The organism is Corynebacterium sp. MSK150 (assembly GCF_030229215.1).
In the GTDB taxonomy this organism is placed as follows: Bacteria; Actinomycetota; Actinomycetes; order Mycobacteriales; family Mycobacteriaceae; genus Corynebacterium.
Window position 1 is genome coordinate 1 of record NZ_JASPHM010000013.1, and the last position, 57,671, is coordinate 57,671.

Annotated in this window: 52 protein-coding genes (1 of these 52 running past the window's edge); 28 read left to right on the plus strand and 24 right to left on the minus strand. The window is 59.4% G+C overall.

The features are described from left to right. Positions 1-396: 396 nt before the first annotated feature. Complete coding sequence (locus tag QP941_RS08785; RefSeq protein ID WP_284868734.1) at positions 397-780, minus strand: VOC family protein; 384 nt, start codon at positions 778-780, stop codon at positions 397-399. A gap of 149 nt (positions 781-929) precedes the next feature. Here QP941_RS08785 and dapB point away from each other — a divergent pair, with 149 nt between their 5' ends. The 7 genes from dapB to QP941_RS08820 all read left to right on the plus strand — a co-directional run bounded on the left by dapB (position 930) and on the right by QP941_RS08820 (position 11,074). Then, positions 930-1,676, plus strand: coding sequence for a 4-hydroxy-tetrahydrodipicolinate reductase (gene dapB, locus QP941_RS08790; RefSeq protein ID WP_239277506.1), 747 nt, complete (start codon positions 930-932; stop codon positions 1,674-1,676). Between the two features lie 3 nt (positions 1,677-1,679). Further along, on the plus strand, positions 1,680-2,426 hold the full coding sequence (gene thyX / locus QP941_RS08795) for an FAD-dependent thymidylate synthase (protein WP_150851383.1): 747 nt from the start codon (positions 1,680-1,682) through the stop codon (positions 2,424-2,426). A gap of 56 nt (positions 2,427-2,482) precedes the next feature. Continuing rightward, complete coding sequence (gene dapA, locus QP941_RS08800; protein ID WP_284814092.1) at positions 2,483-3,391, plus strand: 4-hydroxy-tetrahydrodipicolinate synthase; 909 nt, start codon at positions 2,483-2,485, stop codon at positions 3,389-3,391. Between the two features lie 2 nt (positions 3,392-3,393). Continuing rightward, entirely contained in the window at positions 3,394-5,544 is a 2,151-nt protein-coding gene (locus QP941_RS08805; RefSeq protein ID WP_284868695.1) for a ribonuclease J, read from the plus strand. Positions 5,545-5,602: 58 nt separating this feature from the next. Further along, complete coding sequence (locus tag QP941_RS08810) at positions 5,603-6,238, plus strand: TIGR03085 family metal-binding protein (RefSeq protein WP_284868696.1); 636 nt, start codon at positions 5,603-5,605, stop codon at positions 6,236-6,238. 218 nt (positions 6,239-6,456) lie between these two features. Then, the gene (locus tag QP941_RS08815; RefSeq protein ID WP_502869210.1) at positions 6,457-9,783 is read left to right on the plus strand and encodes an FtsK/SpoIIIE family DNA translocase; all 3,327 of its coding nucleotides are present in this window, start codon (positions 6,457-6,459) and stop codon (positions 9,781-9,783) included. A 169-nt stretch (positions 9,784-9,952) separates the two neighbouring features. Then, entirely contained in the window at positions 9,953-11,074 is a 1,122-nt protein-coding gene (locus QP941_RS08820; RefSeq protein WP_284868698.1) for a TerC family protein, read from the plus strand. Here the strand turns inward: QP941_RS08820 and QP941_RS08825 are convergent. Continuing rightward, positions 11,071-11,358, minus strand: a complete 288-nt coding sequence (locus QP941_RS08825; RefSeq protein ID WP_204608652.1) for a YciI family protein — start codon at positions 11,356-11,358, stop codon at positions 11,071-11,073. The genes QP941_RS08820 and QP941_RS08825 overlap by 4 nt on opposite strands. A 59-nt stretch (positions 11,359-11,417) precedes the next feature. Here QP941_RS08825 and pgsA point away from each other — a divergent pair, with 59 nt between their 5' ends. The 4 genes from pgsA to QP941_RS08845 all read left to right on the plus strand — a co-directional run bounded on the left by pgsA (position 11,418) and on the right by QP941_RS08845 (position 13,940). After that, entirely contained in the window at positions 11,418-12,002 is a 585-nt protein-coding gene (gene pgsA, locus QP941_RS08830; protein ID WP_239277515.1) for a CDP-diacylglycerol--glycerol-3-phosphate 3-phosphatidyltransferase, read from the plus strand. Positions 12,003-12,009: 7 nt separating this feature from the next. After that, positions 12,010-12,507: a CinA family protein gene (locus QP941_RS08835; protein WP_284868699.1), complete on the plus strand. Its 498-nt coding sequence runs from the start codon at positions 12,010-12,012 to the stop codon at positions 12,505-12,507. A 26-nt stretch (positions 12,508-12,533) separates the two neighbouring features. Further along, the gene (locus QP941_RS08840; protein ID WP_005325127.1) at positions 12,534-12,896 is read left to right on the plus strand and encodes a helix-turn-helix domain-containing protein; all 363 of its coding nucleotides are present in this window, start codon (positions 12,534-12,536) and stop codon (positions 12,894-12,896) included. 183 nt (positions 12,897-13,079) lie between these two features. Further along, on the plus strand, positions 13,080-13,940 hold the full coding sequence (locus tag QP941_RS08845) for a PspA/IM30 family protein (protein WP_005325125.1): 861 nt from the start codon (positions 13,080-13,082) through the stop codon (positions 13,938-13,940). A 78-nt stretch (positions 13,941-14,018) separates the two neighbouring features. On the opposite strand, the gene QP941_RS08850 is transcribed toward QP941_RS08845, so the two are convergent. Genes QP941_RS08850 through QP941_RS08860 form a run of 3 tightly spaced genes read right to left on the minus strand, consistent with a single transcriptional unit; the run spans position 14,019 to position 15,906 of the window. Then, the gene (locus QP941_RS08850) at positions 14,019-14,639 is read right to left on the minus strand and encodes an energy-coupling factor transporter transmembrane component T family protein (RefSeq protein ID WP_005325123.1); all 621 of its coding nucleotides are present in this window, start codon (positions 14,637-14,639) and stop codon (positions 14,019-14,021) included. An 11-nt stretch (positions 14,640-14,650) separates the two neighbouring features. Beyond that, the gene (locus QP941_RS08855; protein ID WP_284868700.1) at positions 14,651-15,343 is read right to left on the minus strand and encodes an energy-coupling factor ABC transporter ATP-binding protein; all 693 of its coding nucleotides are present in this window, start codon (positions 15,341-15,343) and stop codon (positions 14,651-14,653) included. Continuing rightward, complete coding sequence (locus QP941_RS08860; protein WP_284868701.1) at positions 15,343-15,906, minus strand: biotin transporter BioY; 564 nt, start codon at positions 15,904-15,906, stop codon at positions 15,343-15,345. Before QP941_RS08860 ends, QP941_RS08855 begins: the two co-directional genes overlap by 1 nt. Positions 15,907-16,069: 163 nt before the next feature. Between QP941_RS08860 and QP941_RS08865 the strand changes: the two genes are divergently transcribed. The 5 genes from QP941_RS08865 to QP941_RS08885 all read left to right on the plus strand — a co-directional run bounded on the left by QP941_RS08865 (position 16,070) and on the right by QP941_RS08885 (position 20,516). Further along, positions 16,070-16,285: a DUF3046 domain-containing protein gene (locus tag QP941_RS08865; protein WP_239277525.1), complete on the plus strand. Its 216-nt coding sequence runs from the start codon at positions 16,070-16,072 to the stop codon at positions 16,283-16,285. 182 nt (positions 16,286-16,467) lie between these two features. Continuing rightward, on the plus strand, positions 16,468-17,604 hold the full coding sequence (gene recA, locus QP941_RS08870; protein WP_284868702.1) for a recombinase RecA: 1,137 nt from the start codon (positions 16,468-16,470) through the stop codon (positions 17,602-17,604). Between the two features lie 49 nt (positions 17,605-17,653). Beyond that, positions 17,654-18,256: a recombination regulator RecX gene (recX, locus tag QP941_RS08875; protein WP_284868703.1), complete on the plus strand. Its 603-nt coding sequence runs from the start codon at positions 17,654-17,656 to the stop codon at positions 18,254-18,256. 45 nt (positions 18,257-18,301) lie between these two features. Next, the gene (gene miaB, locus QP941_RS08880) at positions 18,302-19,864 is read left to right on the plus strand and encodes a tRNA (N6-isopentenyl adenosine(37)-C2)-methylthiotransferase MiaB (protein WP_284868704.1); all 1,563 of its coding nucleotides are present in this window, start codon (positions 18,302-18,304) and stop codon (positions 19,862-19,864) included. Between the two features lie 22 nt (positions 19,865-19,886). Then, positions 19,887-20,516, plus strand: a complete 630-nt coding sequence (locus tag QP941_RS08885) for an Rv2732c family membrane protein (protein WP_284868705.1) — start codon at positions 19,887-19,889, stop codon at positions 20,514-20,516. A gap of 14 nt (positions 20,517-20,530) precedes the next feature. Here the strand turns inward: QP941_RS08885 and QP941_RS08890 are convergent, their stop codons facing one another. Both QP941_RS08890 and QP941_RS08895 read right to left on the minus strand, forming a co-directional pair. Further along, the gene (locus tag QP941_RS08890; protein WP_284868706.1) at positions 20,531-21,661 is read right to left on the minus strand and encodes a GNAT family N-acetyltransferase; all 1,131 of its coding nucleotides are present in this window, start codon (positions 21,659-21,661) and stop codon (positions 20,531-20,533) included. Next, complete coding sequence (locus tag QP941_RS08895) at positions 21,661-22,965, minus strand: DUF349 domain-containing protein (RefSeq protein WP_284868707.1); 1,305 nt, start codon at positions 22,963-22,965, stop codon at positions 21,661-21,663. The genes QP941_RS08890 and QP941_RS08895 overlap by 1 nt, the downstream gene beginning before the upstream one ends. Positions 22,966-23,101: 136 nt before the next feature. On the opposite strand from QP941_RS08895, the gene QP941_RS08900 reads away from it, so the two are divergent. The 3 genes from QP941_RS08900 to dapF are packed head-to-tail and all read left to right on the plus strand — an operon-like array spanning position 23,102 to position 25,463. Next, the gene (locus QP941_RS08900) at positions 23,102-23,701 is read left to right on the plus strand and encodes a hypothetical protein (protein WP_284868708.1); all 600 of its coding nucleotides are present in this window, start codon (positions 23,102-23,104) and stop codon (positions 23,699-23,701) included. Beyond that, complete coding sequence (miaA, locus tag QP941_RS08905) at positions 23,701-24,597, plus strand: tRNA (adenosine(37)-N6)-dimethylallyltransferase MiaA (protein WP_284868709.1); 897 nt, start codon at positions 23,701-23,703, stop codon at positions 24,595-24,597. Before QP941_RS08900 ends, miaA begins: the two co-directional genes overlap by 1 nt. Before the next feature lie 5 nt (positions 24,598-24,602). Beyond that, complete coding sequence (gene dapF, locus QP941_RS08910; RefSeq protein ID WP_284868710.1) at positions 24,603-25,463, plus strand: diaminopimelate epimerase; 861 nt, start codon at positions 24,603-24,605, stop codon at positions 25,461-25,463. A gap of 44 nt (positions 25,464-25,507) precedes the next feature. Here the strand turns inward: dapF and QP941_RS08915 are convergent, their stop codons facing one another. Together QP941_RS08915 and QP941_RS08920 are read right to left on the minus strand one after the other, a co-directional pair. Continuing rightward, on the minus strand, positions 25,508-26,119 hold the full coding sequence (locus QP941_RS08915; RefSeq protein WP_502869209.1) for a hypothetical protein: 612 nt from the start codon (positions 26,117-26,119) through the stop codon (positions 25,508-25,510). Positions 26,120-26,155: 36 nt separating this feature from the next. After that, positions 26,156-26,953, minus strand: coding sequence for a hypothetical protein (locus tag QP941_RS08920; RefSeq protein WP_284868712.1), 798 nt, complete (start codon positions 26,951-26,953; stop codon positions 26,156-26,158). Positions 26,954-27,028: 75 nt separating this feature from the next. Between QP941_RS08920 and hflX the strand changes: the two genes are divergently transcribed. The 3 genes from hflX (at position 27,029) to QP941_RS08935 (ending at position 30,955) form a co-directional block, all read left to right on the plus strand. Continuing rightward, entirely contained in the window at positions 27,029-28,522 is a 1,494-nt protein-coding gene (gene hflX, locus QP941_RS08925) for a GTPase HflX (RefSeq protein WP_284868713.1), read from the plus strand. A gap of 31 nt (positions 28,523-28,553) precedes the next feature. Next, positions 28,554-29,834, plus strand: a complete 1,281-nt coding sequence (locus QP941_RS08930) for a uracil-xanthine permease family protein (protein ID WP_284868714.1) — start codon at positions 28,554-28,556, stop codon at positions 29,832-29,834. A gap of 131 nt (positions 29,835-29,965) precedes the next feature. Then, on the plus strand, positions 29,966-30,955 hold the full coding sequence (locus QP941_RS08935; RefSeq protein ID WP_284868715.1) for an HNH endonuclease signature motif containing protein: 990 nt from the start codon (positions 29,966-29,968) through the stop codon (positions 30,953-30,955). 68 nt (positions 30,956-31,023) lie between these two features. On the opposite strand, the gene QP941_RS08940 is transcribed toward QP941_RS08935, so the two are convergent. From QP941_RS08940 to QP941_RS08950, 3 genes are read right to left on the minus strand one after another with little or no spacing between them, the layout of a single operon-like run. Beyond that, positions 31,024-31,293: an HPr family phosphocarrier protein gene (locus QP941_RS08940; protein WP_005325102.1), complete on the minus strand. Its 270-nt coding sequence runs from the start codon at positions 31,291-31,293 to the stop codon at positions 31,024-31,026. Positions 31,294-31,347: 54 nt separating this feature from the next. Further along, positions 31,348-33,465, minus strand: a complete 2,118-nt coding sequence (locus tag QP941_RS08945) for a PTS fructose transporter subunit IIABC (protein ID WP_284868716.1) — start codon at positions 33,463-33,465, stop codon at positions 31,348-31,350. Between the two features lie 13 nt (positions 33,466-33,478). Beyond that, on the minus strand, positions 33,479-34,444 hold the full coding sequence (locus tag QP941_RS08950) for a 1-phosphofructokinase family hexose kinase (RefSeq protein WP_284868717.1): 966 nt from the start codon (positions 34,442-34,444) through the stop codon (positions 33,479-33,481). Positions 34,445-34,642: 198 nt separating this feature from the next. On the opposite strand from QP941_RS08950, the gene ptsP reads away from it, so the two are divergent. Next, entirely contained in the window at positions 34,643-36,331 is a 1,689-nt protein-coding gene (gene ptsP / locus QP941_RS08955; protein ID WP_284765896.1) for a phosphoenolpyruvate--protein phosphotransferase, read from the plus strand. Between the two features lie 21 nt (positions 36,332-36,352). Here the strand turns inward: ptsP and sugR are convergent, their stop codons facing one another. Both sugR and lexA read right to left on the minus strand, forming a co-directional pair. Beyond that, positions 36,353-37,135, minus strand: coding sequence for a transcriptional regulator SugR (gene sugR / locus QP941_RS08960; RefSeq protein ID WP_284765897.1), 783 nt, complete (start codon positions 37,133-37,135; stop codon positions 36,353-36,355). Positions 37,136-37,494: 359 nt separating this feature from the next. Next, complete coding sequence (gene lexA / locus QP941_RS08965) at positions 37,495-38,199, minus strand: transcriptional repressor LexA (RefSeq protein WP_284868718.1); 705 nt, start codon at positions 38,197-38,199, stop codon at positions 37,495-37,497. 730 nt (positions 38,200-38,929) lie between these two features. Between lexA and nrdR the strand changes: the two genes are divergently transcribed. Further along, complete coding sequence (gene nrdR, locus QP941_RS08970; protein ID WP_005328590.1) at positions 38,930-39,388, plus strand: transcriptional regulator NrdR; 459 nt, start codon at positions 38,930-38,932, stop codon at positions 39,386-39,388. Here nrdR and hrpA read toward each other — a convergent pair. Beyond that, positions 39,385-43,272: an ATP-dependent RNA helicase HrpA gene (gene hrpA / locus QP941_RS08975; protein WP_284868719.1), complete on the minus strand. Its 3,888-nt coding sequence runs from the start codon at positions 43,270-43,272 to the stop codon at positions 39,385-39,387. The two genes, nrdR and hrpA, sit on opposite strands and share 4 nt — an antisense overlap. A 106-nt stretch (positions 43,273-43,378) precedes the next feature. Here hrpA and QP941_RS08980 point away from each other — a divergent pair, with 106 nt between their 5' ends. Beyond that, positions 43,379-44,287 carry a hypothetical protein gene (locus QP941_RS08980; RefSeq protein WP_284868720.1) on the plus strand — a complete coding sequence of 303 codons (909 nt, stop codon included), beginning with the start codon at positions 43,379-43,381 and terminating at the stop codon, positions 44,285-44,287. 89 nt (positions 44,288-44,376) lie between these two features. Here the strand turns inward: QP941_RS08980 and QP941_RS08985 are convergent, their stop codons facing one another. After that, positions 44,377-45,321: a hydrogen peroxide-inducible genes activator gene (locus QP941_RS08985; protein WP_239277550.1), complete on the minus strand. Its 945-nt coding sequence runs from the start codon at positions 45,319-45,321 to the stop codon at positions 44,377-44,379. A gap of 160 nt (positions 45,322-45,481) precedes the next feature. On the opposite strand from QP941_RS08985, the gene QP941_RS08990 reads away from it, so the two are divergent. Together QP941_RS08990 and ahpD are read left to right on the plus strand one after the other, a co-directional pair. Beyond that, positions 45,482-46,075: a peroxiredoxin gene (locus tag QP941_RS08990; protein WP_023021385.1), complete on the plus strand. Its 594-nt coding sequence runs from the start codon at positions 45,482-45,484 to the stop codon at positions 46,073-46,075. 97 nt (positions 46,076-46,172) lie between these two features. Continuing rightward, positions 46,173-46,697: an alkylhydroperoxidase, AhpD family gene (gene ahpD, locus QP941_RS08995; RefSeq protein WP_284814138.1), complete on the plus strand. Its 525-nt coding sequence runs from the start codon at positions 46,173-46,175 to the stop codon at positions 46,695-46,697. A gap of 91 nt (positions 46,698-46,788) precedes the next feature. Here the strand turns inward: ahpD and QP941_RS09000 are convergent, their stop codons facing one another. Then, positions 46,789-49,332, minus strand: a complete 2,544-nt coding sequence (locus tag QP941_RS09000) for a DEAD/DEAH box helicase (RefSeq protein ID WP_284868721.1) — start codon at positions 49,330-49,332, stop codon at positions 46,789-46,791. 34 nt (positions 49,333-49,366) lie between these two features. After that, positions 49,367-50,431: a PAC2 family protein gene (locus QP941_RS09005; RefSeq protein WP_250413346.1), complete on the minus strand. Its 1,065-nt coding sequence runs from the start codon at positions 50,429-50,431 to the stop codon at positions 49,367-49,369. A 242-nt stretch (positions 50,432-50,673) separates the two neighbouring features. Here QP941_RS09005 and QP941_RS09010 point away from each other — a divergent pair, with 242 nt between their 5' ends. Beyond that, positions 50,674-51,759 carry a DUF4192 domain-containing protein gene (locus tag QP941_RS09010; protein WP_284868722.1) on the plus strand — a complete coding sequence of 362 codons (1,086 nt, stop codon included), beginning with the start codon at positions 50,674-50,676 and terminating at the stop codon, positions 51,757-51,759. Between the two features lie 12 nt (positions 51,760-51,771). On the opposite strand, the gene galE is transcribed toward QP941_RS09010, so the two are convergent. The 6 genes from galE to QP941_RS09040 all read right to left on the minus strand — a co-directional run. Next, positions 51,772-52,758, minus strand: a complete 987-nt coding sequence (gene galE / locus QP941_RS09015; RefSeq protein ID WP_284868723.1) for a UDP-glucose 4-epimerase GalE — start codon at positions 52,756-52,758, stop codon at positions 51,772-51,774. A gap of 3 nt (positions 52,759-52,761) precedes the next feature. After that, entirely contained in the window at positions 52,762-53,439 is a 678-nt protein-coding gene (locus QP941_RS09020; RefSeq protein WP_005328577.1) for a metal-dependent transcriptional regulator, read from the minus strand. 222 nt (positions 53,440-53,661) lie between these two features. Beyond that, positions 53,662-54,675, minus strand: coding sequence for a sigma-70 family RNA polymerase sigma factor (locus QP941_RS09025; RefSeq protein WP_225746851.1), 1,014 nt, complete (start codon positions 54,673-54,675; stop codon positions 53,662-53,664). Between the two features lie 182 nt (positions 54,676-54,857). After that, positions 54,858-55,649: a helix-turn-helix transcriptional regulator gene (locus QP941_RS09030; RefSeq protein ID WP_370658817.1), complete on the minus strand. Its 792-nt coding sequence runs from the start codon at positions 55,647-55,649 to the stop codon at positions 54,858-54,860. Between the two features lie 144 nt (positions 55,650-55,793). Then, complete coding sequence (locus QP941_RS09035) at positions 55,794-57,167, minus strand: L-serine ammonia-lyase (RefSeq protein ID WP_225746853.1); 1,374 nt, start codon at positions 57,165-57,167, stop codon at positions 55,794-55,796. Positions 57,168-57,213: 46 nt separating this feature from the next. Next, positions 57,214-57,671, minus strand: partial view of an SLC5/6 family protein gene (locus QP941_RS09040; RefSeq protein ID WP_239277558.1) — the 3' portion only. 958 nt of this gene lie beyond the right edge of the window; 458 of the gene's 1,416 nt are visible here — the last part of the coding sequence; its start codon lies beyond the right edge, outside the window; it ends in the stop codon at positions 57,214-57,216.

Consider the following 57,671-nt stretch of genomic DNA (forward strand, 5'->3'; position numbering starts at 1 on the left):
ACCAACGCCCTCACACAAACCGGTAGCATCAAACCAAACTAACCATCATCGTTGCAACGACCCCTAGAATCCGCCCCGCCGCTGAGGTACTGCGCGGCGCAGAAGTAGTAGCGGGCGTAGCGGAGGTGGTCTGTACTTCAGCAGTGTCGGTAGTTGACTCAACCTCACTAAAAGCCGGCGCGTCTGCCTGCGTGGTGTCTTCAGCGGAACAAGCGGCAAGTGCTAACGCGCATCCTGCGCTGATGGCCACGGCGATAGTGCGAGAGAAAATTGAGGGAGACATATTCATCACTTCCTTGGTGCGTACCGTGTTGTTACACCCATTCTACTGGGGCAGATGGGACGGACAGTAGGAAGTGATGCAATTGTTAACCTGTGTGAGAAGGAAGGGTACGGTTACTTCTTCAGTTCCACCAGCTGAATAAGGTTACCTACGGTGTCATCGAAAACAGCGATGATGGACGGGCCAATATCGGTGGGCTCCATGGTGAACTTCACGCCCTTGTCACTGAGCTCCTTATATGCGGTTTCCACATCCGCGGACAGGAACTGCGTGACCGGAATACCGTCGGCCTTGAGTGCTGCGGCGTAGTCTTTGGCGGCGGGATGGCCCTTCGGTTCCAGAAGCAGCTCGGTATTTCCCTCACCTTCAGCATTGGTAACGGTAAGCCACCGGAAATCGCCGTGAGTTACGTCATCCTTAACTCGGAAGCCAAGGGTATTGACGTAAAAATCGTGAGCGCGGGCAACGTCGTCTACAGGAACGGAAGCGATATATATCTACATGCTTGCCATTCTAGGGAGAATGAGGGGGGCATCGTCGAAGGGGGCAAGTCCATTCCAAGGAAGGTGAAGAATTGTGCAACCTCCATGCGCGTTAGGATGGGGAGAAAAGTACTACCGATGTGGCTGAAGAAGGAGAACACACCATGGCTATCAAGGTTGGCGTGCTAGGCGCCCACGGGCGCGTAGGTCAGGCAATCGTTGAAGGTGTCAACGCGGAAGATGACCTAGAGCTGGTGGCAGAAATCGGTCGCGATGATGATTTGCGGCAGCTTATCGACGCCCACGCAGAGGTCATCGTGGACTTTACCCAGCCAGATTCCGTAATGGGAAACCTTGAATTCTGCATCTCCCACGGAATCCACTGCGTGGTGGGAACCACCGGCTTTGATAAGGATCGCTTGGCTCAGGTAGAGGAGTGGACCAAGCAGGACGGTGCCGGCAATGTCCTCATTGCGCCGAACTTTGCCATTTCTGCAGTTCTCACCATGGTGCTAGCTAAGCAGGCTGCCAAGTTCTTCGAAACGGCAGAGGTAATTGAGTTCCACCACCCAACCAAGTTGGATGCGCCGTCCGGTACTGCGATCCATACCGCTGAGGGAATTGCCGCCGCCCGCAAGGAGGCTGGTCTGGGTGACATGCCGGATGCTACGGAAAAGCAGCTCGATGGTGCTCGCGGCGCCACTGTCGATGGCATTCCGGTACACGCGGTTCGCACCCGTGGCATGGTGGCACACGAGGAGGTCATCTTTGGTGCTCAAGGTCAGTCGCTGACCATCCGCCAGGATTCCTATGACCGCGCGTCGTTTACTCCGGGCGTGCTGGTGGGCGTGCGCCAGATTGCAGATCACCCGGGCCTAGTCGTGGGCCTCGACAAGTACCTGGGGCTTTAAGCCATGGCTAAAGCAAGTGAGCTAGATATTCAGCTCATTGCCGCAACGCAGTTCCACGCCCCGCAGGGCGTGGAGTGGCACGCGGATGACTCGGCCTCTGATGGGGAAGCACTCGTCGAGTTTGCTGGACGGGCTTGCTACGAGTCCTTTGATAAGCCAAATCCTCGCACGGCAACTAATGAAGCCTACCTGCACCACATCATGGAGGTAGGCCATACTGCGTTGCTCGAGCATGCCACAGCCACGATGTACATCACAGGGCTGTCGCGTTCGGCGAGCCATGAGCTCGTGCGCCACCGGCACTTTTCCTTCTCGCAGCTCTCCCAGCGCTTCGTCCACCCGGAGGAGACCGAGGTGGTCCTGCCTAAATTGGTGGCTGAGGACGAGCAACTTAGCCGATTGGTAATGCAAGCGGTAGATGAGACTCGCTTTGTCTACGATGAACTGCTTAGCGCACTAGAGGAGAAGCTGGATGAACCCAACGCGCTCCTCCGCAAGAAGCAGGCCCGCCAGGCGGCGCGTGCCGTTCTTCCCAACGCCACAGAAACGCGCATTGTTGTCACCGGCAACTATCGCGCGTGGCGTCACTTTATTGGTGCTCGTGCCGCCGAGCAGGCCGATGAGGAGCTCCGCCACGTTGCGGTGGAGTGCCTGAAACTGCTGCAAAGCAAGGCCCCAGTGCTGTTTGATGATTTCAACATCACCACTCTGGCTGATGGAACCCAGATGGCGGCAAGCCCCTACGCCTAACACGCGCGTGACCCCGATGCGGCTAATTGCAAGCCAAAAGGGTAATCTTGACGGCTATGAGCACAGGTATGACAGCAAAGACTGGCGTCGACACCTTTGGACGCATCGGCGTCGCCATGGTCACCCCGTTTGACCGTGACGGTGCGCTGGACGTTGCAGCAGGTCGTCGCCTAGCAGCTCATCTCGTTGACAATGGCGTTGATTCGCTCATCCTAGGTGGAACCACCGGCGAATCACCGACCACTTCAGTTGAAGAGAAGCTGGAGCTGCTCAAAGCCGTAAAGGAAGAAGTAGGAGATCGCGCAAAACTTTGCGCCGGTGCCGGAACGAATGACACCGCAACCTCCATTAAGTTGGCTCAGACCACCGCTGACGCGGGGGCAGACAGCTTGCTGGTGGTAACTCCGTACTACTCCAAGCCATCTCAAAAGGGCGTTTACGAGCACTTTGCCGCAGTCGCGCAAGCCACGGATCTGCCGATCTGTGTCTATGACATCCCTGGCCGCTCGGGCATCCCAGTGGCGCCGGATACCCTCCGCCGCCTTGCGGATTTGCCGACCATCCAAGCCGTAAAGGACGCCAAGGGCGACCTTCCTGCGGCCGCAGAACTCATCCAAGAAACCGGTTTGGCCTGGTATTCCGGTGATGATCCGATTAACCTGCCGTGGCTTTCCCTCGGCGCTTCTGGTTTCATCTCCGTCATCGGCCATGTTGCACCGCGTGCCTTGGTAGAACTTTATGAAGCTTTCGACGCGGGCGATATGGCCCGCGCCCGAGAAATCAATGTCACTACGCTCCTTCCGCTAACCCATGCGCAAGCTCGGTTGGGCGGAGCGACGTTTGCAAAGGAAGCCCTGCGCCTGCAGGGCATCGAAGTTGGCGATACCCGTCTTCCTGTCACCGCTGCGAGCGAGGAGGAACGCGAGGTACTTCGCCGTGATCTGGAACAATCTGGAGTCCTCTAAGAATGAATGAACCCCGTAACCGTTCCCGCAAGGTGACCCGCAAGGCGGGCCCACCGGCGGAAAACGAAACCGCCTCCAACGAGGCGGCTTCGCCAGTTTTCCAAGCCCCAGCAACTGATGCGGGCAATTCCGCACAGGATAATTCCGCGAAGGGCGACAAAGGCAATTCTGGCAAGAAGAATTCTTCCGACAACAACAATGATGGCGGCAGCAATAATCGTCGCTCCCGTTCCCGTGGCAGCCGCGGCCGTGGCCGTGGTGGAAACGGCAACGGCAATGGCAATAACCACGGTGGAAACAATAACCACGGCGGCAAGAACGGCAATGGCAACGGAAAGAACGGCAATGGTAAGGGCCGCGGCCGCAATAACCGTGGCCGCCGCAACGTGCCCAAGTCTATGCAGGGTGCGGATCTGACCAAGCGCCTGCCGGAGCCACCGAAGCAGCCGAAGGATGCCCTGCGCATTTACGCTCTGGGTGGTATCTCGGAGATCGGCCGCAATATGACCGTCTTCGAGTACGGCGACGACCTCATCATCATCGACTGTGGTGTGCTCTTCCCATCTTCTGGTGAGCCAGGCGTGGACCTCATCCTGCCTGACTTTGGCCCCATTGAGAAGAAGATCCACAAGGTCAAGGCCCTCGTCGTTACTCACGCGCACGAGGACCACATCGGCGCTATCCCGTGGCTGCTTAAGCTGCGTCCGGATATTCCCATCGTTGCTTCCCGCTTCACCATCGCGCTTATTGCTGCAAAGTGTAAGGAGCACCGCCAGAAGCCGAAGTTCGTCGAGGTTAATGAAAAGTCGGACGTAACCTACGGTCCGTTCCGCGTACGCTTCTGGGCCGTCAACCACTCCGTGCCGGATGCCTTGGGCATCATGCTGGGAACCCCAGCCGGCAATATCATCCACACCGGTGACATCAAGCTGGACCAGACCCCGCTGGATAATCGTCCAACGGATCTCCCAGCCCTGTCCCGCTATGGTGACGAGGGTGTTGACCTCATGCTGTGTGATTCCACCAACGCCACGGTCCCTGGTGTATCGGCATCTGAAGGCGATATTCCTGCCAACTTCAAGCGGCTCGTCGCCGGCGCTAAGCAGCGCGTAATCTTGGCGTCCTTCGCCTCCAACGTTTACCGTGTCCAGGCCGCCATCGATGCTGCCGTGGCCAACGGTCGCAAGGTGGCCTTCAATGGCCGTTCGATGATGCGCAACATGGAAATCGCGGAGAAGATGGGCTTCTTGAAGGTTCCACGCGGCACCATCATCCCCATCGATGAGGCCGCCAAGATGGCTCCGCATAAGACCATGCTGATTACCACCGGTACGCAGGGTGAGCCCATGGCAGCACTGTCGCGTATGGCCCGCCGTGAGCACCGTCAGATTACCGTCCGCGATGGCGATACCATCATCTTCTCTTCCTCGCTCATTCCGGGTAACGAGGAGGCCGTTTACGGCGTCATCAACATGTTGTCCCAGATCGGTGCCAACGTTATTACCAACCAGGACGTAAAGGTCCACGCTTCCGGTCACGGTTACGCTGGCGAGCTCCTCTTCCTGTACAACGCAGCGCGCCCGCGCAACGCGATGCCGGTGCACGGCGAGTGGCGCCACCTGCGCGCCAATAAGGAACTGGCTATCTCCACCGGTGTGGACCGCGACCGTACGGTGCTGGCACAAAACGGCGTCGTCGTGGACCTGCGCAAGGGTCGCGCCGAGGTCGTAGGCCAGATGCAGGTGGGCAACCTGTACGTCGATGGCGTTTCCATGGGAGATGTGGATGCCGATACCTTGGCTGATCGCACCAACCTGGGTGCCGGCGGCGTGGTTTCTATTACCTGCGTGATTGATAACCGCACCTCGCGCCTGCTGGAGCACCCAACCGTATCTACCACAGGCTTCTCCGATGATGACCGTGGCATTGTGCCGGAGGTTGCGGAGATGGTGGAAAACACCATGAACGATCTCGCCGCTGAAGGGGAGAACGATACCTATCGCATGGTGCAGAAGCTGCGCCGTAAGGTATCCAAGCTCATGGATTCCAAGTACAAGCGCGAGCCGGTTATCCTTCCGACCATCGTGCCGACCAACTCCGGCCCTTTGGTTACCGATGAAGAAGACGTTGACGCTTCTCGTGAGTCCCTGTAAGTAATACGGGTTCCTCGCGCTAAGTGAGACAAAGCCCCAGCATGCCAGTTAGCTCGGTATGCTGGGGCTTATGTCGTTTTCTTCTGCTGAGCGCGCCAAGATGGTCGCGCTATTTCATAAGCTTGGCCCCGATGCCCCAACCTTGTGCGAGGGCTGGACAACCCGCGACCTAGCCGTACATTTGTGGGTGCGGGAAAATCGCCCAGATGCAGCCGCCGGCATCTTCGTTAAAGCATTTTCCGGCCGGCTTGAAAAGGAATCACGCAAGGTAGCCGAACGCGACTTTGATGAGTTGGTTGATGACTGGGGGAGGGGACCTGCTGCCTATAACCCCGTCCGGTTCGTGGATGCACAGCAAAACTTTGTGGAGCACTTTGTTCACCACGAGGATATTCGCCGGGCTAATGGCATGGGCCCACGCGACTTTTCGGCGCGCATCAAGCAGCAGATGCATGGCTACCTAAAGCCCTTGGCCAAGTTGGCTCTGCGCAAATCTGAACGTCCGGTCATTGTGCAGCCGGAAGGATTGCCGCGAATCGTTGCCGCAGATACCCATGGCGTGGCGGATAAGGGCGATGCCGTGGTCCGCGTTTCGGGCGAGGTGGGCGAGCTCATCCTCTGGTCCTTCGGGCGTGATGCTGCTGAAGTGACGGTAGAAGGTAATGCCAAAGCTATCGTAAGGTCAAGCCTTTAATATTGATTTAGCTATCACTTTTATGTCGTGGGCCGCGCGTGACGTGTGTGCCGACAGTTTAAAGGGGGCAGGTGCTAGGGAAACGCGTGTGGCTAATGTGATTTGTGGGGTAGCCCGGTTAGAGTAGAGGCATGTCTGTCAAAAATGCCTCTTCGCGCGGAACGCGCCGAAAGTCGAATCGTTCCCGGCCGTCGGGCCGCAGCCGGTCCGGTGCTGGCATGCCGGAAACCTTGGCTATGACGTCTTCGCATCGGCGCGCGGCGGCGACCTCGCAGGAGCGTACGGGTAGTGCGTTCCGGGCCGTCGGCAAGGGCTTGGGCGTTGCCTTTGGTGCCACGGCCCGCGGCATGGGAAATATGGCGCGGGGTGTAAGCCATGGCGTGGCCGGGCTCAAGCCCAGGGAAGACGTATATGACACCGAGGAGTACGAGACGACGAGGGAGCCGGAAGAAATTTCTGCACGCGGGGAGAAAAAGAAGAAGAGCAAGGTTACTCGGGCGCGCGATGTAGCCGCGGAAGAAGAGCTTTCTACGATGGAAGCAAGCGAGGAAGAATCACGCGGTATTCAGGTGAAAAATCCTGATGCGGTGGCACTCGTTCTCATCGGCATTGCCATCGTGCTCGCTGCTACCGTCTGGTTTGGCGTTGCTGGCCAGGTTGGCGCCTGGGTGGGCAATATCGTCCGCTATGTCATTGGTGCAGGCGCCTGGGTGCTGCCGGTGGCACTGGTGGCCTTGGCCATTTCCTTGATGATGGATATCTCCGGCCCAGCGGGGCACTTTAAGCCGCGCATTGTGGGCGGTATCAGCATCATCGTCCTTGCCATGCTCAGCTTGATCCACATCTTTGCTGGCACCCCTGAGCTTGGCTTTACCCCGGACAGCGCCGGTGGTGCTGGCGGTGTAATCGGCTACGCTATCGGCGGCCTTCTGGAGACGGCCTTTACCTCTTTCGTCGCAGTGCCATTGCTTTTCCTCGTCATTATTTACGGCGCCTTGTTAGTCACCGGCATTACTATCCGCGAGGCCTATGAGTTGGTGGCTGATGCCATAACTGCGGCCTTCTCCCGCTTTGGTGGTACGGATGAAGACTATTACGACGAAGAGGGCGATGACCTCTACGGCCACGTGACTGGCGATATTGATGACATCGCGGAAGGCCGTGAGCGCAGCGAGCGCCCAGCACGACCTGTGGCCAAGCGTCGTTCCTCTGAGCGTGGTGGTAGCCTGCGCGCTTTCCGACGCCCCTCTGAAGACCCCGCCCCGCGTGGTTCTTCTTATCCGGTGGATTCCCCTGCTGCAGCAGAGGAGGAACATGCCACCCGCGCCTTTAGCACACCGACGCGTGGCGGCTTCCAGTCCGTGTCTAACGCGGCTGAAAAGCCGGTCTCTCGTGACATTGGCGATACCGATGAGATCCCGGTAGTAGAAGACGCCGCTGCGTCGTCATCGGCACAACCGGACTCCGGGGAGCCGGAAGCAACCCGAGTGCTGGGCACTACTCGTCAACGTTCCACTTCTCCTTCTACTCGATCGGCTACGGCAGCGGGTGCTGATGCTGGCACCGCCGCTGGTAGCGCAATTGGCTCGGCCGCTGGTGCGGCTGCGGGCGCCGCGGGTGCTGCGGGAGCAGCAAGTGGCGCAGCAAAGACTGCTGCTGCGGGTGCTGCCGGTGCCGCTGGCGCTGCAGCGGCCGGTGTAGCTGCAGGCGCTGCTGGATCTGCGGTGGAAGGAGGCGCTGATGCAGTCTCGTCCGCGCACGAGAAGGCCCGCCAACTCTTCCGCGAGCGCTCCGGACGCGACGCTACGACCGGTGCACAGGTGGACTCCACCGAGCCTGCGGCCGAGGCCGCAGGGGAAACGGGTACTTCTGCTGCTCCTGCGCCGTCCGCGCAGTTTGGCAATGAGAACTACGCGGTTCCCACCACAGACCTGCTGACCCCGGGCACTCCGGCCAAGGAGCGCACGGAGATTAATGACCGCATCATCGAGGCCATCACCGATGTCTTCGAAGAGTTCAAGGTCGATGCCCAGGTAACCGGCTTTAGCCGTGGGCCAACAGTGACCCGTTATGAAATCGAGCTCGGACCAGGCGTCAAGGTATCGAAAATTACGAACCTGCAGTCCAATCTGGCCTACGCCGTGGCCACGGACAATCTACGCTTGCTCACGCCTATCCCCGGCAAGTCGGCCGTCGGCATTGAGGTTCCGAACCCAGACCGCGAGATGGTGCACCTGCGCGAGGTGCTTGATGCGCCAAGCATGACCAGCTCACCGGATCCCATGCTCATCGGTTTGGGCAAGGACATCGAAGGCGAATACACCTCGTTCTCGGTGCAAAAGATGCCGCACTTGCTCGTCGCCGGTGCTACCGGTTCCGGTAAGTCCGCTTTCGTCAACTCCATGTTGGTCTCGCTGCTTACCCGAGCCACCCCTGAGCAGGTTCGCCTCATCTTGGTGGACCCGAAGATGGTGGAACTTACCCCGTACGAGGGCATTCCGCACTTGATCACGCCCATCATTACCCAGCCGAAGAAGGCCGCAGCAGCTCTGCAGTGGCTGGTGGAGGAGATGGAGCAGCGCTACATGGATATGAAGGCTGCTCGCGTGCGCAAGATTGAGGACTATAACCGCAAGGTGGTCTCCGGCGAATACCAGGCGCCGGCAGGCTCCGAGCGCGAGGTGCGCCCGTACCCGTACATCGTCTGTGTCGTCGACGAGCTGGCGGACCTGATGATGACCGCGCCAAAGGAGATTGAGGACTCCATCGTCCGCATCACCCAGAAGGCGCGTGCCGCCGGAATTCACCTGGTGCTGGCAACCCAGCGCCCGTCCGTTGACGTGGTGACCGGCCTGATTAAGACCAACGTGCCTTCACGCTTGGCCTTTGCGACGTCCTCACTGACGGACTCTCGCGTTATCTTGGATCAGGGCGGCGCGGAAAAGCTCATTGGTATGGGCGATGGCCTCTTCATTCCGCAGGGCAAGCGTCCTGTACGTATGCAGGGCGCATTCGTCTCGGATGATGAAGTCATGGCGGTTGTCGATGCCGCCAAGTCGCAGGCCGCGCCGAACTACACCGAGGGCGTGACTGAAGAGAAGCAATCCGAGGCCAAGCAGGAAATCGATGAGGAAATTGGCAAGGACATGGACGACCTCCTCGAGGCCGTCGAGCTGGTGGTCACCGCCCAGTTGGGCTCGACCTCGATGTTGCAGCGCAAGCTGCGCATCGGTTTTGCCAAGGCCGGCCGCCTCATGGACCTGATGGAATCTCGTGGCGTCGTCGGACCGTCCGAGGGCTCCAAGGCCCGCGAGGTCCTAGTGAAGCCGGAAGAGCTCGATACCATCATCTGGATGATTAAGGGCGCCGATCCTGCCGAAGCCCCGAAGGAGATTCAGGAGGAGATGCAGCAGCAGGAGCAGGAGGAAGCTGCCGCTACTTCCGACGCCGATTCTTCCGCAAGCGCCGATTCCTCCCCGCAGGGCGATGCCGGCGACACCCGTACCGTTCAGGCGACGTATAACCCTTCGACAGGCGCCTTCTAAGATCGTGTAAGGTTGGACGGGTCTTGGAGGGGAGTACCCCATCCTTCGGCATCGATCGTCAGCACGGTAGCATTACGCTCCCGGTCGTGCCGGCCCGGCGGAATTTAGTTCGCCGGGCGGGGGAGACCTCCGGTCAATTTGTTGTATCTTCGACCGGAGGGATGTACCAATGCACGTGCCATTGTGGATCTGGGCGATTTCCATCGTCGTCATTCTTGGATTCTTTGTTTTTGATTTCTACTCCCACGTGCGCACCCCGCACGAGCCGACGCTGAAGGAATCCGGGTTCTGGACCCTATTCTATGTCGGTACCGCTTTACTTTTCGGTGCCGGCGTGTGGGCCATATGGGATCACGAGCACGGAATCCAATACCTCACGGGTTACGTGACAGAGAAGGCGCTCTCCGTAGATAACCTCTTTGTTTTCGCGCTTATCATGGGCGCCTTCAAGATCCCGCGGAAGTACCAGCAAAAGGTCTTGCTCATCGGTATCGTCATCGCTTTGGCATGCCGCCTAGTGTTTATCCTTTTAGGTGCTGCGGTCATCGCGGCGTGGTCCGATATCTTCTACCTGTTCGCGATATTCCTTATCTACACAGCGATCAAGCTCATCGTCGATGAGATTCGGGACGCCCCCGAAACCGATCCCAATGACATGGGCATCATCAAGCTGATCCGCAAGGTAGTCCACGTCACTCCGCGCTACCACGGCGATAAGCTCACGCACCGCGTGGAAGATTCTTCGGGCAAGCGTAAATTCGCGTTCACCCCGCTATTTATCGCGTTGGTGTCCATTGGTCTTATCGACGTGATGTTTGCCTTTGACTCCATCCCAGCCATCTACGGCATTACCTCAGAAGCGTTCCTGGTCTTTACCACCAATGCCTTCTCCCTCATGGGCTTGCGTCAGATGTACTTCCTGCTGGATGGCCTATTGGATCGCTTGGTGTACCTGCCCTATGGTTTGGGCATCATCTTGGGCTTCATCGGTGTAAAGCTCATGTTCCATGCGCTGCATGAGAATAACTTGCCGTTTGTAAACGGCGGCGAGAACGTGGAGTCCATCCCAGAATTTTCCACTATCACCTCACTTATTGTGATCGTGGGCGTCCTAGTCATTACGGTTATCGCCTCGATTATTAAAAACAAGCGCGATGAGAACCAAGGCGGAGTGCCCGTATCGCACAATCACTTCGACTGGGACGAGGAAGGCAATAAGATCGTCCGCAACAAGAAGGGCGAATTCTTGGGCAAGGCCGAAGACCTGCCCAAAGAAGAGCTACCACACTAGAAGCGGGCGTTGACGGGATTCCATTCGCGGAAGCTGCGGCCGGTGATGCAGCCGGCCTGGTAGAAGGGGTCTTTGTCCATGAGGGCGATGGCGTCGGCGACCACGGCGTCGTCGGCAAGCCCCACGATGATGAGTGCGCCGCCCTTGGAATCCGTCAACGGGCCAGTGGCAATGATGGTGCCCTCCTCAAAAAGCTGCGCGGTAAACTCGCGGTGCGCGGGGCGGGCCTTAGCAATCTCAGGATTATTGGGGTTGTAGTCGTAGCTAACAGCAAAATACTTCATGCTTCGCATTTTAAAATGCAGGGGCATCCAAGCGCAGGCCCTTGGTGCTAACAGGTAGTATGTATAACGTGAATCAACCCGGAACACAGTCAGCGCAATCCTCGGATGTGAATCCGCAGGTGTCCAATTGGAACCTGCCAAATATTCTCACCAGCCTGCGCATTCTTTTCATTCCGGTTTTCGCATGGCTGGTGATTGCTGGTCATGATTGGTGGGCTTTTGGGCTATTTGCGGCCTTAATGCTGACAGATAAGCTCGACGGGGACATCGCACGTGCCCGTGGCCTTATCACCAATTTTGGCAAAATCGCTGATCCCATCGCGGATAAAGCGCTTATGACTACCGCATTGGTGTGCCTCAACATCATTGGGGTACTGCCAGTGTGGATTACCGTGGTCATTCTCATCCGTGAGTTCGGTATCACCATCTGGCGTATGGTTTTGTTGCGCCGCGGCAAGGTCGTTCCTGCTTCGAAGGGCGGCAAGCTGAAGACTGTATTGCAATCCTTGGCAGTCGGGCTGTATCTGTGGCCCTTGCCGGAGTGGATGAACGTTCCTACTTTCCTGGTGATGCTCTTGGCTGCAGTGGTGACCGTGGTTACCGGCGTTCAGTACCTCATCGACGGCAAGAAGCAGAATAGCTAGGTAGTTCATGAGCTCCATGGCGGCCCGCCTCGTATCTGAACTCACCGAGCGCGGCGAAACTTTGTCCTTTTGTGAGTCACTTACTGCTGGGTTGGCCAGCGCCACGGTGGCTTCCGTCCCTGGAGCTTCGGCTGTGTTGCGCGGAGGGCTTGTAACATATGCCACCGAGGTGAAATCCCACTTTTTGCACCAACCGGTAGCCGATATCGAAGCAGCCGGTGTGGTTTCTGGGGAGACCGCCCTTGCAATGGCGCGCGCGGCGGTGGCAGAAACCGCTGCGGACTGGGGGATAGGCCTTACCGGGGTGGCGGGACCAGACCTACAGGAAGGCAAGCCGGCGGGCACGGTTTATATCGGAATTTTTTCTCCTAGCGGAGCCAGTTTTTCGCAGCAGCTGTCCGGGTTGGGGAAAGAGCGAAACGAAATCAGAGAGGCCACGGTCGCAGCCGCCTTGCGGCTCCTGGGCTCAACTTTGGAAGAAAATCCGGCACTGCGGGAACAATAACGAGACAAGGAGCGTTGACCATAGTGATGAACACTTCTACTGCAGTCCTCGAACACCCGGTAAACGGCGCTGTTGCACCAGCGGCGCCCGCCACTGCTCGTACCCCTGAGCCCCTTTTGCGTGAGGCTCTTGGGTTGACGCTGCGCGCCTTCCGCGCGGACAAAGGAGTGACCCTGCGCGAATTGGCCGGAGTGGCCCGCGTATCGCCGGGTTACCTGTCAGAGCTCGAACGCGGCCGCAAGGAAGTCTCCTCTGAGCTTCTTGCGTCCGTGTGCCACGCGCTGGATTGCTCGGTGTCTGATGTGCTGATTGAAGCGGCTGGTTACATGGCCCTGCCCTCCATGGATGAGGAGCTTGCCCATACGGCACCTGCCGCATCAGAGCTTTAGCCCATAGCGGTCTATGTCAACAGCCGGCCTATTCTCTTGCGAGGAAGGTCGGCTGTGGTGGTTAAGGGGGGCGTCGGCAAGCGCCCGCGACCGCGGGGAGTGCAAGCGGTGGAAACAGCGCTTCGCTAGTATAAACAGCAGAACATTACGCACATTTTTAACCTAGAAAGGTTGAAGCACACCATGGCGAACCCATTTGTTAAGGGCTGGAAGTACCTGATGGCTCTCTTCGATAATAAGATCGAGGAAAACGCCGATCCGAAGGTGCAGATCGAGCAGGCTATTGAAGATGCTCAGCGCCAGCACCAAGAGCTTTCTCAGCAGGCAGCCGCCGTGATTGGTAACCAGCGTCAGTTGGAAATGCAGCTTAACCGCCGTTTGGCAGAGGTAGAAAAGCTGCAGGGCAATGCTCGCCAGGCTCTGGAATTGGCTGATCAGGCCCGTGCCAAGGGCGATGAAAATAAGGCCGTGGAGTATGAGAATGCGGCAGAGGCCTTCGCCGCCCAGCTGGTTACGGCTGAGGAGTCCGTGGAGGATACCAAGAAGCTGCACGACCAGGCACTACAGCAGGCAGAAAAGGCCAAGAATGCGGTTCAGCGTAATAACGCCGCGCTGCGCGAAAAGGTCAATGAGCGTTCCAAGCTGCTTTCCCAGCTGGAGCAGGCAAAGATGCAGGAAAAGGTCTCTGAGTCTTTGAACTCCATGAACGAGCTGACTGCCAATGGCAATACGCCGTCTCTGGATGCTGTGCGCGATAAGATTGAGCGCCGTTACTCCAAGGCACTCGGCCAGGCTGAGCTTGCTGAGAACTCCGTGGAAAACCGCATGGCCGAGGTACAACAAGCTGGTATTCAGATGGCCGGTCATTCCCGCTTGGAGCAGATTCGCAGTGAAATGAACTCTTCTAAGTCCGTGGAAGGCAATAAGGCCCAGGCCATTGAGGGCAATAAAGCGTCCGGCTCTGCTGCCGACAACGCTGCTCAGCCCGGCAGTGCCAACAACGATGCTGTGCAGGCCCGTCTGCGTGAGCTGCGTGGGGAGTAAACCCCGACTGTCTTTTAAATAGTTATCGCCTCCCTCGGCCATCATGTGGTGGTGCAAGGGAGGCGATAACTTTTGCTGCTAGTCGCCGACGCCGCGGGCTTGCAAAGCCTCACCCATGGCGCGCGCTCGCCGGATGGAGCGAATGATAACCGGGGTGCCAAATGCGAGCGGGGACATCCCGGCACCGCGCGCTTTGCGGGCATCTAGGACTTCATAGACGGTTTCAAACATCAACGGGATGAGACGAATAGTCAGTGACATAGCCAAGCTGATGTTTTCTACCGGTATTCCGAGTCGCTTTAGGGGCTGCAGCGACTCTTCCAGCGACTCCATGATCTCATCGACCGTGGAGGTCAGCGTGAGCAGGAAGGCAGCCATCATAGCGGCGAAGACATTGAGGAACATCACCGCCGCATAGTCGAAGTCCTTTGCCCACCATTGAAAGCCTGCCAAGGGAACCAGGAAAAAGAGTGGCGGCCAGATCTGACTCCACGCGATGCCCAGTGGAATCCGGGCGCAAGCATAGAGAAAGACGACGAAAATGACACCGCCTGCTGCCCACGGAATGGACTTGAAAAAGATGCTGGTGACCAGGATAAAGACTAAGAGGAATGCGATCTTCCAGCTAGGTTTGATGCGATGAACAAAGCTGGTGCCGTCAACATAGACGGAAAGTGGGAGATTGGTGCGTCGTTGCATGAGAATTCTCCCTACAGCGGCCGCTGGGCCATGAGGTCTTGGTAAAAATCTATGACCTCCGCCGGCCGGCCATCCGCGGCGATGCGGTGGTCATCGATGCAGATGACTCGATCAAAATCGCGCAGAAAGTCCAGATCGTGCGTCACCACAATTAGTTGCTGTTCTAGTCGCGCGAATTCTCTTTTGATCCGATCGCGGTTACGTAGATCGAGCAGGGTAGTGGGCTCATCAGCGATGATGAGAATCGGGTCGATGACCATGACCGCTGCCAGCGCGAGGAGCTGCTTTTGTCCGCCGGAGAGTGTATGCGGTGAGCGCTCAGCAAATTCGGCGAGTCCGAAGCGCTCGAGGGCAGCATCCACGCGAGCGATGCGCTCGTGTTTGGGCAGCTTAAAGCGGCGGAGCGAAAAGGCGACGTCATCGCGCACATTGGGCATGACAATCTGGTTTTCGGCATCCGAAAAGACGAACCCCACCTTTTCGCGTACCTTTTTGCCTTGCTTGGCGACGTCCATCTGGTCCACCGTCACCGTACCTTCACTAGGCTCGCCCAACCCATTAATGAGCCGGGTCAAGGTGGATTTCCCGCCACCATTCTGGCCGATAATGCCAATGCGCGGTTCAGTGAGGGTGAGGTTGATGTCTTCAAGCACCACGGTGTCATCAAAAGTCACCGAGACCGAGGAAAATTCGATCGTGGGCACTAGGCGGCCTTTCGTCCCATCAGATCGGGGAAGGCCGAGTGAACACCGAGAGCGATGATGACGGCAACGACAAGCTTTCCGGCATCGACAGGGATGAAGGGCAATTGGGCGGCGAAGGCTGGACCAATTTCCAAGCCAGAGCGGATCATGAGACCAAAGGCGCCGCAGATGTATTGGACCGCAAGGCCGGCAACGGCAGCAATGGCAAGTATGACCGCCATGCCGCCCTTGTTCTTAGGGGAGCGGTAGGCAATTGCGCCTGCAACTGCTGGCGAGAGAACATAGCCGATGATGTAGCCTGCGGTCGGGCCTGCCAGCGCGCGCAGCGTGGTACCGCCACCTGCCAGAACTGGGAGGGCGAGCCCCAGGAACAAGAAGAGTAGTCCCACGTAACCGCCGCGCTTGCTGCCCAAAATTAGGCCGGCGAGGATCAGCGCTGCGTTTTGCAGCACAATGGGCACGCCGGCTGAACCGACGGGGATGGATACGAAGGCAAGGACAATGACGAGAGCGGTAAACACGGCAACATAGGCAATGGTGGTTGCCAGAGAGTTCTTTTTCATGCTCAAGAGGTTAGCACTGCATGAAAACTGCAGACAATTGAGGGTTTTGAACGGTGTTCACCCGGGGCTGATAATTGCGAGCCAGAGCTATGGCGGCGGGCTCCCAATCGAGGCTTCTTAGCCCGCTGGCGCCTGTGTTTAAGCGCTGAGTAGGATGGCGCGCATGCGATTGACCGAGTATTACCAGCTCATTAAGGACGAATTTGGCGAGTCTAAGGGAAAGTGGATTAGCCACTCCCATGTCTTGCCAGACCTCGGGGCAACGCCTGATGAGCTTATCGAACGCGGCGTCGATCCGCGTCGCGTCTGGCTGAGCCTGTGTGATGACTTTGATGTACCGAAGGAGCGCAGGTTGGGAGTCGATTACCCGACTTTATAGCGCCGTCGAATTTGACGGACTGGCGTGTTCACTTTCAAAATTCGAACAGATGTATGTAATATGGCGGAAGTGTCGATGCAGTCGTCTACAGTGGGATGGCGTTGACGGAGGGAACCGTTTGAGTTCCACGGCAGTCTAATAATGCGTTAGTACATCGTCGTTAAAGATAAGGATGAAAGTTAATGGCAACCAAAAAGAAGTCTTCTTCTGCCGACTCTAAGGGAGATGACCGCCAAAAGGCCCTCGATGCCGCGATGGCCATGATTGAGAAGGATTACGGCAAAGGCGCTGTGATGCGCCTGGGTGATGACAACCGCCCACCGATTAAGGCCATTTCCTCCGGTAACACCGCAATCGATGTCGCTCTTGGTATTGGCGGTTTCCCGCGCGGGCGCATCGTAGAGATTTATGGCCCGGAGTCTTCTGGTAAGACCACTGTTGCGCTGCACGCTATTGCATCCGCGCAAAAGGATGGCGGCATTGCCGCGTTTATTGACGCCGAGCACGCGCTCGACCCGCAGTATGCTCGTCTGCTTGGCGTGGATACCGATAACCTCTTGGTTTCCCAGCCAGATACCGGTGAACAGGCCTTGGAGATTGCCGATATGCTGGTGCGCTCCGGCGCAATCGACATCATCGTTGTTGACTCCGTAGCTGCCCTTACCCCGAAGGCGGAAATTGAAGGTGAGATGGGGGATAGTCACGTCGGCCTTCAGGCCCGCCTGATGTCGCAGGCGCTGCGCAAGATGACCGGTGCCCTGTACAACTCCGGGACCACCGCTATCTTCATTAACCAGCTGCGCGAAAAGATTGGCGTGATGTTCGGCTCGCCAGAGACCACCACCGGTGGTAAGGCGCTCAAGTTCTACTCTTCCGTGCGCTGCGATATCCGCCGCATCCAGACCTTAAAAGATGGCCAGGATGCCATCGGTAACCGCACCAAGCTCAAGGTTGTAAAGAACAAGGTCTCGCCACCATTTAAGATTGCCGAGTTCGACATCATGTATGGCGAGGGCATTTCTCGCGAGTCGTCCATCATTGATCTTGGTGTCGAAAACGGCTTCATCCGCAAGTCCGGCTCCTGGTTTACCTACGAAGGCGACCAGCTGGGCCAGGGTAAGGAGAAAGCGCGTAATTTCCTGAAGGATAACCCGGATCTGGCCAATGAAATCGAGCAGAAGATTTTCCAGAAGCTCGGTATCGGCGAGGCCGCGGCCGAAGGTGAAGAGGGTGCCGCGATGGACGTTCCTGGAGCCGATGATCCATTGACCGACGAGTCCGTTGGTCTCGTTCCAAACGTCGATTTTGATGACGACTAAAACGTCTAACCCGTCCCCACACACTCCGCGTACCATTTGAATCTGCATCATGAATCAGCCCGCTCCCGAAAAGCTCGCCAAACTCCGTCAGGTCCTCGAGGCCTATGAGAATGGAGCGGCAGGGGGCGGGCTTTTTGATCGAGAGGCAGAAGAGGCCAAGGCCAAGGTCCGCTTTCGGGCGCTGGGTCTTTTGGACCAGCGTTCTAGGTCCCGGAAAGAGCTCTATGACCGTCTAGTAAAGGCCGAGTTTGAGCCAGATGTCGTTGAGGACGTGCTAGATGATTTAGCCCACGCGGGGCTGGTGAATGACGCAGCTTTTGCACATGAGTGGGTGCGCCAACGGCATAAGCGGCGCGGCAAGTCCAGCTCGGTTCTCAATAGGGAATTGCGGGAAAAGGGCGTGAGTGAGGCTGACCGTGCTGAGGCTCTCGAGCAAATCGACCCTGCCGATGAACAAGCTATGGCACAGGCCCTTGCGGAAAAGAAGGCCCGCTCCATTAAGTTCGTACCGGAGGATCGCAAGGAGCGCGACAAGGCTCTACGCCGCATCGTGGGAGTGCTGGCACGCCGTGGCTTCAATGAAGGGATGTCGCTGCAGATTGCAATCGCGGCGCTTGACGCGCGGTGCGCGGAGCTGCGCGCAGAGGACTGATACGGCCAAGGCAGGGCAGCACCGGAATGGCCAAGTCCGGCAGTTATGAGATGCCTAGCTTCATGGCTAAACTATGCCGACGTGGAGCAGACAATCGCAGATAACCGTACTTATGAAGTCCGAACTTTCGGCTGCCAGATGAATGTGCACGATTCGGAGCGCATCTCTGGTCTCTTGGAGGAGGCCGGCTACGCGGCCGCCGGCGAAGGTGTGGAGCCCGATCTCATCGTCTTTAATACCTGCGCCGTGCGCGAAAATGCCGATAAGCGGCTCTACGGCACCTTGGGTGCCTTGAAGAAGACCAAGGAAGATCATCCCGGCATGCAAATTGCCGTGGGCGGTTGCCTGGCGCAGAAAGACAAGGACACCGTCCTAGATAATGCCCCGTGGGTTGATGCTGTCTTTGGCACCCACAATATGGCGGCCCTGCCGACGCTGCTGGAGCGCGCCCGCCACAACGATGAAGCCCAGGTGGAAATCGTTGATTCCCTCGAGGCTTTTCCGTCGGTCTTGCCAGCCAAGCGTGAGTCTGCCTATGCCGGCTGGGTTTCTGTTTCCGTAGGCTGCAATAACACCTGCACCTTCTGTATTGTTCCTTCGTTGCGCGGCAAGGAAGAGGATCGCCGGCCTGGCGATATCTTGGCCGAGGTTAAAGCCTTGGTGGACCAGGGCGTATCTGAGGTCACCCTGTTGGGGCAAAACGTCAATGCTTATGGCGTTAATTTTGCCGATCCCGACATGCCACGCGACCGTTTCGCCTTTTCTAAGCTGCTGCGCGAGGTAGGCAAGATCGATGGTCTTGAGCGCCTGCGTTTTACCTCCCCGCACCCAGCGGAGTTTACTTCCGACGTCATCGATGCCATGGCCGAGACCCCGGCCGTGTGCCCGCAGTTGCATATGCCGCTGCAGTCTGGCTCCGACAAGGTCCTTAAGGACATGCGCCGTTCCTACCGCACTAAGAAGTTCCTGCGGATTTTGGATGAGGTACGGGAGAAAATTCCCCACGCCGCAATCACGACCGATATCATCGTGGGCTTCCCAGGCGAGACCGAGGAAGACTTCCAAGACACCATGGAGCTTGTGCGCCGCGCTCGTTTTGCTTCGGCCTTTACCTTCCAGTATTCACCGCGTCCGGGAACCCCGGCTGCGGAAATGGAGGACCAGATTCCCAAGGAGGTCGTCCAGGATCGTTTCGAGCGTCTCGTTGCCCTGCAAGACAGCATTCAGGCAGAGGAAAACAAGAAGCTCATTGGTACGGATGTGGAGCTTTTGGTGCAGGCCGAAGGCGGCCGCAAGAACGATGAAACCCACCGCATGACCGGCCGCGCGCGCGATGGCCGCCTGGTGCACTTTACCCCGGTTGATTCGGACGGCACGGATATCTCGGCGGAGATTCGCCCGGGTGATGTGGTGCATACCCAGGTCACCGGTGCGGGCTCCTTCTTCTTGCTTGCCGACGCCGCCGTGACCTCCCACACCCGCACCAAGGCCGGCGACATGTCTGCTGCCGGCGAAACGCCTACCACCGCACCCATCGGCGTCGGTCTGGGTTTGCCGTCGATTGGCAAGCCCGCGGCGGCCGAATCCGGCGATTCTTGCGGTTGCTAGCAGGGGAGTAGGCTAGGGAGCCATGACTGAGGAACATTCGACCACCGCAGCCCACAATGCAGCTAACGCTGAGCGTAGAGCAGCACAAACAATGGACCTCGGCGGTCACAAGGTGACGCTGAGTATTGCAGTGGTGGTCTATATCCTCTACCTGATTTTGCCCTACGCCGGTCCAGCCCATGGTTGGGAGGCCTTGACGTTCGGCACCACGTCGAGTGGCGTGAGGATTTCCATCATGGAAACCGTCTCCGCGTGGCTCGCGCTCATTGGGTTGGGCATTCTTACTCCGGTGACGCTGTTCACCCGTCGCGCTACGCCGGGGCTCATCGCGTGGATGTTGGTGACGGTGTCCTTTTTCGCCAACCTATGGGGCTTCTGGTTCCGTGGTTCTACCGCTGATGGGGCGACGCTGGGAATGTGGGTAGGAATGCTGGCTACCTTCCTAGCATTTCTGGCCTATAGCATGGTGGCACTGCGCCGCAGCCCAGAGCAGAAGGCTGCCGAAGCCCGCGTGCGCGCCACCGCCGGACAGCTCGATGAGGTGGGCGAATTCCAATCCAGGATAGACGCGTCACCGCGGCAGGAGCCACTGGTGGACAATCGCCGCAAGCAAGCCGCCGAACGCCATCGCGCCCAGCGCGGCGAGCAGTAGGCCTACCACCGTCACTAGTCCCGCAGCCGCAACTCCCACGCAGAAGAGCGGGAAAGTTCCCGGGCGCCCAGGCTGCGATAAATGGCATTCATGGCCGCGTCCTTGGCGGCAACGGAACAATAGCAGCGCCGTACCCGCGGCCAATAGCGCGCCACCTCATGCAGCGCTGTGAGCTTGGCTAGCTGCGCAAGTCCGCGGCGTCGGTGCGGGCGATCGGTTACAGTCAGAGTCCACTCGCATACTTCAGGATTCGCGTCCTCGTGCCGAGCCATTTCGGTCAGTGCGAGAATGCTCCCGTCCTCGGCGGTGAGTGCGATAAGAAGCGTGTGCCCGCGACGTGAGCGCAGCCGGCTGTGCGCTTCGCGCAATCGGGCACGCGTCCACGCGATGGGCTCCACCGTCAGATCACCAGTTTCCGCGTCTGTGGACGCTAGGCTAAGCAGCCGCATGACCTCGTCGAGGTAGCCCTCAGGGATGTCGTAATCCGGCCAGACTCGGGCCGTGATTCCCGCTGGGAGCAGTGCTGCCACAGGGCTTTCAGGGATGTCCATCACCAGCTGGTGCTCCGCATGCCTCTGCGTAAATCCCAGCTCGCGGTAGATGCTGCCCATAGCGTCGTAGTCTGGGTCCGCGCCCGGCGGGTGCAATAGTCCCACGTGCGCTACGGTGCGGCCGAGTTTCCGGGCCAGCTCCAGCGCCTTTGCACCCATCCACTCGGCAACCTTGCGCCCTTCCTCATCCAGTTGCTCGCCAGGAAGGGGCAAATCACACAGCACGCATTCAATCTCTGCTGCCTCGCGCTCTTCCAACAGCGGCAGGCTAATGTGGATGAACCCGAGGTAATCCAGCTCCGGGCTCGGCTCCACCGAGGGGATAAGCGGCAGGCCAAGATCAGAAACCTCACCAAGGGTGGAGTCGCCGTCCACTACGGCAAAGAGATAGGTCTGTGATTCGCTAGAACCCTGCAGACGCTGGACCACACGGCCCGGCGACGTCGATGCCGCGGCATCGCCGCTGGCTTCTTGGGCCGCCAAGTTGGCCCAAAAGACGAAGCTGCGAATACAGTCCGCAGGTTCGCTGGGCTGGGCGTGAGCGGTAGGCGAGTGCGCCGGCCGCGGTGGCCGCGCAATGTGGACGAGGTGCACTACTTGTCATTGACGGCGTTAGCGGCGGCGTCGGCAAAAGCCTGCCACTGTTCAGCCTGCGCACGCAGATCAGCGGCCTTTTTCGCATTGCCCTTGGCCTCAGCTGCCTCGGCTTGGGAGTTAAACTCATCGACCTTGGCCTGGAACTGTGCCACGCGTGCTTGCGCCTCTGGGTCGGTGCGGCGCCACTCGGACTTTTCTGCCTCGGTGACGCGCTGCTCCAGCGCCTCAATCTTGGACTCGTACTCGCGCACCTGCTTGCGGGGAACGAAGCCAATTTCTTCCCACTTTTCCTGCAGCTCGCGCAGCTTGGCCTTCGCACCCTCGATGCCCTTGGACGGGTCGATCTGCTCGTCGTATTCCGCGATCAAGGCGTCCTTGGCCTTGGCATTTTCTGCAAACTCGCGGTCGCGCTCGTCATTGACGGCATTGCGGGCATTGAAGAACTTGTCCTGGGCGGCGCGGAAGCGGGCCCAGAGCTTATCGTCCACCTCGCGCGGGGCGCGGCCGGCGGCCTTCCACTCGGTCATCAAATCGCGGTAGGCGCGGGCGGTGGGGCCCCACTCGGTGGAATCCTGGATGGCCTCGGCACGCTCGACCAGTTCTTCCTTCTTCTTGCGGGCAACCGCACGGGCGCGGTCCAGCTCGGCAAAGTGGGAGCCACGACGGCGATTGAAGGAGTCGCGGGCGCGGGAGTAGCGCTTCCATAGGGCATCGTCGGTCTTGCGGTCAATGCCCTTAATTTGCTTCCACTCTTCTAGGATGGCGCGGATGCGGTCACCAGCGGCCTTCCACTCGGTGGAATTTTCTGCGATGTCTTCTGCTTCCGCCGCAAGCTTCTCCTTGGCAGCAATAGCTTCCTCGCGGCGGCGCTCCTTATCGGCCTGCGCCTGCTCGCCGGCTTCTACCGAGTGCTCAATGACGGCAACAAGGCGGCGGTCAAGTGCTGCGATATCACCGATGACCGCAGCGGTAGGCAGGGTGTCGCGCAATTGCGCTGCGGTCTTTTTAATGCCAGCGGCCTCGCTGGGGTTGGCGCGCAGGCGAGCCTCGAGCAGTTCAATTTCGGTGGAGAGATCGTCGTAGCGCGCGCCGTAGTGCTGTAGGCCCTCCTCGGGGGTGCCGGCCTGCCATTCGCCAATCTTGCGTTCGCCCTCCGGAGCGGAAACGAAGACGGAACCATCCGCGTCGACGCGGCCCCATTTAGCCGGGTCGTTCTTGCTTGGTGCCTGCACGGGAACAGGTTTTGCGGTGGGGCGAGGGCCCTTCTTGGGCATGGAACCTGGGGTAGGGATGGGAGACATGACAAGCCCTCCTATGCATAGATCGCCGCGCGTCACGGCTGCCGAATAAAATCACTGGATACATTACCGCGAATATCCCGCGCGTGCCCAGATTCTATTTAATTACCTCCACTTGGGTAGATAGTATGGAGGAATAATGTTCAATCTCATGGTAATGCCTGCGTCACCGGCGCTGGCCGTGGAGCTTTCCGCCAATAACGCTGCTTCCCGCGCCCTGCTTGCCGCTGCCCGTACGCTCGCAGTGGAGGCTGCGGCCGCCGGAATAACGGAAGTAGATATCGTCGGCAGCCAGGATAAGCGCTGGTATACCGCCCATTCCGGAAGCTTACGGGCCTGGGGTGCGGCCACTGACCTGGGCGGCGGCAACTTCCTTCCGGAGATCATGGCCCGGTACGTGCTGCACAGCGTGCCGCAGCTTAACGCCCGCGCTAGCCGGGAGCACATTGGCCAGCCGGATCCGGCGGCGCTGACCATCGTTGTGGCAGATGGCAGCGCGGGCCTGACCGAGCGCGCCCCCTTGGCGCTCGTTCCCGGTGCCCAGGAAGCGCACGAGTGGTGCGAGGAGGTGCTCATGGGGGCGTCGGCAAGCAAGGCAGGCGAATGGCTTTCCCAGCGCGGTGTGGTAGAGCCCGCACTGTGGGAGGAGTTAGCAGGACTACAACCAAAGAAGGCGCAGTTGCTGGCCACCGACGCCACCCTGGGGGTTGGCCGCTACGTTGCAGGGTGGGAGGTCTAATGCGCCCGATTGCAGTGTTTGGGCCCACCGCCTCCGGCAAATCTGCGCTGGGCTTGGCGCTGGCGCAGGAGCTGGACGGTGAGGTGGTCAACGTCGATTCCATGCAGCTCTACCGCGGTATGGACATTGGCACCGCCAAGCTCACCCCGGCCGAGCGCGAGGGAATCCCGCACCACCAGCTCGATGTGTGGGACGTGACCGAGACCGCTTCTGTGGCGCGCTACCAGCGCGATGCCATCGCGGACGTGGAAGGCATCATGGCCCGCGGCAAGACGCCAATCCTAGTCGGCGGCTCCATGCTTTATGCCCAAGCGCTGGTCGACGACTGGAAGTTCCCACCCACCGACCCCGCCGTCCGCGCCAAGTATGAGGCCCGGCGCGTAGAAATCGGTACCGATGCCCTGCATGAGGAGCTGGCGCAGGTGGATCCGGCCGCGGCCGCCATCATTGAAGATAAGGACCCACGGCGCACCGTGCGTGCCTTGGAGGTCATCGAACTGACCGGTAAACCTTATAAGGCTAGTCAACCGCCGAAGGACGCCCCGCCGCGGTGGGGCACCCGTTTGCTCGGCCTGCGCACCACCGCAGATTGGCTTAATCCGCGCATCGAGCTACGCACGCGCCAGATGTTTGAGCGCGGGCTCATCGAGGAAGTCGAGGGCCTCCAATCCCAAGGCTTGGTGGCCGATTCCACGGCCGGGCGCGCTATAGGGTATGCGCAGGTATTCCAAGCCCAGCGCGGCGAACTTACGTGGAATGAGGCCGTCGAGCGCACTATTACCGGGACACGGCGCTATGTGCGCCGCCAACGTTCCTGGTTCAACCGCGATAAGCGGATCATGTGGCTGGATGCCGCGGGCGATACGACCGCCCAGGCGCTGCGCGCGCTAGGGTAGGGAGCATGAAATTTGCCAAGGGTCATGGAACTGAGAACGACTTCGTCATCGTCGAAGACCACGCGGCCACCACGCCGCTTGCCCCCGAGCGCGTAGCGGCGCTGTGTAATCGCCGCGCCGGTATCGGCGGCGACGGATTGCTGCGCGTCGTGCGCGCCGAGGCCTTGCTCGCGGCCGGGGAAATCGAGTCGCTGGCCGAGGGCATCGCGCCCACTGACTGGTTCATGGATTATCGCAACGCTGACGGTTCCGTGGCCGAAATGTGCGGAAACGGCACCCGCGTTTTCGCCCACTGGCTGCGCTCGCGCGGCCTCGTGGAAGAAGACGAGTTCACCATCGGTACCCGCGCCGGCGCCAAGCGCGTGACGGTGCACTCGTGCGATGAACACGCGGCAGAGGTGACCGTGGAGATGGGACCGGCCGACGTAACGGGTGTATCTACCGCGTCTATGGCCGGGGAGAGCTACGCCGGTTTGGGCGTTGACATGGGCAACCCCCACCTCGCGGCCGTGGTGCCGGGGCTGGACGCCGAGGGCCTTGCAGCCAAGACATTTGAGCAGCCCATCATCGATGAGTCTTTCTTCCCCGCCGGCGTGAATGTTGAGGTCGTGACCCCGCTGCGTGATGGCCACGTGCACATGCGCGTCTTTGAGCGCGGGGTAGGAGAGACCCGCTCCTGTGGCACGGGCACCGTGGCGGCCGCGACCGCCGCGCTTGCCGACGCCGCCGTTGACCACACCACCACCCCTCACGGCACCGTGCACGTACACGTCCCCGGCGGGGAAGTGACGGTGGACATCTACGAGGGCGGCTCACGCTTGACCGGCCCGTCCGCGATCGTCGCCACCGGCGAGACCTCCCTTTAGACCGCGTCGGGCCCGACGCGCGGTGCGCGGTACACGGTGAGTGCTTAGGCGCTGCGTCCTTCGCCTTCCTCTTCCTCGAATGCTTGCTCTTCGAGGGCTTGGCGGCGCAGGGCGCGATTTTTTACTTCGTTCTTTTCATACTTCGGCCCGAGCGCAAAAGCGGCGCGGCGGGCCGATAGCCATGTTTCCTTGAGCTCGCGCGCTCGTTCATCGGTCACCTTGAGCAAGGATTCCAGCTCGTTGGTGCTGACCTCTTCTGCGTTGACGCGCAGGTGCAACCGGCGCAGGAATCGCCGAGCGCCCGAGATCTCATAATGGAAGGCTTCGATGGTGGGGTCGGAGCAATCCAGATCTAAAAGCGCGGGCCGGTAGAGCGTGCGGTCCGCGATTTTTTCGGCCGCCTCGGAGGACCGGAAGTCTTCGTATTCGGCCAAGACGTCCTGAATATCTTCGGCAGAGAGCCGAATAGAGCTGCGCAGCGCCGCCTGCTCCGAGGCATCCGGCCGGGCGTGGAGCATGAGCAGTGCTGCCGCGATGAGTAGTGCCGCGATGAAAACCCCGGGGAGTTTTAGGGTTGCCACAACCGCCACTGATCCCACCAGGATCAGCGCGAGAACCAATACACGCCGGTTCCTCGCATTTTCCGGGAAAGGCATCCACACAGCTATTCCACCAGACCTTTGCGTCAACTCTTAGTGGCCGCCGCAGCCACAGCCTCCGGAACCACAACCGCAGCCAGCGCCGTCGCCGCAGCCACCGCTGGGCATTTCAATAGAAGCCGTCAGCAGGGCGGTGCCGGCCACGATAGAGTCCTTGGCAGGCAGCTCATCTCTGCCTGCAGGCAGGCAGAGATCGAAGGGGAAGAGGCCATCCATGACGAGGTGGGCGAATTTCTCGCCGGTGAGCTCATTGGTACGCCACTCGGATTCCATGACGCGCGCCGCAAAGGTAGCAGCCGGGGTAGGAACCTCCGCGCCAGACCCGGAGGAAATTACCTTCGCCCCCGCGGACTCAAAGAGCGCCGGGAATTCGCCCTCGGCCGCCTCATAGGCATCGGCAGACTCGTAGGTGCGGATATCGAGGCCCATGGCGGTGAGGGAGATTTGCTGCCATTGCTGCAAGGGTTCGTCGGCAAGCAAAGGCCCCTGCGCCAAGTTCGCGGTGGCCTGGGCGATGGTGGTGCCGAAAGGATCGATAATTTCCAGCAGGGCAAGAACATCGTTGACCATCTCTACGTGGGCGAACCCTTGCGTAACCGCATTGAAGCCAATGTAGGTAGCAAAAGGTTCCACCGCGAGAATATTGAGCTGCGCGCCCGATGGATCGGTGAACTGGATCAGCTGACCACCGCGTACCTCACCGGTAACGGCCAAGCGATCGCTCGCGATAGCGGCCTCGACGGCATCCTGCCAGCGTTCGAAATTGAGGCCAATCGCCTGCATCTCGGTATTTTGCTGCGCCCCAGTGTCCTTAACGTTCATGCCCGCCATTGTATCGCCTTGTGCAGCCAGCTAAGAATCCGCAATTCCCGCTTTTGGCCGCAACGTGCCAAAATGAATGGTAGTATGACCGAATTTTCCCAGCACAATAACGACGATCTCCTCGCCCGCGCGTTCCGCGATAACGACGCCCCGGCCACACCAGAGGCGACGCCCACCACCGGTGACCTTGACCTGGCAGAGCGCAACGCCTTCCGCCGCGTCACCCGTGAGACCACCATCCGCGCCGAAGACACCACCGATGGCTATGAGGTGGAGTACCGTAAGCTGCGCCTCGAGCGCGTCATCCTGGTTGGCGTGTGGACCGAAGGCACCGTGGCCGAGGTGGAAGCCACCATGGACGAGCTCGCGGCGCTGACCGAGACCGCCGGCGCCGAAGTAGTAGAGATGATCTACCAAAAGCGCGATAAGCCTGACTCCGGCACCTTCATTGGTTCCGGCAAGGTCAAGGAATTGCGCGACATCGTTGAAGCTACCGGTGCCGATACCGTGGTGTGCGATGGCGAGCTCAATCCTGGCCAGCTCACCGCTCTCGAGCGCGCGCTTAACACCAAGGTCATTGACCGCACGATGCTCATCCTTGACATCTTTGCTCAGCACGCCAAGTCCAAAGAGGGCAAGGCACAGGTCTCTTTGGCGCAGCTGGAATACCTCTACACCCATACCCGTGGTTGGGGCGGCAACCTTTCGCGTCAGGCGGGCGGCCGCGCCGGTTCCAATGGCGGCGTCGGCCTGCGTGGTCCCGGTGAGACCAAGATTGAGACGGACCGCCGCCGCATCCGCACGGAGATGGCCCGGCTGCGCAAGGAGCTGCGCGCTATGAAGACCGCCCGTGAGGTCAAGCGTTCCAAGCGCCAGCGCTCAACCATCGCGCAGATAGCCATTGCCGGCTACACCAACGCCGGAAAGTCCTCGCTCATTAACGCCATGACCGGCGCCGGCGTGCTGGTGGAGGACGCACTCTTTGCCACGTTGGACCCCACCACTCGCCGTGCCACGCTTGCCGACGGCCGCCAGGTCGTCTTCACCGATACCGTCGGCTTTGTCCGACACCTGCCCACGCAGCTGGTCGAAGCCTTCAAATCCACCCTGGAAGAGGTGCTGGCCGCCGATATCATGTTGCACGTGGTCGATGGCTCTGACCCATTCCCGCTCAAGCAGATTGAGGCCGTCAACCAGGTCATCTATGACATTGTCGCGGAAACTGGGGAGCAGGCCCCGCCCGAGATCATCGTGATCAATAAGATCGACCAGGCCGACCCGCTAGTGCTCGCCGAGCTGCGTCACGTACTCGACCATGAGGACGTCGTCTACGTATCCGCGCGCACGAGCGAGGGAATCGACGAGCTGACCGCGCGCGTGGAGCTTTTCCTCAACTCCCGCGATAGCCACGTCAAGCTGCAGGTTCCCTTCACCCGCGGCGATGTGGTGGCCCGCGTACACGCCGAGGGCACGGTGCGCCACGAGGAGTACACGGCCGATGGCACGCTTGTCGACGTCCGCCTTCCCGCACCCACCGCCCGCGAACTTGCCGAATTCATCGTGGAGGAAGTTTCCTAAAACCAGCCTGGGTGATCCATAATTAAGGCTCGTGAGCTTAAAAGGTTGGACCGTCCACGGAGACGGTAAAAGGATTGCACCGGGCGCGGTCGTAGCGCCGGAAGAACGACTCAGCTGGGGCCGAACCATCGGCATCGGAATGCAGCACGTGGTGGCCATGTTCGGCGCTACGCTGTTGGTTCCTACCCTGACCGGATTCCCCGTCAATACGACGCTGCTCTTTTCCGGCCTCGGCACCATTTTGTTCCTGCTTATCACGCGCAACCGGTTGCCGTCTTATCTCGGCTCCTCGTTTGCATTCATCGCACCGCTTTCGGCGTCGCAGCAGTACGGAATCGCCGCGCAGGCGGGCTCCATTTTGGTCACCGGCCTCGTCTTGGCTGCGGTGGGTGTGGCAGTCAAAATCGCCGGCCGCCGCGTGCTTGATGCCGTCATGCCGCCGGCCGTCACCGGTGCAATCGTGGCCCTCATCGGCCTGAACCTAGCGCCGAATGCAGCCGAGAACTTCGCCTCCCAGCCGCTCGTGGCCGCGGTGACGCTGCTCGTCATCCTGCTGGCCACCGTCGCCGGCCGCGGTATGGTCTCGCGCCTATCCATCCTGCTCGGCGTGGTCGTCGGCTGGGTCTTCGCTGCGCTGACCGGCAACCTCGGAGATGACGCCGTCGCGGCCATCGATGCCGGCCCGTGGGTAGGCCTGCCGGAATTCCACGCGCCTTCTTTCAACGTCTCCGCCATTGCCGTGGCGCTTCCAGTGCTGGTGGTACTCATCGCGGAAAACGTCGGCCACGTCAAGGCCGTCTCCGAGATGACCAAGCGCGATCTCGATGACCTGGCTGGTGACGCGCTGATCGCCGATGGCCTTGCGTCCACCCTTGCTGGCGGCTTCGGCGGCTCCGGTACCACGACCTACGCCGAAAATATCGGCGTGATGGCCGCAACCCGTGTATATTCCACCGCCGCCTACTGGGTGGCGGCCTTTACCGCCATCCTGTTGGCCTTCGTGCCGAAGTTTGGTGCGCTGATTTTCACCATCCCGACCGGAGTTTTGGGCGGCGCCTGCATCGTGCTGTATGGACTCATCGGCATGCTGGGTGTGCGCATCTGGATGGATAATAAGGTTAATTTCAATAACCCGGTCAACCTGACTGCGGCCGCGGTGGCGCTTATCGCGGGCATCGGCAACCTGACCCTCACCGTGGGTGGGGTTTCCCTCGAAGGCATTGCGTGGGGCTCGGTAGGCATCATCGTGGCCTATCCGATCATGAAAAAGCTCTACGATTCCGTCGGTGAGGGCCACGGCGCCAAGTACTAATTTTCAACCTGTGGATAACTGCCCGTCGCGCGCCCGCGGCGGGCAGCGTTGTTGACGGACCAACGCGGGTTATCCACAGCGCGCCGGTATGCGGCTCGCTTAGGCGTGCGGGGTCTATTTAACTTAGCGGTATGACCGCATTGGACGCATACCTAAACGCAGTGAACGCCGGCATGGACATTGTCGCCGCCGTTCAAGGGCTTAGCGATCGCGAGCTCATCGCACGGGGTGCCTCCGACATAGCCGCGCGCGACCTTCTGCGTCTATGTGATACCTATTTCGGCCGGTGCGGCTTTGCTGCCAAACAGCGAGCGGCGCGGCAGACTAGGCATTCCCTCGACGTGTTACTGCTGATTGAAAAATACGCCTTGCGCTTGCCGACGCAGCGCGACGCCTGGACCCTACGCACCGAGCTGTGTGCCTTTCGCGGCAGCGCCACCGCCCTGGAAAAGCGTGCCCGCGCTTTGGTACGCGAACTGCGACCGCGCCGCGCGCCCGAAAAGGGAGTGCGCATTACCCGCCGCTCCGGCGGTCCGTGGTCACTGACTATTACCGGGGATTCAGCCGATGTGGCGGATATGCACGCTGCATTGGATGCCAATAAGCCCCTGGAATCTGCCAAAGACCTCTTCTTTGGCAAGGCGGATGCGACGCGGTCGACGGTGACGACTCAGGTGGTTCTCACCCTTGACGAGCTCGACCGAATAGTCGACGGAGGCGGCGAGGAAATCACCCTCCAACTCACCAACGGCGCTCGAATCACCGGGGCGGAGCTTGTCGCGCGGACACTGAGCGACCACGGCTATGTCACGCTCGTCCATCCCCACGAGGGGCCGGTCAACCTCTACCGGACCTCGCGCGTGGCCAACGACAAGCAGCGGCTCATGGCGGCTGCGGTCAACCCGGTATGCCCGTGGGAGAGCTGTAACTATCCCGCCGACAAGTGCCAGATTCACCACCTCAAAGCCTGGAAGCATGGCGGCGAGACCAACGCTGCGAACCTTGTGACATGCTGTCCCTATCACAACGGCGTCAATGACGATGACCCCAACGCCCCGCCGCGCCGAGGCCGGCTAGCCCGGGTGCGCGGGCAGGTGACGTGGGTGCCACCGTGGGGATAGGTGGCGTTGGAAAGCGAAAAGCTCCCCACCGCAAGGGTGGGGAGCCTAGAGTCGAACCGTTTTAGGGCTTAGGAAGCGTCCAGGTCCTTCTCGATGAGAGCAGCAATCTTTTCCACTGCTTCTTCGTTTTCGGAGGTAACGGTAACCTCATCGCCCTGTTCTGCGCCAAGAGCCATGATCATCAGGGAAGAGGCCGCATCGGTCTCATCCTCATCATCATCGCCGACCAGGTTGAGGAAAATATCCTCATCGAACTCGCCGGCAGCGTCCGCGATAATAGATGCAGGACGTGCGTGCAGGCCTACAGAGGAGCCAACCTTTACAGTCTTGGAAGCCATGGAAAATATCCTTTCTTACGGGGATTTTTACAATCCAGTGTACGAGTGTTTGGTTTATACTGCCACGTTCTGGGCGGCTTCTTCGACGGCCTTGTTAGGCCAGAACTGCTTCATCGCCAGCACCGCCGCAGTGGAGACAACCACGCCGGCCGCGATGGCCACGAGGTAGCCCCAGAACGGGTCGATGGCGAAGAAGACGAACACGCCGCCGTGCGGAGCACGGGAACCGACCGACAGGGCCATCGAAATCGCGCCCGTCACCGCGCCGCCGGCCATCATCGAAGGGATGACGCGGAACGGATCGGCCGCCGCAAACGGGATGGCACCCTCCGAGACGAAGGACAGACCCAGCAGCCAAGCGGACTTGCCGTTCTCCTGCTCGGCCGGTGTAAACAGCGACTTGCGGATAAACGTAGCCAGCGACAACGCAATTGGTGCGATCATGCCGGACGCCATGACGGCGGCCATGATCTGCATGGAGGATTCGTCGCCGGTAGACAGTCCGGCCGTGGCGAAGAGGTAGGCCGCCTTATTGACTGGGCCGCCCAAGTCGAAGCACATCATCAGGCCGAGAATGATACCCAGCAATACAGCCGAAGAACCGGACATGGACGATAGCCAATTTTGCAGGCCTTCCATGAGGTTTGCCAGCGGTACGCCGAGTGCCAGGTACATGGCGAGACCGACAACCAACGATGTCAGCAGCGGAATAATGACAACCGGCATGAGCGAGCCTAGCCAACGCGGTACCTTCCAGTTGCCAATCCACATCGCGATGAAGCCTGCCAGCAGGCCAGTAACTAGGCCGCCGATGAAGCCAGCGCCCAAGGTAACTGCGATCGCTCCGCCCGCGAAGCCTGGGGCGATGCCAGGACGGCCGGCGAGAGCGTAAGCGATATAGCCCGACAGCGCAGCGACGATGAAGCCCATTGCCGCTTGGCCTACGGCGAAGAGAACAGCGCCGAGATAGAGCAAGAACCCGGAGCGCTCGAAGTGCATGAGTTCGCCGTCAACGGTCACGTCATGGCTGGGGAGGTTGCCGAGCGAAAACTCCGTCGATAGTGTCTGCCAACCATTTGCCATATCGGCGCCACCGAAAAGGAAGCCGAGGGCGAGCAGCAGACCACCGGCCGCAACGAACGGGACCATATAAGACACGCCGGTCATAATGGCTTGCTGGATGCGCTTGCCCCAACCAAGAGACTTGCCTTCTTCTTCCGCATCGGCGCGGGTAGCAGTGCCGGAGACCTTGTGCGCGTGGGGGTTGTGCGCGGCTGCGATCGCCTCGTCGAGCATCGTGCCAGGTTCATTGATGGCGCGTTTGACTCCAGACTCGATAACCGGCTTGCCGGCGAAGCGTTCGCGGTCGCGCACGCCGACGTCCGTGGCGAAGATGACCGCATCGGCCGCGTTGATCGTGGATTGGGAGACAGACTCATTATTAGACGAGCCCTGCGTCTCAACAGTCAGAGATACGTCATCACGCTCGGCCGCGGTTTGGGTGAGGGCGTCGGCCGCCATGTAGGTGTGGGCGATGCCGGTGGGGCAGGCGGTGATGGCCACGATGCGGGTGACATCGGCCGAAGGTTCTGCGTTGGTAGGGGGTGCGGCCGAGGGCGCGGCGGCGGAGGGGCCGGCGGCATCGGTACCGGTTGCGGCAGTGCCGGCAGCAGCGCCTTGGGCGGCCGGTTCCTCGGCTGGCTTCTTCTTCGGCTTTTCGGCATTGACTACCTCCAGCACAAGCCGAACGATTTCTTCCTTGGTGGGCGCGTTGCGCAGGGACTCGAGGAAGTCCTTGCGCACTAGAGCGCGGGCCAACTTGGACAAAATCTTCAAGTGGGCTTTGCCGCCGCCGGCCGGAGCAGCGATGAGAAAGACCAGCTGGGCGTCACCGTCAGGGCCGGAGAAATCCACGCCACGGCTCAGGCGGGCGAATGCGAGGGTGGGTTCGGTCACTGCCTCGGAGCGGCAGTGCGGAATAGCGACTCCGCCAGGGACGCCGGTACCGGCCTTGGTCTCGCGGTCGATGGCGGGCTGGGCCAAGCCGGCGATGTCGGTGGCTCGGCCGGTGTCATAGACCAGCGTGGCCAGGTTGGTAATTACGGAGTCAACGCTGTCGCCGAAGTCGGCGTCGAGCGCGACTAGGTCGGTAGTGATGAGGTCGGAAGCCATGATTAGGCACTCCTTAGGCTAGCGATTGTACGGGGGTATGTGCGATATCGAGTTCTTCTGGGCGAGGGAATTGGGTGCCCTGTTTGGATGCAGCCGCAGTTCCGTAGGCAACCGACTGCGCGAGGCTATCGGCCGGCGACTTACCGGCGGTGCGGCCGAGGAGGTATCCGGCGAGTGCGGCGTCACCGGCGCCTACGGTGGATTTCACCGTTGTTGGCGGGGGAGTTGCAGCCCAAGCGCCATCCGCGGTAACCAGCACCGCGCCGGCACTGCCAAGAGTGACGAGTACTTCTGCGATGCCCTGCTTGACGACGTCTCGGGCCGCCCGAACAACCCCTGAGTACTCGCCGTGCGCGGCCTGGTCTTCCAGCTCGCGGCCGTCGGTTCCGGTGAGCTGGCCGAGCTCTAGGCCGTTCGGCTTAATGAGATCCGGCGCAGCAGAATTGAGATTTTCGCCAATGGCCTGCATTGGAGCATCGGATGTATCGACGGCAATGCGGGCCTGTGGTGCGGCCGAGCGAACCGCGGAGATGAGGTCGCAATACCAATCGGTATCTACGCCACGCGGCAGCGAGCCGGCTAGAACCACCCAGTCGGAGGCAAGGGCGCGGGCGGTGAGCTCGGAGGTAATGGCGTGGGAGTCGGCGTCGGAAAGCGCAGGGCCTGGACCGTTGACCTTGGTGGTGGTGCCATCAGGCTCAGTGATGGTGGTATTGACGCGAACTGCGCCGTCCATGGGGATAGCAGAGGAAGGCAGCCCAGCCGAGTGAATGAGATTCAGGAAAGAATCGGAGTCGTGGGCTGGGAAAAGAGCCAAGGATTGCTCGCCGGCCAAGTGCACGGCATGGGTGACGTTGACACCCTTGCCGCCAGCAACCTGTGTGACCTCGCTGGCGCGGTGGACATCACCGGAGGTCAATGGCTCTCTGAGCACAAGGGTGGCGTCGATACTGGGATTGGGGGTCAGCGTGAGAATCAAGTCGTCCCTTTCGCAGGTTGTATATTGGGGGCCGAATGCCGTTGGAGAGAACCGTACGGGCAAGGCCCGCCCTTAATGTTGATTCTTGTCCGATTGTGTCCGAAAGTCAACAGAATTCCTGTGGTATACATTGCTTTTCTATCCGATTTGTGGTGTTCTGGAAGTTAACAAACCGCTATCTTCGAAGGAAGTACGCTCATGGAAAACGCGTCTGAGTCCACAATCAAAGGAACCGGTGTCGTTGCCGGAGTCGCCTACGCCGAAGCCGTGTGGGTCCGCCCTCGCCCCGCCCTGCCTACCGAGGGAAGCATCGACCCAGAGCAAGCGAGTGATGTTGAATATGACCGCTTCCTTGCGGCCGTAGATACTGTCGCTGGCCGTTTGGAGCAGCGAGCTGCTGCCGCAGAAGGCCAGGCTGCGGAAGTTCTGACCGCAACGGCCGGCATGGTCAAGGACCGTGGCTGGCACAAAGCCGTGCGCAAAAACATCCGCACCGGCCAGGATGCGGAGTTCGCTACTGTCGGCGCCACCGATAAGTTTGTCACCATGTTCGAGGCCGCCGGCGGCGTGATGGCCGAGCGCACCACTGACTTAAAGGACGTGCGCGACCGCGTAATCGCAGAGCTGCGCGGCGAGGACGAGCCGGGGCTGCCGCTCGTAGACGGCGAGGCCGTGCTCTTCGCGGATGACTTGGCCCCGGCCGATACCGCGACGCTGGATACCAAGCACATCAAGGCCCTTGTCACCGAGCTGGGGGGACCTACCAGCCATACGGCCATTATCGCCCGCCAGCTGGATATTCCATGCATCGTTGCTGTGGGCGCCGCGCTTAGCGATATTGAAAGCGGCACGCTGGTATTCGTCGATGGAGCAGTGGGTGCCGTCACTCTTGGGGCCGACGAAGAGGCTTCCACAAAGGCCGTGGCCGAATATCGCGAGCGTGCAGCACGCGTTGCCCAGTGGCGCGGCCCGGCTGAAACCAAGGACGGCCACCGCGTGCAGCTGCTTGCCAACGTCGCTGATGGCAACGCCGCCCGCATTGCTTCGGATTCCCAGGCAGAGGGCATTGGTCTCTACCGCACGGAGCTGTCCTTCCTCTCTGCTAGTGAAGAACCGAGCGTGGACGAGCAGGCAAAGATTTACGGCAAGGTTTTTAATGCCTTTCCTGAGTCAAAGGTTGTCGTGCGTACGCTGGATGCCGGATCCGATAAGCCTATCTCTTATGCCACGCTAAGCTCCGAGGAAAACCCAGCATTGGGTGTTCGTGGCCTGCGTATTGCACGCGATAATGAGGCTTTGCTGACCCGCCAGCTGGATGCGATTGCGCAGGCGGCTGCGGCTCGCGATGACAAAGCATCGACTTGGGTGATGGCTCCTATGGTTGCCACCTCTACCGAGGCCCAGTGGTTTGCTAGCCTGTGCCGCGAGCGCGGCCTGACTGCTGGCGCCATGATTGAGGTTCCGGCCGCAGCGCTTATGGCGGATAAAATCATGCCGCACCTTGATTTCGTGTCCATCGGCACCAATGACCTGACTCAGTACACGATGGCTGCGGACCGCTTGTCTCCACAGCTGGCCTACCTGACCGACCCGTGGCAGCCGGCTGTCCTGCGACTCATTCAGCACACTTGCATCGTGGGCCAAGCCAATAACGTTGCGGTTGGCGTGTGCGGTGAGGCAGCAGCCGACCCGATGTTGGCCTGCGTGCTTACCGGCTTGGGCGTAAATTCGCTATCCGCAGCGTCAACGGCGGTAGCGGGCGTCGGTGCACAGCTGGCAGAAGTTACCTTGGAACAGTGCCAGCAGCTTGCCGAGGTGGCATTGGATGCGGAAAGCCCTGACGCTGCCCGTACCGCAGTGGTCGAACGCATGGAGTCCTTCGCCTAAAGTAGGCGAAGGATCGGGGGATTATTCGCTGGCGAGCACGACCTCAATTTCGCGCTCGCGCAACGCTTCCACGAAGGAATCGGGGGCAGCAGCGTCAGTAATGACGACGTCGATATCGGCGGCAGAGGCGAAACTTACAAGGTAGTCATTGCCTAGCTTGCTGGAGTCACACATGACCACTACCTTGTGGGCATTGGTGACGAAGGCGGATTTGATGGCTGCCTCTTGGGAGTCGGCCGTCGACAAGCCATGGTCTAGGGTGAGGGCATTGGTGCCGATAAAGGCGACGTCGGCACGCATCAAAGCTAGGGTGCGCAGTGCGGTATCGCCAACGACGGCCTGGGTAATCGCGCGGACCGTACCCCCAAGTAGCTGGACGTCAGGCACGCCGTTGCCTGCTAGAGACAGGGCAATAGGCAAGCTATTGGAGACAATGTTGAACTGCGCCTGCGGGTATTGCTGTCCAATGAGCTCCGCGAACGCATTGATGGTGGTGCCTGCGTCCAAGAAAATACTGCCGCCGCCGTGGGGGAGAAAATCAAGGGCCGCGCGGGCGATAGCCGCTTTTGCGCCGGAGGCGGACCTCTGGCGGGTATCCAGGGTAAGCTCCGCGGTCTGGAAGGTTTGGGAGGCTACTGCGCCGCCATGCACGCGATGGACGACACCCTCACGGTCAAGCACCGCAAGGTCGCGGCGAATGGTCTCGGCCGTAACTTCGAAGCGTTCTGAGAGCTCAGTGACGTTGACGCGGCCTTCAACGGCGGTGAGGGAAGCAATTTGGCGACGCCGCTCTTCTGCGTACATGATTCCTCCTTGAATCTAGAGACATCGCGTCATGGCGCGGGGGTAAAAATTGCCATTTTATGCGGAAGTGAAAATCTGGCGATGTTGTTTTGCTTAGTCTATTGTCTCAAAAATCGGGAATAAACGGACTAAAGCAAAAACTTGCACAGCTGCATTTTAGAGCCGGTACCTTGAAATGCCTGGTTATCAGGAAAAGTGGGAAAGTGGGATTTTCGTCTCTTTTGGTGTCCGGGTCCGAAATAGAGCCAAAATGGGGGTGGCAGGATACGGGCTGCGTCAACGAAGGGTGTACATAGATAGACCCCGCGAGGGCCACGCTCGGCCCTTGCGGGGTAATGGAATCTGCGTCAGGTGAGTGGTTAAAGCTTACGGAATACCGATACAACCTTGCCCATGATTTCCGCATCATCGCCGTTGATGGGAGCGTAGGCATCATTGTGGGGAAGCAGCCACACGCCGGAGGAATCACGGTGGAACTCCTTGACGGTAGCTTCAGAACCTTCGAGCAGGGCGGCGACGAACTCGCCCTCCTCTGCAACTGACTGGGAACGAATGATTACCCAGTCGCCGTCAAGGATGCCGGCATCCTGCATCGAGTCGCCGACTACTTGCAGCATATAAAGGTCGCCGCTACCGACCACCTCGTCAGGCATGGGGAAGTATGTGTCGACGTTTTCCTCTGCGGTAATGGGTGCTCCCGCGGCGATGCGGCCGACCACAGGAATATAGGAAACGGCACCTGCATCCTCGGGAACTTGCTGCTCAGACTTGGCCGGCTTGCGGCCCGGCTTTTTGGTGCCTTCATCCGTATTAAGGTGACGAACATCTACAGCACGCGGCTTATTAGGGTCCCGGCGCAAAAACCCCTTCTCTTCCAATTGTTTTAGCTGGTAGGCAACCGATGATGTGGACTGCAGGCCTGCTGCGTCACCAATTTCGCGAATGCTTGGTGGGTAGCCACGCAACATAACGGCGTCACTAATGACGTTGAGAATGCGTCGCTGGCGGTCGGATAGGGAAGCGTAGTCGGTCTTCTCGGTAGTCTTCTTTGGCTTGCGGCCCATTGCTGGCTCCTCGGAGGGGGTCGGGTGGATTTATCGGTGGTCTGTTAGCTGGCGGCGCTGAAAAGTTGCCACACGTCATTTGTAGCACGAAAAGTACAGATGTTCGAGATTTGCGCGTTGGGGTGGACAAGCATTCGAAGCGATGCTATAAATCGAACGTACCAACTAAATCGAACATTATGGCGACTGGGTGTCATGGCGTGTCGAATGAGGCGCCTAAGGTGGTTTCAGTCGTCGAAAGGAAAGTCATGTCTCTGCTGATCAATTCTCGCAATAACCTGGTAACACGCAATGCTGCTGATCCTGTAGTGGTGCCTTCTGCATCCGTGTGGGATGTGGAGCGTGGCTACGGTTCTGTGGCCCGCGGTACCGCAAACTCTCGGTATGTTCGAACTCTACGTGTGGAAGATTGCACGACCTATCGTTCGAACCGTACGTCGCCCGGAGACTCTGGGAACAGATCGAATAGGGGCCGAAACAGCGTGGGTGAGTCGAACACAGGTAACTACGCATTGGGCGCAGTGTTTGGTGTAGCGGTCTTTGTGGGCACTTTGCTAGGCGGACTAGCTGGTACTGAAGGAAACGGTGCACCGCAACCGCCGGCTTCTAATGTGCAACAAGTAGAGGCTGCAGTAACACGATAGGGGGAACGGTGGGGCGAAGGTCGGTGGTCGCACGAAATCGAAGGTGAGTAAACTACTGGCGTAACAACGTCAGTGAAAGGACCACCGTGTATTGCCCTTTTTGTCACAATGAGCAATCCCGCGTTATCGACTCGCGTGTGGTCGATGCTGGAGCGTCGATTCGTCGCCGGCGCGAGTGTGCTTCGTGCAAGGGCCGCTTTACCACGGTTGAGAAGGCCGTGCTGCTTGTGGTGAAGAGAAACGGTCTGGCCGAGCCTTTCAGCAGAGATAAATTGATTCGCGGTGTGCGCCGTGCCTGCCAGGGGCGAGATGTCAGCGACGATGCCCTAAAGAAGCTGGCGCAAGAAGTGGAGGAGACCGTGCGCAGTCATGGCTCCTCGCAGGTCAACGCGAACGAGATTGGCTTGGCCATCCTAGAACCACTGCGGGACCTTGATGAAGTGGCCTATCTGCGCTTCGCCTCTGTATATAAATCCTTTGAAAGCGCAGATGACTTTGAATCCGAGATTCGCCTGATGCGAAGGCGCGATCGCGAGGACTTTTAGCGCAGTTTGTCCACCGCCTTTTGGATACGGCGGAGTGAAACGGCATGGGCTGTGCCAAGGCGCTGAGCGAAAAGAGAAACTCGAAGTTCTTCAATCATCCAGCGTACGTCCTTGACCTCGCGCGTCTTTTCGCGGCCTGCCGGGAGGTTGCGAAGGCGGTTAGATAGGTAAGCCTTGGCGTTGTCTACCTCGGCTTGGCGGTCCGCATCGCGGTCCGGGTCAAGGTTCATGTCCTCTAGACGAATTCGCATGGCTTGGATATATCGTGGTAGATGACGCAGATGGGACATTCCATGGACAGTGATGGCGTTTTGGGGTAGGAGGAAGTCCAATTGTGCGCGCATGTCATCTATTGCTGGGCCGTCCCAATGAGCGAGCTCCGCTCGCAGGTTGGAGTACTCGGCGAGTCCCGGTGCAATAGCTACCACTGCCTGGCGTACGCGTCCTGGGACCTGGGGTTTGACGGTGTCTTTAAGCTTCTGGAACGCCGCGGGGGTGCGGACGGGTCCGCCGGCTTCGAGCATCAGGTCGCGGATCGCGGCGACGCGGGCGTCATTGACAAGGCCGTCGGCGCCGCCGTGCGGATAGGAATCGACGGCGACGCGCTGTTGCAAGGGCAGGCCCTTGACCATTTGTGAGGCGTTGACGGATATCTCACGCATGAGGAGCGTAAGAGTTGTCGTGACCATGGCGGCATCTGCGGCGGCCTTGGTGGGATGGACCTTGAGCTCGACGCCGTCCTTGGTAGCGACCAAGGCGGGGTAGGCGGTGACTTCGTGGCCGTCCACTGTGGTCTTGACCGTGTCATCGATGGTGCCGAGGGTGTCGTCGGTCCATTCGCTGACGGCGGTGGACTCGGAGGTGCGCGAGACGCGGGATACGGAGGACTTGATGTGTCCGGCCTGACGTCGGACGAGCGCCGCGAGGTCGCGGTCGGAGTCGACGATGTTGCCGCGCTTATCGATGGCCCCGTAGTTCATCCGCAGGTGGGCGGGTAGCTTGCTGGCCTGGAAGTCGGTGGCGTTGATTCCTTGACCGCCGAGTTCGCGGAGGACGTCGGCAAGTTGCTGGGTGATGGGGCCTTCATAAGGGATGAGGCGGTCGATGGCGCGCTCGGCAAATTCGGGCGCGGGTACAACGGTGCGGCGCAGGGCCTTGGGCAGGCTGCGGATAAGCTCGGTGACGAGCTCGAGGCGAAGACCTGGAACGAGCCAATCGAATCCTTCGGTATCCAAGCCGGCGAGCATAGGAATGGGAACCATTACGGTGACGCCGTCGAGTGGATCGCCGGGCTCGAACTTGTAAGTCAGTTCGTAATCGATAGTGCCCTTGCGCCAGTGGTCGGGGAAGGACTCTTCAGTGACGTCGTGGGAGTCGTCGATGAGCTTAGCCGGATCGAAATCCAGCAGATCCGGGGTGCGGCGGCGCTCCTTTTTCCACCATGAGTCGAAGTGGCGGCCGGTGGTTACCTTCGCCGGAATGCGCTGGTCGTAGAAGTCGAAGAGTGTATCTTCGTCCACGATGAGGCCGCGGCGGCGGGCCTTTTCTTCGTATGCGGCGGCGTCGTCAAGCGCTTGGGCGTTGGCCTTGAAGAAGGCGTGGTGGGTGTTCCAATCGCCGGCGATAAGGGCGTTGCGGATGAACATATCGCGGGCAGCGGCGGGATCGACGCGGTGGTAGGGCACGGTGCGGTCGGCCACGATGGGCACGCCGTAGAGCGTGGATTTTTGGTGCGCGATGGCGGCGGCGCGCTTGCGAGACCAGCTGGGCTCGGAGTAGTTGTGCTTGAGCAGGTCCCCACCGAGCTTTTCCACCCAAGCGGGATCGATGGCGGCGACATCGCGCGCCCAGAGACGGGACGTTTCCACCAGCTCGGCAGCCATGAGGAACTCGGGAGGCTTTTTAGCCAGGGCGGAGCCGGGGAATACCAGGAAGCGGGTGTTGCGCGCGCCTTGGAACTCCTTGGAATTGCCATCGCGGGCGCCGATATTGGATAGCAGGCCCGAAAGGAGGGACATGTGGATGTCATCGGAGCGGCGCTCGGTGCCTTCCTGGTAGGTCGAGCCCAGCTGCTTGGCGACGTCCTTGAGCTGGCGCACCAAGTCAAACCACTCCCGGATGCGCATGTAGTGGAGGAACTCCTGTTTCATGCGCTTGCGGAACTTATTGCCGGATTGCTCATTGCGGGTTTGCTTGATGTAATCCCACAGCTTGAGCATGGACAAGAAATCTGAGGTCTTGTCCTTGAAACGGGCGTGGGCTTGGTCGGCTTGGGCTTGGAAGTCGAGGGGGCGCTCGCGCACATCTTGGATGGTCATGGCGGCAACGATGACCATGACATCATCGAGGCAGCCGTTGGTATTGGCCTCAATGAGCATCCGAGCCATGCGCGGATCCAGTGGGATGCGGGCAAGATCGCGGCCGATGGTGGTGAGAGAGGGCTTGTCCTGCTTGTCGTGGAGGGCGCCGAGCTCGTGGAGGAGTGTGAGGCCATCGCGGATGGCCTTGTGCTCGGGAGGTTGGATGAAGGGGAATTGTTCGATATCGCCGAGCTTGAGCGAAACCATTTGCAGGATGACGCTGGCAAGGTTGGTGCGCAGAATTTCTGGGTCGGTGAACTCGGGTCGGCTTTCAAAGTCCTGTTCGCTGTAAAGGCGGATGGCGATGCCGTCGGCGACGCGGCCGCAACGGCCGGAGCGTTGGTTGGCGGAGGCCTGCGAGATGGGCTCGATAGGCAACCGCTGGACCTTGGTGCGCGTGGAATACCGTGAGATGCGGGCGGTGCCGGTATCGACGACAAAGCGGATTCCGGGTACGGTAAGCGAGGTTTCGGCGATATTGGTGGCCAAGACGATGCGGCGGCCGCGGTGCTCGCTAAACACGCGGTGCTGTTCCTGGTTGGACAAGCGGCCGAAGAGGGGAGTGACCTCGACGTTTTTCCACTTCTTGCCTTCGATGGCTTCCATGGCATCGCGGATGTCTCGCTCGCCAGGGAAGAAGCACAGGATATCGCCGTCGCCTTCGTGCATGAGCTCTTCGATGGCCTCGGTCAAGCCGTCGAGCGGGTCTTGGTCCACTACTTTTCCGCCGGCCTCGAACTCGAGTGGCCGGTAGCGGATTTCTACGGGGTAGGTGCGGCCGGAGACCTCGATAATGGGGGCGGGGTTGCCGTCGGCGTCGGCAAAGTGGGCGGCAAAGCTTTCTGGGTCAATGGTTGCGGAGGTGATGATCACCTTGAGGTCTGGGCGCTTAGGTAATAGGCGCTTCAAGTAGCCCAAGAGGAAGTCGATATTGAGCGAGCGTTCGTGGGCCTCATCGATGATGATGGTGTCGTACTTATTGAGAAAGCGGTCGCGCTGCATCTCGGCGAGCAGGATGCCGTCGGTCATCAGCTTGACGGCGGTGGTCTCAGACACGCGATCGTCAAAGCGGATGGCGTAGCCAACGGACTCCCCGATTTTCTGGTCCAATTCCGCTGCGATGCGTTCAGCGACGGTGCGCGCTGCAATACGGCGCGGCTGGGTATGGCCGATGAACCCCCGCCGGCCGCGGCCCAGCTCGAGGCAGATCTTTGGGATCTGAGTTGTCTTACCAGAACCGGTCTCACCAGCGATGATGACGACCTGGTTGTCCCGAATGGCCTCGGCGATATCGTCCTTGCGGGCGGTGACAGGGAGGGCGTCCGGGTAGGTGATGGCGGGAACGGCGGCGTCGGTAAGCGCGACGCGCTCGGCCGCGGCATGGATTTCAGCGCCGATTTCTTGCAGCGCTTTAGGAGCGCGAGCCTTTTTGAGGCGGCGACGGAAGGAGCGCGCCTCGGCCAAAGAGACATTTTCGAGTGCGGCGAAGAGGTCCTCGCGAGAAGGGGATTCGTTCTTAGTCATGACTAGGCAACGAGTGTACCCGTCCACCTGAAATGAGGAAAAAGTTGTTAAAGTTAAAATACTTATCCATTTTTCTATGTGCATTCCTGAAGGAGGAGCACCGCCTATGACGAACCCGTATTCGGGTGGAAATGACGATTTTCCTCGCTATGAGCCGACCAACCATCCTGAGGATCGGCCGGACTACGGCCAGCTTCCATCGTATGGTGGCAGCCACGAGGGTAATGCCCAAGGCTACGCCGGCTATCATGCGGGCCAGCCTCAGCACACCGGAAAGGTTTCGGCCATAGATGCTGTTTCTTGGGCTTTTCGCGCTGTTTTTAGCAACTGGAAGCTATGGATTTTAGGAACGTTGCTAGCTGGCTTCCTCGGCGTAGTCTTTTTCGCTATTTCTGGCGGAGTGGGCGCTGCGACGGCGAGTGCCGACGGTGATCTCACTGCTAGTTCCACGATCATGCAAATCATTTCCTGGGTGATTGGCATCGTGCTAACTCTGGCGCTTATGCGCCTAGCGCTTTTTCAGATTGATGATTCTCGCACCGGGTGGGGCTACCTATTTAAGAATGTGCGCTGGTGGCAGCCACTAGTCATAATGGTCGTCATCGGCCTTGTGGGGGGACTGATTTCCTTCGTCGCTGTGCGCGGTTCTGCGGAGGGGCTGGCCGGCAATGCCGAGCAGCTTTCCGATGAAGAAGCCTTCGCCGCCGTCATGGGCATGCTTGGTGTCATGGCTGTGATTTCGCTGATTAGCTTCTTTATCCAACCATTCTTCTCGCTGATGCAGTGGTTCGCGGCCGATGGCGATAGCGTTGGTGACGCCGTGAAGAAGGGCTTTCAGGCAGGTAAGAATAACTACGGCCAAATGTTGCTGCTGGCAATTTTGAACTTTTTCATCATTATCGGTGGCTTCTTGCTTTTGGGCATCGGCCTCATCGTGGCGTATCCGGTTACCCTCTTGGCACAGGCGCATATGTACCGCCAGTGCGCGGGGCGCAATACTCTCCCGCAGGCGTAGCGCAGCATAGTTAAAGGCCACCGTTCCAATTTGGGGCGGTGGCCTTTGGCGTGCTTGGCGACGCCCCCGTGTGGGGCCGCCGGGTGAGACTACTGCCGGGAACGCTCAATCGCCTTGTTATAGGCAGAGGTGATGAGCGTGCCGAATTCGCGGAATTCCTCGGCGCGGGCGGCAGAGGAACGGAACACGAGGCCGACCTCGCGCTCGGCAGTGACATCGGAGGCAAAGTGGGCGATGGCGACGTCCTTGCCATGGCACTCGGTGGCTAGTGCAGATTCGGGGACGAGGGTGCAGCCCAATCCGCCCATGACCAGCTGCATGATGGTGGTCAGGGAGGAAGCACGGGTGACGGAATTGGTGGCCTCGGCCGGGTTGATATTGGCGTGGCGGCAGAGATCGACGACCTGATCGCGCAAGCAGTGGCCGTCGTCAAGCAGCAGCAAATCTAAGTCCTTGAGCTCCGCAAGCTCGACATCCTCGCGGCCGGCGATGGGGTGATCGGGCGGGCAGACAATGGAGAATTTCTCCGTGTAGAGCGGGCTATCGACCATGCCGGTGGCCTCAGAAGGAAGGGCCATGATGGCAAGGTCCAGGTTGCCGTTGCGCAGGCGAGTAATGAGGTGCTGGGTTTGCTCTTCGACGAAGCGCGGCTCGAGATCCGGGTAGGCCTCAACAAGCATCGAGAGCAGATCGGGAAGGATGTAGGGAGCAATGGTGGGGATAACGCCGATGGTCAGTGGGCCGGCAAGGGTGCCGTTGGCGCCGCGAGCGTGGGCCAGGAAGGTATCGGCGGCTTCAAGAGTGGCCTTGGCGTAGGGGAGGAGGGTCTCACCGGCCGAGGTGACGATGACCTTGCGGGTGGAGCGCTCGATGAGCTGCAGGCCCAAGCCCTGCTCGAGGGCAACGAGGCCCTGAGAGAGGGAGGGCTGGGAAATTTCGAGTTTGGCGGCCGCGGTACCAAAGTGCTTGTTTTCCGCCACGGTGACAAAGGTGCGCAGCTGAGCAAGTGTAGGGCGATACTCTTTATTATGCATGCCTATCACTCTAACACTTACCTATAGGATTTGCTATTGACGCGAGCGGAAAAGATGGTATAACTGATCGTGTTGGGCCGGACACGGTCCGGCCCCGCTGCTTGTACGTCAAGCGGCAGGAAACTTAGAGGAAAAGCCTTTGCTAAAGGAGTTGAAGACTATGCCTATTTTGACCGTCGGCGAAAAGTTCCCAGAGTTCAACCTCACCGCCCTGACCGGTGGCGATCTGCACGACGTCAACGCTAACCAGCCGGAGGACTACTTCGAGCAGGTATCCTTGGACAAGTACGAGGGCAAGTGGAAGGTCGTCTTCTTCTACCCGAAGGACTTCACCTTCGTCTGCCCGACCGAGATTGCTGCCTTTGGCAAGCTGGACGAGGAATTCCAAGACCGCGATACCCAGATCCTCGGCGGCTCCACCGATAACGAGTTCGCTCACTTCAACTGGCGTGCAACCCACCCAGAGCTGAAGGAAGTTCCTTTCCCGATGTTCTCTGACGTACGTCACGACCTCATTCGTGCACTGGGCGTCGAAAACGCTGATGGCGTTGCTGACCGCGCCACCTTCATTATCGACCCAGATGGCGTTATCCAGTTCGTATCCGTTACCCCGGATGCTGTCGGCCGTAACGTAGACGAGGTTCTGCGCGTGCTCGACGCCCTGCAGTCCGAAGAGGTCTGCGCTTGTAACTGGGAGAAGAACGACCCAACCAAGAACATCAACAAGATGGACGTCGTTCAGTCCGCGCTCTAAATCTCACTGAGATGCAGGTTCACCCCGCTTTCGTGGCGGGGTTTCCTTTTAAATCCGACGCAGTAAATTCCTATCAAAACCTCAAAGGAGAAAAGCTATGTCTATTGATAATCTGAAGTCTTCCCTGCCGGAGTACGCCAAGGACCAGAAGCTCAACCTGGGCGCCCTGACCCGTTCCAAGGACCTCAATGAGGAGCAGCTTTGGGGCTGCCTGCTGGCATCGGCTGCTGCAACCCGCAATGACACCGTGCTGTCTGAGATTGCGGAAGAAGCAAAGGAGCACCTCTCCGAGGAAGCTATCGAGGCAGCCTACGGCGCAGCCACCGTTATGGCTATGAACAATGTTGCCTACCGTGCCAAGGGCTGGTTGGGCGATGACTACGCACAGGTTAAGTTCGGCCTGCGCATGAACATCATCTCGAAGCCAGGCGTAGACAAGGCCAACTTCGAGCTGTGGAATACCGCAGTTTCCGCCATCAATGGCTGCGAGCACTGCCTGGGTGCCCACGCGCACGAGCTCAACGAGGCTGGCCTGAGCAAGGAGCAGGTCTGGGAGGCCGTCAAGGTAGCGGCTGTTGTCCAGGCTGTGGCACAGGCTGTCCAGATCGAGGCCGCACGCTAAAATAGCCGGCCGATAGCCGCCCTCGCGCTTGCCGACGTCCCCCTCTTATTCCGGGGCGAGGCAACCAGGGTGGCTTTGTCGTTTTCGCTGGCTAATACTCCACGCGCAGGTCCGCTAGGCGGACTTCGCCGGCTTCATCGGAGGCATCGAGATCTACCGTAGCCACGAACTGGTAGGCGTGGTCTCCGTCTGGGTCCTTGATGATCTGGCGCACCGACCAGGCTCGCGAGTCAGTATCGCCAAGGCGGAAGAACTCCGGGCCGCGGGCCTCGGGGCCGGAATCGATGTCATCATATTCATCGAAATAGTCATCCAGGATAGCGCCGAAGTCTGGCACCTCGTCCAAGTAATCGAGCAGCTCCGCCAAGCGCTCTTCCTTTTCCAAAGCAAAGAGCTGCACCAAGCGGAACATGTAATTGCGCACCATAATGGTAAAGGCGCGGCGATTGGCCGTGAGCGCGGTGGGGTCCTCCACGCCAAAGGCCAGCTCGCGGTCCACCGTGTCTTGGTCGATGGGGGAGTCTTCGCCGGCCATTTGCGCCCATTCGTCGACAAGCGAGGAATCCACCTGGCGGATAAGCTCTCCCAGCCAGACAACGATGTCCTCGAGCTCCGGAGTGTTGTACTCATCGGGAATGGATTGCTTCAGGGTACGCCAGGCGTCGGTCAGGTAGCGCAAAATCACGCCCTCGGAGCGGGCCAAGCCGTAGGTTGCGACCAGATCGGAGAAGGTCATGGCGTTCTCGAGCATGTCGCGCACCACGGACTTGGGCCGCAGCTCAAACTCCTTGACCCACGCATTGGTCTCAGCGAAAGTATCGTAGGCCTGCTCCAATAGCTCTTCGAGCGGCTTCGGCCAGGTGATGTCTTCTACGATATTCATGCGGTCGGTGTAGTCCACCCCGTCCGCCTTTAGCGCGGCTATCTCTTCGCCGCGGCGCTGCTTCTGCTGGGCGATGAGCACCTGGCGCGGGTCATCCAGAATGGCCTCGAACACGGAAATGACGTCCAGGTTATAAGTCTCCGCCTCCGGATCCAGCAGCGAGAGCGCCGCCAGCGCGAATGGACCCAGCGGCTGATTGAGCGCAAAGTCCCGCGGCAGCTCTCGCACCAAGTGGTAGGGGCGGCCGTAGATATCCAATCCCTTGGTCGATTTTTGCACCACGCCGGAATCCACCAGCCCGCGGAAGAGATCGATAGCGGTGAGAATGTCCTTATTCTGTTTGCTGCGATTATCGTGATTGTCTCGCAGCAGGTGGCGCATGTGGTCAAAGCCATTGCCATGGCGTGCCAAGACGTTGAGCAGCATGGAATTAGAAACGCGGAACTGAGAGGTAAGCTGTTCCGGTTCCGCCTCAGTAAGACGCGCGAAGGTCTTCTCGGACCAGGACACCTCGCCTTCACGAGCGGACTTCTTCTTCAGCTTCTTCAAGCGCTTGGGGTCGTCGCCGATGCGGCGGCGCTCCTTAGCATTTTCAATCTCGTGCTCGGGGGCCTCGACCACCACAGTGCCCTCGGTGTCATAGCCGGCGCGGCCGGCGCGGCCGGCAATCTGGTGGAATTCGCGCGACTTGAGGATGCGTTGGCGCTGGCCGTCGAACTTGGCAAGCCCGGTCATCAGCACGGTGCGGATGGGTACGTTAATGCCCACACCCAAGGTATCGGTGCCGCAAATGACCTTAAGCAGGCCCTTTTGTGCCAAGCGCTCTACTAGACGGCGGTATTTGGGCAGCATTCCCGCGTGGTGGATGCCGATGCCCTTTCGCAAGAGCTTGGACAAATCTTTGCCAAAGGCAGTGGTGAAGCGGAAACCACCTATTTCCTGGGCAATCGCTTCCTTTTCTTCTTTAGTGATGATCCCCGATAGAGAGGTGAGCGCCTGGGCGCGCTCGGCCGCTTCACGCTGCGAGAAGTGCACCACGTAGATGGGAGCCTTCTTATCGGCCAAGAGCTCCTCGATGGTCTCGTGCACCGCGCTAAAGACATAGGAAAAGTCCAGTGGGACGGGACGCGTAGTGCCGGCGACGAGGTTGGTGGCGCGGCCGGTGCGGCGGGTGAGATCTTCTTCTAGCCACTGAGTATCGCCCAAAGTGGCGGACATGAGCAGGAACTGCGCCTTGGACAACTCTAGCAACGGCACCTGCCAGGCCCATCCGCGATCTGGTTCGGAGTAGTAGTGGAACTCGTCCATAACTACCTGGTTGATATTGGCCTCGGCACCATCGCGCAGCGCAATATTGGCCACAATCTCGGCGGTGGCGGCGATGATGGGGGCATTGCCGTTAACGGTGGCGTCGCCAGTCATCATGCCCACATTCTCGGCGCCGAAGATATCGCAAAGGGCAAAGAATTTCTCGCTCACAAGGGCCTTAATCGGCGCGGTATAGAAACTGCGCTGGCCACGAGCTAGGGCGATGAAGTGTGCAGCATTAGCCACCATGGACTTTCCTGAGCCAGTAGGCGTAGCGAGGATGACATTATCGCCGGCCAAAATGCCGAGCGAGGCTTCCTCCTGAGCCGGGTACAAATTAATACCCCGGCTGGTGGTCCACGAGGTAAAGGTATCCCAGATCGCCTCGTCAACGAGGGACTCGGGTACTTCCGTCAAATCTGGCAGCAGCTGAGATAAGTTCACCCCCACCACCTTAGCGGCGATGGGGGCGGGTTAGTTAGATATCGTCACCTAAGTCGCCCTCGCCCGAAGCAGAATCAGGGCCGTCCTTGCCATCATCGGACTGCGGGCCTTCCTCCTCGGCGGAATCTTCGCGGTCATCGATCTCTGTATTGATGATCTGCTGGCTTTCTTCTTCATCCAAGGAAGCCAAAAATGCTTGGAACTCCTCGCTGATTTCCTCACCGGTAGGCATAGGCTCCTCGCCGGGCATGATCGCCTGCGGATGCTCCTTGCGGTAGCGCTCCATATAAGCGTCATACTGTTGCTCGAGTTGTTGGACTACGCCTTCAATCTCATCCGAGCCACCAACTTGTTCCTCCAGTTGGTTTTCCACGCGAGAAATATCGGCCTCAATGCTGCCCAAAGGAATATTGAGGCGCGCCGCCCGCGCCACCGAATCCAGCAACTGGAACGTGGCCTGCGGATAAGGCGAAGCTGCCAGATAATGCGGCACGTGGACGGTATATCCAGCCACCGTGCGGTGCTTATCCGCTAGAGCCTTTTCCAGATACAGCGCGGCGGAGCCTGGGACCATCATGGTGGAATCCATCGAGAGCATGTGCTCGGTCAAGCGGGAGGAGGTGCCATGGGCCGTGACCACCGTGGGGCGGGTGTGCGGCACCGGCATCGGCGCGGCATAGAGCATGATGGTGTCTTCGATGTTGAACTTTTCCACCAGCTTCACCACGGCGGTAGTAAACGCCTCCCAGCGCATGTCCGGTTCAGGGCCAGACAGCAGTAGGAAGGTCTTGCCGGAATTATCGCGCAGCACCTTAATACCAAGATCCATGGACTCGATTTCCAGCGCCCGATCCTTATCAATCGTGATGGCTGGGCGGCGCGAGCGGTAATCAATCAGCTCATCAGAGTTAAATGACGCCAGCTGACGGCCTTCCAAAGCGGCTTTCAGGTGGTCAGCACTTGCCTCAATGGCCTGGCCAGCGTCAGCATAGCCGTGCATGGCAACAATCATGGTGGGGCCTTGTCCGTCACCGGAATCATCCCTAATCACCGGAGCCGGATATTCCAGCTCATACATGCGGCGATCTTCTTCGTGCATGTTGTGTTACCTCCTTGCTTTCTTACCTACCCCAACGCCGCGTGAGTGCTTACTATTCCCGCGCGCACTGCGAGGTTAAATAAACAATTGTGCCCCAAACCGCTGCGCATTGCCAGCGCAATCCCGGGCGGGGTGTGGAAAGCCGCTTGCCGACGCCCCCTTCACCCCACCTATCCACAGATCCCCACCACCTTTCCCTTAGCGGCCTATGCATAGTTGCGCGCGTGGTTGAAGCTGGGGCCATGGACATCACAACACCAACTCAGCCCATCCGTACGCCCGGCGATATCCTCGCCAATATCCCAGGAATCCTCGGATTCTTTCCCACTGAATCAGTGATCCTCATCTCCATCCAGCCCAGCCCACGCGGATACAGCATTGGGCCAGTAGCCCGCCTCGATCTGCACGATGTGCCTGGTGCCCTGCACGAGGTGATGGAGGCGTTTCATTGCGGAAATCCCGAAATCATTTTCTGCTTCGTCCTCTCTCAGCGCGAGGAAGGAGAGCTCTGGGATATTCTGCAGTCTCTTTACCATTTCCACGACCGGTCAGGTATGGGCATCGATGCCTGCTGGCTGGCCGAAGAATCATCCACCGATACCTCCTATGACCTCATCTTTGGCCACGCCACAGAAAGCGGCGAGGGCCCGCTGCAGAATTGGATGGAAGGAACCATACCCGCCATCTCGACGAGCCACACGATGCGCGCCTGCGTGAATAATGGCATGCTTCCGGAACTTAGCCGTCATGACTTGGTCCAGCGCTTTAAAGACCCGAACCCATACTTTGGGGAAGAAGAGATTAGGGCCATGGAGCGATGCGCCGAAGAGATTGCCCGCCAGCTGCGTGCCGGGCACGGGTACGGCACGACAGAACCAGTGCAGGTGGTCAAGCACCTCATTGCCGATGTGCGCTATGTGCTCAGCGAGGTCGAATCGCTGGAGGAAACCCTAGAAAATGAAGAATTGTTGTGTGTGGCAGCCATGTGGATGTCTACCACTTGGACCCGCGACCTAGTCATTACGGAGCTCGTCTCCGCGCCGCAGGAAGCAGGAGACCTGTTATTGGCGGTAGCGCGTACATTCCAGGGGTCTATTCGCTATAACGCCCTAGCTTTGTATGCTGCTGGCCAGGTGTCCCACGAATTCGGAATTTATGCCGGTCCGGCGCTTTCCGTAGTAGTAGAAGAGGCGCCCCATCACAATCTGGGGCGCCTCATAGCGCAGGGTTATCGCAGCGGCATGGGAAAGCGGTTGGTCTCCAGCCTATGCCATGGTTGCGAGCTAGCCCGCGAAGCAGCGGGGCTCCGCGTTGACAGCCCCGCCTAACACGCGCGGCGTCTAGGACCGCTTTGCGGAATGTGCCTTATCGCCAAGCTGTCGGGTGAAGTTCCATGCGTCGGTGACGATGGTTTCCAGGTCCGTACGGGTGGGATTCCACCCGAGCTCCCGCTGAATCTTCTCAGAGGAAGCGATGAGCGTAGCTGGGTCGCCCGCGCGGCGCGGGGCCGCCTCAGCCGGAATGTCGTGGCCGGTTACCTTGCGACACATCTCGATGACTTGCTTGACGGAGTACCCATCGCCAGAACCCAAGTTGTAAATGTGGTGCTTGCCAGATTCATTGGACTCGAGAGCAAGCACGTGGGCGTCGGCTAGATCGCGGATATGGATGTAGTCACGCACTGGGGTGCCGTCTGCGGTATCCCAGTCATCACCGAACATGAAAATCTTATCCCGGTGGCCCAAAGCAACCTGCAACACGATGGGGATGAGGTGGGTTTCTACCTCGCGGTTCTCGCCAATATTTCCGTAGGCGCCAGCCACATTGAAATAGCGCAGCGAGGTAGCGCCCAGGCCGTAGGCGTGGGCAAAGGACGTGATCATGTAGTCGATGGCCAGCTTGGTCGCACCATAAGGATTGGTGGGCTGGGTTGGCATGTCTTCCGTAATCGGGACCTGGTCGGGCTCACCGTAGGTTGCAGCGGTGGAGGAAAAGACGAGGTTTTTGACGTCGTTATCCCGCATGGCATTAAGCAGCGTCAGGGTAGTAACGACGTTGTGCTGCCAGTACTCATCTGGTTTTTCCACGGATTCGCCCACCAAGGAGCGCGCAGCGAAGTGAATGACGCCTTCGAAGCCACCTTCGCCCAGGACATCGGCAGCCTTGTCCGCGACGTCGCCCTCGATGACGCGGGCGGCTTCCGGAACGGCCTCGCGATTGCCGGTGGAGAAATTATCAATAATGGTTACGTCATGGCCCTGTTCGACCAATACAGCAGCGCAAACGCTGCCTACATAGCCCGCGCCACCTGTGACGAGAAGCTTCATGGGTTATACCTCCACGCGCACTGCGTGCGCCAAATCGTCGGAAAGCACGACGCTTCCGCCTTCCGGTGTCGACAGTGTAATCGTGCCGCTGTTATTGACCACAGACACCTTGGCGCCCACTCGGATTCCAGCATCGGTGAGTTCTTGGAAGGTGCCATCATCAACCTGCAGGATTTCATTGACCTGGATGACGGTCGCAGAGACCTGCTCGCCATTGGGGAGATCGACCGCGCGGGTGCCCTGATCCGGCTGTGGAACATCGAAGCCAAGTGCAGATAGCGCCGGAATAGGATTGCCAAAGGGCGACCGCGTCGGATCATCGAGAACAGCGACCATGCGCTTTTCCACCTCTTCGCTCATCACATGCTCCCACCGGCAGGCCTCGTCGTGGACCTTGGCAATGTCGAGCCCCAGGACGTCGGTAAGCAAACGCTCTGCCAAACGGTGCTTGCGCATGACTGCGGTTGCTAAGTCGCGGCCCTTGTCCGTGAGATCCAAACTGCGGTCGGTGCGCACGTGCAAAAGGCCATCGCGCTCCATGCGAGCCACGGTCTGAGAAACCGTTGGCCCGGACTGCTCCAAACGCTCCGCAATGCGGGCGCGCAGGGGAGTGATGCCTTCTTCCTCTAGCTCGTAGATGGTCCGCAGATACATCTCCGTTGTATCAACTAGGTCCCTCACGTGGGCATACCTTTCTGTGTGAATACGGTTACGCGGCTATTGTCCCGCCCAAGAACGGGAAAGCGCTTTCTAGACTCTGCAGTCCAGATTAGCCTACCCAAGGCTTGGTTCGCCGCTAAGAACCAAGCCGATGCCTTATCAACGCCAAACCCCGAGCCCATGGCGGTACGTTGCCAAATGGGCCCGGGGAGAGGATGTGTTGCCGAATGCGGTAGGCGTGGATTACAAAGCGTACTCGCGCAGGCGATCGGCGCGATTGCCATCGCGCAGCTTTGCCATAACTTCGCGCTCAATCTGGCGTACACGCTCGCGCGAAAGACCGAAGCGGCGACCAATCTGATCCAAGGTGCGCGGAACACCATCATCGAGGCCATAACGCAGGCGGATGACATCCTGCTCGCGCTTTTCCAAGGTGTCAATCACGCCGCGGATATCAGAGTGGCGCATAGATGCGACGACCGCGGTTTCAGCATCGGTAGCTTCTGCATCTTCAATGAAATCGCCCAAAGGAGCTTCTTCATCGGTACCTACCGGCATATCGAGAGAGACCGGATCGCGTGACTGGCGCAGCAGCATTTCAATCTTGTTCTCGTCAATACCGGATTCTTCCGAAAGTTCCTCGTTAGTAGCTTCGCGGCCCAAGGATTGATACATCTCGCGCTTAATGCGGGAAAGCTTGTTAACCTGCTCAACCAAGTGGACTGGGAGGCGAATGGTGCGGGACTGGTCAGCCATGCCGCGGGTAATCGCCTGACGGATCCACCAAGTGGCATAAGTGGAGAACTTGAAGCCCTTGGCGTAATCGAACTTCTCCATTGCGCGGATAAGGCCTAGGTTGCCCTCTTGGATGAGATCCAGCAGTGGCATACCGCGGCCGGTGTAGCGCTTTGCTAGCGAGACGACGAGGCGCAGGTTGGCTTCGAGCAGGTGGGAGCGTGCCTTCTTGCCTTCGCGGGCGAGGATCTTAAGGTCGCGCTTTTCTGCGCGGGTGAGCTTTTCTGCGTTATTGAGCTTGTACTCCGCGTACAGTCCAACCTCGATGGTCTGAGCGAGTTCTACCTCATCTTCCGCGCTGAGCAGTGCGGTCTTGCCAATGCCGTTGAGATAAACGCGGACGAGGTCGGCAGAAGGATTATCGTTGGTTTGGTTGCGGCGAGATCCGCGGTCTACTTCCTGTTCTTCATCAGTAGTGGCACTTGAAGTGCCCTTGGCGGTGGTGGCAGATGTCTTCGTCATAGTGAAGCCTCCTGAATTTGTCGCCGGTTTCACAAAGTACAACGGAGTCTTAAGCGATTTAGTTCCCGGTGCGGAGAGAAATATTAAAAACAGTTGTTCCCCGTGGTACAACTCCACCTTTTCGGGGGAGAGGTACCACGGGGAACGGTTACGAGCTGCGAACAGCGTGGAATGTGGAACTACTATCCACGCACCTGGACGAGGTAGCGGTAGATAGTCGGTTCAGATACGCCTAGGCGCGTCGCTGCCGCGGCGATTCCTCCTTTAAGGAGGAAAAATCCTGCATCCTCAAGGTCAGAAACCACCTCGAGGCGCTCTTCGCGCTGCATGCGAGGAACTGGCGTGCTCTGGTTGGAAATCGCAGAGTTCAACATGGAATCGAGAAGGTGCTCCACGTTAGAACGCAAAGACTCGCTGACTTCTTCCTTCTTTGGTTCCTCTTCTGCAGCCTCGTCTTCTGGAACTGGGTCTGGTACCGCTACGGGGCGCTGCGGTTGCTCCTCCGTGCCGGGGTAGCCGCCGAAAGCCTTGGACTTATCAAATGCGGGATCATCTGCGTTGCCGATAAGTGCGGCGGCAGCATCGCGAATGTGTACCAACTCGGAGACATCAACATTGATGCACAGCATGCCGCGCATATGGCCGGAGTCGTCGCGGATGAAGTAGCTTGAAGAGCGGCAAATCTTGCCTTCCGCATTGACGGCGCGGTAGCCGGTCATCATGGGGATTGCTGCGGCATCGCCTTGTTTCATAAACCACAGTGCGAAGTCGGTCACGGGGCCGCCTAGCTGCCGGCCGGAGATGTGGCCGTTGGCGATGGCCATGATGGATTTATCGGGAACGTCGAGATCGTGGAGTACGATTTCGGTGTTTGGGCCCATTGCCTTACCGAGGAATTCGACGAGGGGAATGTACTGCTCGAGGAAATTTTCTTCGGAGGCACTGCCGCTAGGGAAGTTCATTAGCTGAAGCATGTCCTTTAATTCCTGTCAGGTTATAGAGAAGATATCACACGGAAGCGAATAGGCGGAAGGGGGAGTAGCGCCAAGAAAGCCGGATGAACACAAGCGGCTTAGCGCTGTGCTCACCCGGCTCATCGCTTCTTTACAGGGTGGTCTCTATCCACACACCGGAACTGGCGGGTGAACTGCTAGGGCCAGGCCACCTTGTGAGGTTTCCCTGTACTTGGCGTTCATATCCTTACCAGTCTTATACATGGTCCAGATGACTTCGTCCAAAGAAACGCATGGCTTGCTCTCGCGCTCCAGCGCCATGCGAGCGCTGGTGATGGAGTCAACGGCAGCGACAGCGTTGCGCTCAATGCAGGGTACCTGAACCTGTCCAAGGACTGGGTCACAGGTCAGGCCTAGCTTGTGCTCCATGCCAATCTCGGCTGCAATGCAAACCTGCTCTGGGGTAGCGCCCATGAGCTGGGCGAGACCGCCAGCAGCCATGGAGCACGCTACACCAACCTCACCCTGGCAGCCGACCTCAGCGCCAGAGATGGAAGCGTTCATCTTGTACAGGGAAGCAATCTGGTTGCAGGCGAAGATGTAATCAGCAAACATCTCGGTGGTAACGGGCTCAACGAACTTGTCGTAGTAAGCCAGTACTGCCGGGACAACGCCGCAGGCGCCGTTCGTAGGTGCGGTGACAACGCGGCCGCAGGATGCATTCTCTTCAGAGATAGCCAGTGCGAACATATTGACCCAGCTGAGGATGTTCAGACCATCGTGCGGTTCAGACTGCTCCAGGCGGCGCCTGAGGGCAGCGGCGCGGCGGGGGACAAGCAGGGAGCCTGGCAGCGGGCCGTCGGTAGCGGAGCCGCGCTTGATGCCGGTGTACATGACATCGCGAACCTTGCGTAGGTGCTCGTTGACCTCATCTTCGGAGCGCAGTGCCAGCTCGTTGGCAAGTCCAAGCTCCGGGAGGGTCATGTTGTTCTTCTCGCACAGCTCGAGCATCTCTGCGGCGCTGGCGTAGGGGAAGGGGATATCAACCTTGGCGTCGGTGCGCTTGGCAAAGTCTTCCTGCTTGACGATGAAACCGCCACCGACTGAGTAGTAGGTCTTGTGCAGGATGTCTTCCTCGCCGGCGAAGGCGATAAGACACATGCCGTTCTCGTGCATTGGGAGGTACTCATCGTGGAAGTAGAAGCCGCCGTCCTTGGGGAATTCTACCTCGTGGGAGCCGCCCAGCATGAGCTTCTCGCTGCTGCGGACGTTCTTCATGAATTCGGAGATGCCGTCGATATCAACCGTCTCTGGCTCTTCACCAGCGAGGCCGAGGAGGATGGCCTTGTCGGTGGAGTGGCCGATGCCTGTGAGGGAGAGGGAACCGTAGACATTTGCCTGAACTCGAGTGACCTTGTCAAAGAGGTCCTTTTCCTTGAGCTCGTCCACGAAAGCCTTGCCGGCTTTCATTGGCCCAAGAGTGTGTGAGCTTGAGGGGCCGATGCCAATCTTGAACATATCGAAGATGCTGATGAACATTGTTCTTTCCTTGAATCCTCTGCGATTTTCTCGTCTGCGGCGGTGCTTAGAAAGCCTGGACGATGGAGTAGATGATGGTTGCTAGGGCGACGAGGCCCATGAAGAAGACGAAGTAGTTGGAAGCCTTGCCCTTGTAGCGCTTCAGCGCAGGAACCTTGTGGATGGCGACCATTGGGATGATGAAGAGCATGATGGCAATCGTCGGGCCACACAGGGTTTCAATCATGCCCAGGATGGATGGGTCAGCCCAGGCGACGAGCCAAGCGGTGACCAGCATGAAGATGAGGGTGATGGTATCGAGCTTGTGCGCGGACTCAGCGTCGTCCTTGCTTGCGTTCTTGCTGCCCTTGATGACGAGACCTTCGAAGCCTTCGGCTGCGCCGAGGTAGTGGCCGAGGAAGGACTTAGCAACTGCAATCATGGCGATGATTGGGGCAATCCACTGGATAAGTGGGTTATCGAAGTGGTTGGCCAGGTAGGACAGGATGGTGATGTTTTGTGCCT

Coding starts and splice junctions, on each gene's coding strand:
- dapB (WP_239277506.1), top strand. CDS start 930: ATGGCTATCAAGGTTGGCGTGCTAGGCGCCCACGGGCGCGTAGGTCAG.
- thyX (WP_150851383.1), top strand. CDS start 1,680: ATGGCTAAAGCAAGTGAGCTAGATATTCAGCTCATTGCCGCAACGCAG.
- dapA (WP_284814092.1), top strand. CDS start 2,483: ATGAGCACAGGTATGACAGCAAAGACTGGCGTCGACACCTTTGGACGC.
- QP941_RS08805 (WP_284868695.1), top strand. CDS start 3,394: ATGAATGAACCCCGTAACCGTTCCCGCAAGGTGACCCGCAAGGCGGGC.
- QP941_RS08810 (WP_284868696.1), top strand. CDS start 5,603: ATGCTGGGGCTTATGTCGTTTTCTTCTGCTGAGCGCGCCAAGATGGTC.
- QP941_RS08815 (WP_502869210.1), top strand. CDS start 6,457: ATGCCGGAAACCTTGGCTATGACGTCTTCGCATCGGCGCGCGGCGGCG.
- QP941_RS08820 (WP_284868698.1), top strand. CDS start 9,953: ATGCACGTGCCATTGTGGATCTGGGCGATTTCCATCGTCGTCATTCTT.
- QP941_RS08825 (WP_204608652.1), bottom strand. CDS start 11,358: ATGAAGTATTTTGCTGTTAGCTACGACTACAACCCCAATAATCCTGAG.
- pgsA (WP_239277515.1), top strand. CDS start 11,418: ATGTATAACGTGAATCAACCCGGAACACAGTCAGCGCAATCCTCGGAT.
- QP941_RS08835 (WP_284868699.1), top strand. CDS start 12,010: ATGAGCTCCATGGCGGCCCGCCTCGTATCTGAACTCACCGAGCGCGGC.
- QP941_RS08840 (WP_005325127.1), top strand. CDS start 12,534: ATGAACACTTCTACTGCAGTCCTCGAACACCCGGTAAACGGCGCTGTT.
- QP941_RS08845 (WP_005325125.1), top strand. CDS start 13,080: ATGGCGAACCCATTTGTTAAGGGCTGGAAGTACCTGATGGCTCTCTTC.
- QP941_RS08850 (WP_005325123.1), bottom strand. CDS start 14,639: ATGCAACGACGCACCAATCTCCCACTTTCCGTCTATGTTGACGGCACC.
- QP941_RS08860 (WP_284868701.1), bottom strand. CDS start 15,906: ATGAAAAAGAACTCTCTGGCAACCACCATTGCCTATGTTGCCGTGTTT.
- QP941_RS08865 (WP_239277525.1), top strand. CDS start 16,070: ATGCGATTGACCGAGTATTACCAGCTCATTAAGGACGAATTTGGCGAG.
- recA (WP_284868702.1), top strand. CDS start 16,468: ATGGCAACCAAAAAGAAGTCTTCTTCTGCCGACTCTAAGGGAGATGAC.
- recX (WP_284868703.1), top strand. CDS start 17,654: ATGAATCAGCCCGCTCCCGAAAAGCTCGCCAAACTCCGTCAGGTCCTC.
- miaB (WP_284868704.1), top strand. CDS start 18,302: ATGAGATGCCTAGCTTCATGGCTAAACTATGCCGACGTGGAGCAGACA.
- QP941_RS08885 (WP_284868705.1), top strand. CDS start 19,887: ATGACTGAGGAACATTCGACCACCGCAGCCCACAATGCAGCTAACGCT.
- QP941_RS08895 (WP_284868707.1), bottom strand. CDS start 22,965: ATGTCTCCCATCCCTACCCCAGGTTCCATGCCCAAGAAGGGCCCTCGC.
- QP941_RS08900 (WP_284868708.1), top strand. CDS start 23,102: ATGTTCAATCTCATGGTAATGCCTGCGTCACCGGCGCTGGCCGTGGAG.
- miaA (WP_284868709.1), top strand. CDS start 23,701: ATGCGCCCGATTGCAGTGTTTGGGCCCACCGCCTCCGGCAAATCTGCG.
- dapF (WP_284868710.1), top strand. CDS start 24,603: ATGAAATTTGCCAAGGGTCATGGAACTGAGAACGACTTCGTCATCGTC.
- QP941_RS08915 (WP_502869209.1), bottom strand. CDS start 26,119: ATGCCTTTCCCGGAAAATGCGAGGAACCGGCGTGTATTGGTTCTCGCG.
- QP941_RS08920 (WP_284868712.1), bottom strand. CDS start 26,953: ATGGCGGGCATGAACGTTAAGGACACTGGGGCGCAGCAAAATACCGAG.
- hflX (WP_284868713.1), top strand. CDS start 27,029: ATGACCGAATTTTCCCAGCACAATAACGACGATCTCCTCGCCCGCGCG.
- QP941_RS08935 (WP_284868715.1), top strand. CDS start 29,966: ATGACCGCATTGGACGCATACCTAAACGCAGTGAACGCCGGCATGGAC.
- QP941_RS08940 (WP_005325102.1), bottom strand. CDS start 31,293: ATGGCTTCCAAGACTGTAAAGGTTGGCTCCTCTGTAGGCCTGCACGCA.
- QP941_RS08945 (WP_284868716.1), bottom strand. CDS start 33,465: ATGGCTTCCGACCTCATCACTACCGACCTAGTCGCGCTCGACGCCGAC.
- ptsP (WP_284765896.1), top strand. CDS start 34,643: ATGGAAAACGCGTCTGAGTCCACAATCAAAGGAACCGGTGTCGTTGCC.
- sugR (WP_284765897.1), bottom strand. CDS start 37,135: ATGTACGCAGAAGAGCGGCGTCGCCAAATTGCTTCCCTCACCGCCGTT.
- lexA (WP_284868718.1), bottom strand. CDS start 38,199: ATGGGCCGCAAGCCAAAGAAGACTACCGAGAAGACCGACTACGCTTCC.
- hrpA (WP_284868719.1), bottom strand. CDS start 43,272: ATGACTAAGAACGAATCCCCTTCTCGCGAGGACCTCTTCGCCGCACTC.
- QP941_RS08980 (WP_284868720.1), top strand. CDS start 43,379: ATGACGAACCCGTATTCGGGTGGAAATGACGATTTTCCTCGCTATGAG.
- QP941_RS08985 (WP_239277550.1), bottom strand. CDS start 45,321: ATGCATAATAAAGAGTATCGCCCTACACTTGCTCAGCTGCGCACCTTT.
- QP941_RS08990 (WP_023021385.1), top strand. CDS start 45,482: ATGCCTATTTTGACCGTCGGCGAAAAGTTCCCAGAGTTCAACCTCACC.
- ahpD (WP_284814138.1), top strand. CDS start 46,173: ATGTCTATTGATAATCTGAAGTCTTCCCTGCCGGAGTACGCCAAGGAC.
- QP941_RS09005 (WP_250413346.1), bottom strand. CDS start 50,431: ATGCACGAAGAAGATCGCCGCATGTATGAGCTGGAATATCCGGCTCCG.
- QP941_RS09010 (WP_284868722.1), top strand. CDS start 50,674: ATGGACATCACAACACCAACTCAGCCCATCCGTACGCCCGGCGATATC.
- galE (WP_284868723.1), bottom strand. CDS start 52,758: ATGAAGCTTCTCGTCACAGGTGGCGCGGGCTATGTAGGCAGCGTTTGC.
- QP941_RS09025 (WP_225746851.1), bottom strand. CDS start 54,675: ATGACGAAGACATCTGCCACCACCGCCAAGGGCACTTCAAGTGCCACT.
- QP941_RS09030 (WP_370658817.1), bottom strand. CDS start 55,649: ATGCTTCAGCTAATGAACTTCCCTAGCGGCAGTGCCTCCGAAGAAAAT.
- QP941_RS09035 (WP_225746853.1), bottom strand. CDS start 57,167: ATGTTCATCAGCATCTTCGATATGTTCAAGATTGGCATCGGCCCCTCA.